The organism is Treponema pedis (assembly GCF_017161325.1).
Taxonomy (GTDB): Bacteria; Spirochaetota; Spirochaetia; order Treponematales; family Treponemataceae; genus Treponema_B; species Treponema_B pedis.
The window spans coordinates 1,441,787-1,499,457 of record NZ_CP045670.1; the positions used below are offsets into that span (position 1 = coordinate 1,441,787).

At 38.2% G+C, this 57,671-nt stretch carries 54 protein-coding genes, 2 tRNA genes and 5 pseudogenes (2 of these 61 running past the window's edge); 31 read left to right on the forward strand and 30 right to left on the reverse strand.

Going from position 1 to position 57,671, the window contains the following annotated elements:
- The 3 genes from DYQ05_RS06450 to DYQ05_RS06460 all read right to left on the reverse strand — a co-directional run.
- On the reverse strand, positions 1 to 492 hold the 5' portion of the coding sequence (locus tag DYQ05_RS06450) for a head GIN domain-containing protein (RefSeq protein ID WP_206184073.1). The gene continues 351 nt to the left of window position 1, outside the view; 492 of the gene's 843 nt are visible here — the first part of the coding sequence; it begins with the start codon at positions 490 to 492; the stop codon falls past the left edge of the window.
- Positions 493 to 1,325: 833 nt separating this feature from the next.
- On the reverse strand, positions 1,326 to 2,921 hold the full coding sequence (locus DYQ05_RS06455; RefSeq protein ID WP_206184074.1) for an ATP-binding protein: 1,596 nt from the start codon (positions 2,919 to 2,921) through the stop codon (positions 1,326 to 1,328).
- 227 nt (positions 2,922 to 3,148) lie between these two features.
- The gene (locus DYQ05_RS06460; RefSeq protein WP_024467676.1) at positions 3,149 to 4,099 is read right to left on the reverse strand and encodes a helix-turn-helix domain-containing protein; all 951 of its coding nucleotides are present in this window, start codon (positions 4,097 to 4,099) and stop codon (positions 3,149 to 3,151) included.
- A gap of 189 nt (positions 4,100 to 4,288) precedes the next feature.
- Here DYQ05_RS06460 and DYQ05_RS06465 point away from each other — a divergent pair, with 189 nt between their 5' ends.
- The 3 genes from DYQ05_RS06465 to DYQ05_RS06475 all read left to right on the forward strand — a co-directional run bounded on the left by DYQ05_RS06465 (position 4,289) and on the right by DYQ05_RS06475 (position 8,861).
- Entirely contained in the window at positions 4,289 to 6,088 is a 1,800-nt protein-coding gene (locus DYQ05_RS06465; protein ID WP_206183113.1) for an ABC transporter ATP-binding protein, read from the forward strand.
- Positions 6,085 to 7,845 carry an ABC transporter ATP-binding protein gene (locus DYQ05_RS06470; RefSeq protein ID WP_206183114.1) on the forward strand — a complete coding sequence of 587 codons (1,761 nt, stop codon included), beginning with the start codon at positions 6,085 to 6,087 and terminating at the stop codon, positions 7,843 to 7,845. The genes DYQ05_RS06465 and DYQ05_RS06470 overlap by 4 nt, the downstream gene beginning before the upstream one ends.
- 383 nt (positions 7,846 to 8,228) lie before the next feature.
- On the forward strand, positions 8,229 to 8,861 hold the full coding sequence (locus DYQ05_RS06475) for an alpha/beta fold hydrolase (protein ID WP_206183115.1): 633 nt from the start codon (positions 8,229 to 8,231) through the stop codon (positions 8,859 to 8,861).
- A gap of 99 nt (positions 8,862 to 8,960) precedes the next feature.
- Here DYQ05_RS06475 and DYQ05_RS06480 read toward each other — a convergent pair whose 3' ends face one another.
- The 4 genes from DYQ05_RS06480 to DYQ05_RS13740 all read right to left on the reverse strand — a co-directional run bounded on the left by DYQ05_RS06480 (position 8,961) and on the right by DYQ05_RS13740 (position 12,013).
- Entirely contained in the window at positions 8,961 to 9,734 is a 774-nt protein-coding gene (locus tag DYQ05_RS06480) for a leucine-rich repeat domain-containing protein (protein WP_206183116.1), read from the reverse strand.
- Positions 9,735 to 9,816: 82 nt separating this feature from the next.
- On the reverse strand, positions 9,817 to 10,443 hold the full coding sequence (locus DYQ05_RS06485; protein WP_206183117.1) for a hypothetical protein: 627 nt from the start codon (positions 10,441 to 10,443) through the stop codon (positions 9,817 to 9,819).
- A gap of 683 nt (positions 10,444 to 11,126) precedes the next feature.
- The gene (locus tag DYQ05_RS06490) at positions 11,127 to 11,903 is read right to left on the reverse strand and encodes an Rpn family recombination-promoting nuclease/putative transposase (RefSeq protein WP_353934593.1); all 777 of its coding nucleotides are present in this window, start codon (positions 11,901 to 11,903) and stop codon (positions 11,127 to 11,129) included.
- A complete protein-coding gene (locus DYQ05_RS13740; protein ID WP_252723259.1) occupies positions 11,882 to 12,013 on the reverse strand; it encodes a PD-(D/E)XK nuclease family transposase in 132 nt (43 codons plus the stop codon). The genes DYQ05_RS06490 and DYQ05_RS13740 overlap by 22 nt, the downstream gene beginning before the upstream one ends.
- 455 nt (positions 12,014 to 12,468) lie before the next feature.
- On the opposite strand from DYQ05_RS13740, the gene DYQ05_RS06495 reads away from it, so the two are divergent.
- The 6 genes from DYQ05_RS06495 (at position 12,469) to DYQ05_RS06520 (ending at position 19,387) form a co-directional block, all read left to right on the forward strand.
- On the forward strand, positions 12,469 to 12,849 hold the full coding sequence (locus DYQ05_RS06495; RefSeq protein WP_024470011.1) for a hypothetical protein: 381 nt from the start codon (positions 12,469 to 12,471) through the stop codon (positions 12,847 to 12,849).
- Positions 12,850 to 12,910: 61 nt separating this feature from the next.
- Positions 12,911 to 13,948: a YeiH family protein gene (locus DYQ05_RS06500; RefSeq protein WP_024468176.1), complete on the forward strand. Its 1,038-nt coding sequence runs from the start codon at positions 12,911 to 12,913 to the stop codon at positions 13,946 to 13,948.
- 293 nt (positions 13,949 to 14,241) lie between these two features.
- Positions 14,242 to 15,003, forward strand: a complete 762-nt coding sequence (locus DYQ05_RS06505) for an energy-coupling factor transporter transmembrane component T (RefSeq protein WP_206183118.1) — start codon at positions 14,242 to 14,244, stop codon at positions 15,001 to 15,003.
- A complete protein-coding gene (locus tag DYQ05_RS06510; protein ID WP_206183119.1) occupies positions 15,000 to 16,508 on the forward strand; it encodes an ABC transporter ATP-binding protein in 1,509 nt (502 codons plus the stop codon). The genes DYQ05_RS06505 and DYQ05_RS06510 overlap by 4 nt, the downstream gene beginning before the upstream one ends.
- A 72-nt stretch (positions 16,509 to 16,580) precedes the next feature.
- Positions 16,581 to 17,174: an MptD family putative ECF transporter S component gene (locus DYQ05_RS06515; RefSeq protein ID WP_020965200.1), complete on the forward strand. Its 594-nt coding sequence runs from the start codon at positions 16,581 to 16,583 to the stop codon at positions 17,172 to 17,174.
- A 356-nt stretch (positions 17,175 to 17,530) separates the two neighbouring features.
- Entirely contained in the window at positions 17,531 to 19,387 is a 1,857-nt protein-coding gene (locus tag DYQ05_RS06520; protein ID WP_206183120.1) for a methyl-accepting chemotaxis protein, read from the forward strand.
- On the opposite strand, the pseudogene DYQ05_RS06525 reads toward DYQ05_RS06520, so the two are convergent.
- From DYQ05_RS06525 to DYQ05_RS06565, 9 genes and pseudogenes are all read right to left on the reverse strand, one after another.
- Positions 19,305 to 20,345: pseudogene (locus tag DYQ05_RS06525) on the reverse strand (phosphoglycerate kinase); the annotation flags it as partial. The gene DYQ05_RS06520 and the pseudogene DYQ05_RS06525 sit on opposite strands and share 83 nt — an antisense overlap.
- A gap of 9 nt (positions 20,346 to 20,354) precedes the next feature.
- A complete protein-coding gene (locus tag DYQ05_RS06530) occupies positions 20,355 to 20,726 on the reverse strand; it encodes a VOC family protein (RefSeq protein WP_024465774.1) in 372 nt (123 codons plus the stop codon).
- Positions 20,727 to 20,782: 56 nt separating this feature from the next.
- Positions 20,783 to 21,805, reverse strand: a complete 1,023-nt coding sequence (locus tag DYQ05_RS06535; RefSeq protein ID WP_206183122.1) for a hypothetical protein — start codon at positions 21,803 to 21,805, stop codon at positions 20,783 to 20,785.
- Between the two features lie 11 nt (positions 21,806 to 21,816).
- Positions 21,817 to 22,749 carry an ABC transporter permease gene (locus tag DYQ05_RS06540; RefSeq protein WP_024469813.1) on the reverse strand — a complete coding sequence of 311 codons (933 nt, stop codon included), beginning with the start codon at positions 22,747 to 22,749 and terminating at the stop codon, positions 21,817 to 21,819.
- A 1-nt stretch (position 22,750) separates the two neighbouring features.
- Complete coding sequence (locus DYQ05_RS06545; protein WP_206183123.1) at positions 22,751 to 23,878, reverse strand: ABC transporter permease; 1,128 nt, start codon at positions 23,876 to 23,878, stop codon at positions 22,751 to 22,753.
- A complete protein-coding gene (locus DYQ05_RS06550) occupies positions 23,871 to 25,355 on the reverse strand; it encodes an ABC transporter ATP-binding protein (RefSeq protein ID WP_206184111.1) in 1,485 nt (494 codons plus the stop codon). The genes DYQ05_RS06545 and DYQ05_RS06550 overlap by 8 nt, the downstream gene beginning before the upstream one ends.
- Before the next feature lie 90 nt (positions 25,356 to 25,445).
- The gene (locus DYQ05_RS06555) at positions 25,446 to 26,519 is read right to left on the reverse strand and encodes a BMP family lipoprotein (RefSeq protein ID WP_020965205.1); all 1,074 of its coding nucleotides are present in this window, start codon (positions 26,517 to 26,519) and stop codon (positions 25,446 to 25,448) included.
- Positions 26,520 to 26,655: 136 nt separating this feature from the next.
- A complete protein-coding gene (locus tag DYQ05_RS06560; protein ID WP_206183124.1) occupies positions 26,656 to 27,648 on the reverse strand; it encodes an endo alpha-1,4 polygalactosaminidase in 993 nt (330 codons plus the stop codon).
- 105 nt (positions 27,649 to 27,753) lie between these two features.
- Positions 27,754 to 28,062: pseudogene (locus DYQ05_RS06565) on the reverse strand (methyl-accepting chemotaxis protein); the annotation flags it as partial.
- A gap of 5 nt (positions 28,063 to 28,067) precedes the next feature.
- Here DYQ05_RS06565 and pgk point away from each other — a divergent pair.
- The 12 genes and pseudogenes from pgk to DYQ05_RS06620 form a co-directional block, all read left to right on the forward strand.
- Positions 28,068 to 28,289: pseudogene (gene pgk / locus DYQ05_RS06570) on the forward strand (phosphoglycerate kinase); the annotation flags it as partial.
- A gap of 599 nt (positions 28,290 to 28,888) precedes the next feature.
- Positions 28,889 to 29,068 carry a hypothetical protein gene (locus tag DYQ05_RS13745; RefSeq protein WP_252723260.1) on the forward strand — a complete coding sequence of 60 codons (180 nt, stop codon included), beginning with the start codon at positions 28,889 to 28,891 and terminating at the stop codon, positions 29,066 to 29,068.
- A 19-nt stretch (positions 29,069 to 29,087) separates the two neighbouring features.
- A complete protein-coding gene (locus tag DYQ05_RS06575) occupies positions 29,088 to 29,939 on the forward strand; it encodes an N-acetylmuramoyl-L-alanine amidase family protein (protein ID WP_252723261.1) in 852 nt (283 codons plus the stop codon).
- A gap of 64 nt (positions 29,940 to 30,003) precedes the next feature.
- Positions 30,004 to 30,471, forward strand: coding sequence for a GerMN domain-containing protein (locus DYQ05_RS06580; protein WP_024467924.1), 468 nt, complete (start codon positions 30,004 to 30,006; stop codon positions 30,469 to 30,471).
- 81 nt (positions 30,472 to 30,552) lie between these two features.
- Positions 30,553 to 31,635 carry a flagellar filament outer layer protein FlaA gene (locus DYQ05_RS06585; RefSeq protein WP_206183125.1) on the forward strand — a complete coding sequence of 361 codons (1,083 nt, stop codon included), beginning with the start codon at positions 30,553 to 30,555 and terminating at the stop codon, positions 31,633 to 31,635.
- 96 nt (positions 31,636 to 31,731) lie between these two features.
- A complete protein-coding gene (locus DYQ05_RS06590) occupies positions 31,732 to 32,979 on the forward strand; it encodes a RelA/SpoT domain-containing protein (RefSeq protein ID WP_206183126.1) in 1,248 nt (415 codons plus the stop codon).
- Between the two features lie 77 nt (positions 32,980 to 33,056).
- Positions 33,057 to 33,326, forward strand: coding sequence for a 30S ribosomal protein S20 (gene rpsT, locus DYQ05_RS06595; protein WP_206183127.1), 270 nt, complete (start codon positions 33,057 to 33,059; stop codon positions 33,324 to 33,326).
- 63 nt (positions 33,327 to 33,389) lie between these two features.
- Entirely contained in the window at positions 33,390 to 33,704 is a 315-nt protein-coding gene (locus DYQ05_RS06600; RefSeq protein WP_024465777.1) for an HU family DNA-binding protein, read from the forward strand.
- 1 nt (position 33,705) lies between these two features.
- Positions 33,706 to 35,313: an apolipoprotein N-acyltransferase gene (lnt, locus tag DYQ05_RS06605; RefSeq protein WP_206183128.1), complete on the forward strand. Its 1,608-nt coding sequence runs from the start codon at positions 33,706 to 33,708 to the stop codon at positions 35,311 to 35,313.
- A gap of 3 nt (positions 35,314 to 35,316) precedes the next feature.
- Positions 35,317 to 35,733: a bactofilin family protein gene (locus DYQ05_RS06610; protein WP_020965220.1), complete on the forward strand. Its 417-nt coding sequence runs from the start codon at positions 35,317 to 35,319 to the stop codon at positions 35,731 to 35,733.
- Positions 35,734 to 35,745: 12 nt separating this feature from the next.
- Positions 35,746 to 36,252, forward strand: coding sequence for a CinA family protein (locus tag DYQ05_RS06615; protein WP_024469193.1), 507 nt, complete (start codon positions 35,746 to 35,748; stop codon positions 36,250 to 36,252).
- An 8-nt stretch (positions 36,253 to 36,260) separates the two neighbouring features.
- On the forward strand, positions 36,261 to 36,674 hold the full coding sequence (locus tag DYQ05_RS06620; RefSeq protein WP_024469194.1) for an EamA family transporter: 414 nt from the start codon (positions 36,261 to 36,263) through the stop codon (positions 36,672 to 36,674).
- An 8-nt stretch (positions 36,675 to 36,682) separates the two neighbouring features.
- On the opposite strand, the gene DYQ05_RS06625 is transcribed toward DYQ05_RS06620, so the two are convergent.
- A complete protein-coding gene (locus tag DYQ05_RS06625) occupies positions 36,683 to 37,978 on the reverse strand; it encodes an L-cysteine desulfidase family protein (RefSeq protein ID WP_206183129.1) in 1,296 nt (431 codons plus the stop codon).
- Between the two features lie 1,332 nt (positions 37,979 to 39,310).
- Between DYQ05_RS06625 and DYQ05_RS06630 the strand changes: the two genes are divergently transcribed.
- Positions 39,311 to 41,500 carry a methyl-accepting chemotaxis protein gene (locus DYQ05_RS06630; protein WP_194077303.1) on the forward strand — a complete coding sequence of 730 codons (2,190 nt, stop codon included), beginning with the start codon at positions 39,311 to 39,313 and terminating at the stop codon, positions 41,498 to 41,500.
- Positions 41,501 to 41,511: 11 nt separating this feature from the next.
- Positions 41,512 to 42,864 carry a CCA tRNA nucleotidyltransferase gene (locus DYQ05_RS06635; protein ID WP_206183130.1) on the forward strand — a complete coding sequence of 451 codons (1,353 nt, stop codon included), beginning with the start codon at positions 41,512 to 41,514 and terminating at the stop codon, positions 42,862 to 42,864.
- 89 nt (positions 42,865 to 42,953) lie between these two features.
- Here DYQ05_RS06635 and DYQ05_RS06640 read toward each other — a convergent pair whose 3' ends face one another.
- From DYQ05_RS06640 to DYQ05_RS06650, 4 genes and pseudogenes are all read right to left on the reverse strand, one after another.
- Positions 42,954 to 43,760, reverse strand: a complete 807-nt coding sequence (locus DYQ05_RS06640; protein ID WP_206183131.1) for a phosphohydrolase — start codon at positions 43,758 to 43,760, stop codon at positions 42,954 to 42,956.
- A gap of 95 nt (positions 43,761 to 43,855) precedes the next feature.
- Positions 43,856 to 44,250, reverse strand: a pseudogene (locus DYQ05_RS13750) (oxidoreductase dimerization domain-containing protein).
- On the reverse strand, positions 44,163 to 45,215 hold the full coding sequence (locus tag DYQ05_RS06645) for a dihydrolipoyl dehydrogenase family protein (protein WP_252723263.1): 1,053 nt from the start codon (positions 45,213 to 45,215) through the stop codon (positions 44,163 to 44,165). The pseudogene DYQ05_RS13750 and the gene DYQ05_RS06645 overlap by 88 nt, the downstream one beginning before the upstream one ends.
- A 136-nt stretch (positions 45,216 to 45,351) precedes the next feature.
- Positions 45,352 to 45,576: a hypothetical protein gene (locus DYQ05_RS06650; RefSeq protein ID WP_024465595.1), complete on the reverse strand. Its 225-nt coding sequence runs from the start codon at positions 45,574 to 45,576 to the stop codon at positions 45,352 to 45,354.
- Positions 45,577 to 45,958: 382 nt separating this feature from the next.
- Here DYQ05_RS06650 and DYQ05_RS06655 point away from each other — a divergent pair, with 382 nt between their 5' ends.
- The 8 genes from DYQ05_RS06655 to tgt all read left to right on the forward strand — a co-directional run bounded on the left by DYQ05_RS06655 (position 45,959) and on the right by tgt (position 53,257).
- Complete coding sequence (locus DYQ05_RS06655) at positions 45,959 to 47,698, forward strand: ABC transporter ATP-binding protein (protein ID WP_206183132.1); 1,740 nt, start codon at positions 45,959 to 45,961, stop codon at positions 47,696 to 47,698.
- A 4-nt stretch (positions 47,699 to 47,702) separates the two neighbouring features.
- On the forward strand, positions 47,703 to 49,583 hold the full coding sequence (locus DYQ05_RS06660) for an ABC transporter ATP-binding protein (protein ID WP_206183133.1): 1,881 nt from the start codon (positions 47,703 to 47,705) through the stop codon (positions 49,581 to 49,583).
- Positions 49,584 to 49,615: 32 nt separating this feature from the next.
- On the forward strand, positions 49,616 to 49,807 hold the full coding sequence (locus tag DYQ05_RS06665; protein ID WP_206183134.1) for a hypothetical protein: 192 nt from the start codon (positions 49,616 to 49,618) through the stop codon (positions 49,805 to 49,807).
- A gap of 136 nt (positions 49,808 to 49,943) precedes the next feature.
- Positions 49,944 to 51,155, forward strand: a complete 1,212-nt coding sequence (locus tag DYQ05_RS06670; protein WP_252722878.1) for a hypothetical protein — start codon at positions 49,944 to 49,946, stop codon at positions 51,153 to 51,155.
- A gap of 120 nt (positions 51,156 to 51,275) precedes the next feature.
- Complete coding sequence (locus DYQ05_RS06675; RefSeq protein WP_024467139.1) at positions 51,276 to 51,878, forward strand: DUF2715 domain-containing protein; 603 nt, start codon at positions 51,276 to 51,278, stop codon at positions 51,876 to 51,878.
- A 60-nt stretch (positions 51,879 to 51,938) separates the two neighbouring features.
- Positions 51,939 to 52,011: transfer RNA gene (locus DYQ05_RS06680), tRNA-Pro, on the forward strand.
- Between the two features lie 12 nt (positions 52,012 to 52,023).
- Positions 52,024 to 52,097, forward strand: a tRNA-Arg gene (locus tag DYQ05_RS06685).
- Positions 52,098 to 52,126: 29 nt separating this feature from the next.
- On the forward strand, positions 52,127 to 53,257 hold the full coding sequence (gene tgt, locus DYQ05_RS06690; RefSeq protein ID WP_024469879.1) for a tRNA guanosine(34) transglycosylase Tgt: 1,131 nt from the start codon (positions 52,127 to 52,129) through the stop codon (positions 53,255 to 53,257).
- Positions 53,258 to 53,261: 4 nt separating this feature from the next.
- On the opposite strand, the gene DYQ05_RS06695 is transcribed toward tgt, so the two are convergent.
- From DYQ05_RS06695 to DYQ05_RS06735, 9 genes and pseudogenes are all read right to left on the reverse strand, one after another.
- Positions 53,262 to 53,927, reverse strand: coding sequence for a metallophosphoesterase (locus DYQ05_RS06695; RefSeq protein WP_194077308.1), 666 nt, complete (start codon positions 53,925 to 53,927; stop codon positions 53,262 to 53,264).
- The gene (locus DYQ05_RS06700) at positions 53,927 to 54,787 is read right to left on the reverse strand and encodes a hypothetical protein (RefSeq protein WP_206183135.1); all 861 of its coding nucleotides are present in this window, start codon (positions 54,785 to 54,787) and stop codon (positions 53,927 to 53,929) included. Before DYQ05_RS06700 ends, DYQ05_RS06695 begins: the two co-directional genes overlap by 1 nt.
- Positions 54,788 to 54,854: 67 nt before the next feature.
- Positions 54,855 to 55,205, reverse strand: a complete 351-nt coding sequence (locus tag DYQ05_RS06705) for a hypothetical protein (protein ID WP_020965237.1) — start codon at positions 55,203 to 55,205, stop codon at positions 54,855 to 54,857.
- A 58-nt stretch (positions 55,206 to 55,263) separates the two neighbouring features.
- The gene (rplI, locus tag DYQ05_RS06710) at positions 55,264 to 55,851 is read right to left on the reverse strand and encodes a 50S ribosomal protein L9 (RefSeq protein ID WP_024466551.1); all 588 of its coding nucleotides are present in this window, start codon (positions 55,849 to 55,851) and stop codon (positions 55,264 to 55,266) included.
- A 60-nt stretch (positions 55,852 to 55,911) separates the two neighbouring features.
- The gene (gene rpsR / locus DYQ05_RS06715; RefSeq protein ID WP_225969004.1) at positions 55,912 to 56,169 is read right to left on the reverse strand and encodes a 30S ribosomal protein S18; all 258 of its coding nucleotides are present in this window, start codon (positions 56,167 to 56,169) and stop codon (positions 55,912 to 55,914) included.
- Between the two features lie 53 nt (positions 56,170 to 56,222).
- Positions 56,223 to 56,747: a single-stranded DNA-binding protein gene (locus tag DYQ05_RS06720; protein WP_206183136.1), complete on the reverse strand. Its 525-nt coding sequence runs from the start codon at positions 56,745 to 56,747 to the stop codon at positions 56,223 to 56,225.
- Positions 56,748 to 56,762: 15 nt separating this feature from the next.
- Positions 56,763 to 57,044: a 30S ribosomal protein S6 gene (rpsF, locus tag DYQ05_RS06725; protein ID WP_024465600.1), complete on the reverse strand. Its 282-nt coding sequence runs from the start codon at positions 57,042 to 57,044 to the stop codon at positions 56,763 to 56,765.
- Between the two features lie 181 nt (positions 57,045 to 57,225).
- Positions 57,226 to 57,546, reverse strand: a complete 321-nt coding sequence (locus DYQ05_RS06730) for a hypothetical protein (RefSeq protein WP_024465599.1) — start codon at positions 57,544 to 57,546, stop codon at positions 57,226 to 57,228.
- Between the two features lie 7 nt (positions 57,547 to 57,553).
- Positions 57,554 to 57,671: pseudogene (locus DYQ05_RS06735) on the reverse strand (RHS repeat-associated core domain-containing protein); its annotated part runs 380 nt beyond the window's last position; the annotation flags it as partial.

A 57,671-nucleotide genomic window follows, 5' to 3' on the forward strand; every position in this document is an offset into this window, starting at 1 on the left:
TAAATCTGTTTTCCCCGCACCTGAAATATCGATACCGATACTGCGTGCAATAATATCGGCTGTTATAGAACCTGCACCTCTGATAGATAATGACACCGACATATCTTTATCATAAAAACCAGAAACTGTACTTTCCGTACGCCCAGCCGCGGATAGGCTTTTTATTTTGGGCATCGTAATGAATATTTCAGCCTTGCCGTCCCGTATATTGATATTACTCTTTGTTTTAATGATGAGTTTTTCATCTGCTTTGTTGACATACACATCAACAAATTCAAATAAATTTGAATTAAGAGCAATTTCAACCTTAAAGGCTTCTCCACGTATTATGTTTGCAGATGAGGAAAATAGACTTATATCTACAGAATCAAAATCTTCAAGATTGAAAGTTTTAGTTTCAATCTTTTTATTTCCGTATATGGTTTTCATTGAAACACAGTTTGCCGATATGAGCACATAAAAAATACAAAGTATACTTATAACTTTTTTCATTTTAAACCTCCATAATTATAATGTAGTTTATCTATATATTAGTATAGTTCCTTTAAGTTTTTCTGTCAATGTTTTATTTGAAGCTGACTATAGGGCAATTTTTCTGAAATTATTTAAGTGCTCTTAATATAATTTACGCTATTATAAATTGCAAGAGGTATTGCCGCTCATTATGCCGCGAATAGCGACATCAGCCTAATATTCTCTTAGCCCGCATTTGCGGTTTATTCGCGATGTCAACTTGAAGCGGGTGTTAGATGATTTTTTACTGTTTAAATCCAATTTCAGAATCAAATACATTGAAAAAATATTTTCCAATGCTTCCGTATACTCTTTCAGCTCTTTTTAATAATTGGAATGAATTCGTATCGGAATATATAAATCGAATGGTTGCATTTTATAATAAATATCGGTTTTTGTATATTCTTCCGATACCGTAAAGCATTATCCGTTTCTTTCCGAGGACGAAGCAGCAATCCTTCCGTTTCAAGTGTTACAGTAATTCCTTACGATTTTTCTTTGCCGCCGGAAGTTTCACATCATTGCCCGATAACTTATATCATGTAATTCGGATAATTGTTCTCATAAAATAAGCAAGCGGAAAAAATATCAATTTTTGAGCATTGCTTGTTTTCCGCACTTTTGTAACGAAGTGAAAAAGTGCATACAATAATGCAAGTTTGCAAAATAGTTTTTCAAGCAAACTCGAGGAGTGTTTTTACTCAATGCTATTTGCATTGAGTAAAGTAAACCTTCTAAAATAAAATTTAAATATTCTTTACTTAGCGTCATACTATGTACCTATTTTTATCTTGCGGATTTATTCCGCCGGTTTACGCTTCTTCAATTATCCACTCACCGACGGTTTTCTCTTCGGCATTAAAACTTACTCCGATTAACACGATTTTTTTGTTTTCCGCCCTGTACCGCTCCGCATAGTTTTTTTTCTTAATTTGCTGCAAGGCGGCAGCTGCGGAATCTTTTAACTTAAATTCAAAAATATACACCGCCGTTTCGGTTTCTACCGTGCAGTCGCTCCTTCCCGTTGATGACGGCGTTTCCGTTTTTACAAACTGCCCCATCAGTGCAAAGACTAAGTATACGCATATTTGAAAGTTGTGTTCCCTTAACGCAATGCTTTCCGTACTTTCTTTTTTTACCGTGTCGTACGGTACGCTCGCCATTATCGATTTTAACCGCTGCATAAATTCGTTTACTCTTCCTGCAATAATATCACGGTAAAATTGCGCTACGGAAAAGGCGGCATCGGAATAAAGCACATTTGAATAGCTCGGTAAAAGGTTATATAAAAAACCGTAGCGCACTTCGTCATTGGGAAAGCCTAATGTATAAAGCCGTACTGTATTGTCATAATCTTTTATCGTCAAATATCCCGCTTGAAACAAAATAGGAATTGCGGAACCGGAGTTCGCCCTGTAATCGGATAAACCGGCGGCATCCATTTCCACATGCCCGTCCAAGTCAGGGATATTATAGGAACAATCTTTTAAAGAGTTTACCAAAAAAGTCGGTGTGCCCGTTTCAAACCAATAATTTCCCAATTCTTTTTTTGCAAATGCATTTATTACACTAAACGGATTATACACATTTTCACCTGCTTGATGAAACCGATAGCCGTCATATTTTTGTTTTAACTGCAACACTATTTCATCATAAGAACAAGCCGCTTTTTCCTGTAATATCTTAATTTCAGGTTCAAATATTTTTTCAAGTTCCGTTTGTGTAAGTCCGCATACGGAGCTGAAATCTTCTTCAAAACTTATATCGCGTAAATTATTTAAATCGCTGAAAATACTTACCTTACTGAATTTTGTAACACCGGTTAAAAAGGCGAACCGTACATATTGGTCTACACTTTTTAACACCGAGTAAAATGCCTTGAGTGTTGCGCGGTATTCTTCATTTAATGTTTCGTTTACATTCATTGTTTGTAAAAGCGGTTTATCGTATTCGTCTACAAGCACAACAACCTGCTTTCCGGTTTTTTCATACGCTCTTTCAAGGAGTTTTTGAAACCGTAAAGCCGGTGTGTCCGATATGCCGCCGTAGATTTCTTCATATCTGCTTAACTCAAAATTAAGCCGCGCTTTTAAATCGTCCTTTGAGTTAAACTCCCCGACATTAAAATCAAAATAAAAAACGGGATATTCCTGCCACGGCTCATCTGTTGCATTTTCATATTGCTCGACTGCAAGCTGTTTGAATAATTCTTTTTGCCCTAAAAAGTATGCTTTTAACGTCGAAAGAAAAAGACTTTTACCGAAGCGGCGCGGGCGGCTTAAAAAATATACCTTGCCTGAATTTGCGAGTTTAGGAATAAATGCGGTTTTATCGACATAAAGAAATTCTTTTTCGCGTAAATCTTTAAAACTTTGTACGCCGATAGGCAGTTTTCGGTTAAAATCCATAAGCGTCCCTCTGCCGTTATTATAGCATATTTTTCAGGATTGTAAAAGTATGGTCTATAGAGTTCTTAAGTGCATAAAGACGCCCCTTGCATCGTTATCCCGTTCGTTCGGGAACATATCGGCGGTTTGTGCCGCTTCGTCAATTCCGGTAATGAGTTTTTATAAGGTTTGCAAACTGTAATCCGGCAACTTTTAATAAATATTTTTTTGTCGTAGGTCTTGACATATCAATTTTTCAGCTCTTTGCGCATTTTGTTAGGCGTAATACCGTAAGTTTCTTTAAATGCTTTTTGAAAAAAACCGTCGCCGTAGTAGCCGACCGCCTGTGCAACGGCTATAATCGAAAGGTCCGTTTTATGCAGCAATTCAAGAGCCTTTGTCATTCTCATTTTTTTTGTGTAGCCGTTTATAGTTGTGTGAAACAGTTCTTTAAACCCCGTTACCGTTTTTTGCTGATTAAGTGCAAACCGTTTTGTTAATTCCGCTATGGTAAAATCCTCTGCAAAGTGAAGCTCGATATATTTTTTTACTTCGTTTAAAACGGATTTATCTTGAGGCGAAAGATAAACGGCACATTTTAAAGGTTTACTATAAATATAATCGTACAAAAGTGCAAATGCTTCATACGCTTTACCGTGAATAAATAACCGTAAAGCCGCTCCTTCCAATGTACATTCTTTAAGTTGATTGCAAATAAGTGAAAGTTGAGGAATTGTTATGGGGGCGGGATTTAAAGCCTCCGCCGCTTTTTCAAAAAAATCTTCATGCAGTTTAATAGGCAGTGTATCAAAAAACTTTTTACGGAAGGCAAAACCTGCATTCACCAGCCGTATATTCGGTTCAATCCTTTTGTATCCGTCAAAAACCGGATAATTTACATAGGCATTTAGTCCGTACTCAAATTCAAAACGGCTCTCTTCTTTTTGATAATACGAAGCGGAACCGGTATAGTAATGACCTGCCTCCAATATAAGCTCATCGACATGTTCTTTTATTATAAAGGGAGTAAAAAGCGTACAGTCGGAAACGACAGCCATAGCCGATTCGGAATCTCCCAAAACGGAAAAACCGCCGCTCCCTTTTTCTTCAGGTAAACGGTAGTCGATTCTGCCGTTTTGTATATGTTTAATAAAGCCGTACCGCTCAAAATCAGCCCAATAATCTTCAAGCGTTCTCATATTTACTCCCGTTCTTTTATGTATATTTCTTTTCTATTTGAAGTTTATTATAGCATAATAATGCGGAAAAAGCAAGAATTTTTACATTTTTCTGCTTAAATTAAAGCCTTATCATCTTGACAACGGTTTTTAAAACGACTAATATTAAGTTAATAACTACTAACAAAATAAAAATATGAGGAGGCTGTTTTGAATAAAAAATCTCAAGGTATATTGGAACATATTTTCTCGGTAACGGAGAAAGGAAGGGGCATTTTAACGGCAGGCATAACCGCTTCGGTTATCGGAATGCTTTGTAATGTCGTACCCTATATTTCGGTGTATTATATCGGAAAGCTTTTTTTGACGGACGGAGTTTCGAACAATAAAGGAGCGATTCTTTTTTGGGTACTCATTGCAGGGGCTGCAATACTTTTAAATTTGGTTTTTTCCTTTTGCGGAAGTCTCGGCTGTCATACTGCGGCATTTAAAATTTTGTACCGATACAGAATAAAAATTATGGAGCATTTGGGGAAATTGCCGATAGGGTTTTTCGCCGAACACACAAGCGGCGGTATTCAAAAAATTATGGACGAGGATATTGGAAAACTTGAGGGAGTCATTGCGCATATAATGCCCGATATGATTGGCTCGACTCTTGTCCTCCTTTTATTATTGGCGGGTATCGGGTATCTTAATATTTTTTTGGCGCTCACGGTAATTCTTTCGATTGCGGCAGGATTCTTTTTTCAATTTTCGATTTTCGGCGGTGAAAAGGCAAAACAAATCTATGCAGATGTTACACAGTCCGCACAGAACATTACCGGAGCATTTTCGGAATATGTCAAGGGAATAGCCGAAGTAAAACTGTTCGGAAAAACGCACGGAATGACAAAGACTTTAGAAAAATATATTGACGATTATGAATTTTGGGAAGTAACAAGTTATAAAAGAGCCGCTTTCAATATGACTATGTATAAAAGCATCGGCTTATCCCTTCTTACCTTTGTTCTTCCGGCAGGGGGATTGTTGATTACTTACAGTCCGACAGGCGATACCGTTTTGTCGGTGCTGATGGCGCTTATCATCACTCCTGCCTTGTGGGAACCCTTATTAACCTGCATTGATTATGCCGCACAGTTGCGTATGACGCAGGCGGGCTTACAGCAAATAGAGCTCATACTGAATAGTCCCGTTTTTGATTTTAAACCGGAGCAAAAGCGGATTGCACACAATAGTGTTGAGTTTGAAAATGTTTCTTTTTCATATCAAAGCGAAACGGATTCCGGTCGGCACAAAGCATTGGATTCGGTTTCTTTTTCATGTAACGAAGGAGAAATGACCGCCTTAGTCGGAGAATCGGGAAGCGGAAAATCAACCGTCGGGCAATTATTGTTACGGTTTTATGATATTCATCAAGGACGCATTACAATCGGCGGTAAGGATATACGGACAATAGAAACAAAAGAATTGATGGATAAAATTGCCTTTGTGTTTCAAGATACCTTTATTTTTTCCGACACGGTAAAAAACAATATTATAATGAATAAAAATATTCCGGAAGAAAAACTGATTGAAGCGGCAAAACAGGCATGCTGTCATGATTTTATTATGAAACTGCCTGAAGGCTACGATACGCTCATCGGTTCGGGCAACATACAATTATCGGGCGGAGAAGCGCAGCGTATTTCCATTGCGCGGGCATTTTTAAAGGAGTCGCCTATTATTATCCTAGATGAAGCCCTCGCCTATACCGATGCGGAAAATGAAAACGTCATACAGGAAGCGATTAAAAATCTGATTAAACATAAAACGGTCATTGTTATTGCACATAGACTGCAAAGTATTATGGAAGCGGATAACATCATCGTATTACAAAACGGAAAAATTATTGAACGGGGTACCCATACGGAGTTGATAAGTAAGAATACGGAATATAAAACGTTATGGAAGCTGCAATATGAAGCGGACGAATGGGAACTTGAACACAGAGGAGAAGCGATACAATGAAAGAAATTATACGTAAATTTACAATGGGGCATCCTTACGAGATGACAGTGCCCGTTGTTTGGTATTTTTTAGAAGGCGTTACTATGAGCTTTCCGGCAATTGCAATATATTTTGCAATAAACGTGTTGATTATCCGTTTTAAAAATCCTACCGCTATTTTTGATGACGGATTTTGGAGCATTGCCCTATGGCTTGCAGGCTTTTTTTTATTGCAATTTATTATAAGTTTTATAACCTTTTTAAAAACCTTCCTTCCCGCTGCAAAAAATTCGGCGGCACATAAAAAAGAATTTATACAAAAGATAAAAACACTGCCGTTGGGGTTTTTCTCAAAAACAAAAACGGGCGAGCTTATCAATACCTTTACCGGAGATTTTTTGGCAATTGAACAAAGTATGGCAGCTTTAGTTACCGCTTTGTTCGGCGTTATATTTTCCTGTCTTGTAACCTCCGTTTTTATGTTTTACTTTAATGCAAAAATGGCGGCGGCTTTTTATATTACCATTCCTGTTGCAGCCTTTATAACCTATACCTCGCTTAAAATACTTGCAAAACTTACGGTGCAAGCAAGAGCGGCAAAAGACGAAGCTGCGGATTCTTTACATGAATATATTTTAGGTATGAAGATACTGCGCTCTTACAATCAAACGGGAAGCGGTTTTAAAAAACTTAAAAATGCATACGCTAATCTTATGAATGTCTGTATAAAAGGCGAAAGTATAGGCGGCGCTCTTTTAGGTTTTTCGTCTACAATGGTGCGGGCCGGGCTTCCCCTTATGTGTTTTACCGGCGCATATCTGGTGCTCGGCGGCACCGTATCGTTAGCGGAATTTTTAAGTATTATCATTATCGGGACAAAGATTATCAGTCCGCTTTTAATGTGGGTACGCTATATAACGATTTTAAGAGTCCATTATGAAAGCGCAACAAGAATCGATACTATCATGCGGGAAAAGCCGCTTACGGGAGAAAAAACGCTTAACCTGACCGACGATATTGTATTTGACAAGGTGAGCTTTTCGTATTCAAAAAGGGAAAAAACACTTGAGAATGTTTCCTGCACATTTAAAAAGAACACACTTACCGCAATTGTCGGGCCGTCAGGCGGCGGTAAATCGACAATGTTACGGCTTATCGCACGATTTTGGGACACGGACGGAGGCGAGATAAAAATCGGAGGTATTACTTTAAAAGATATTCAGGCGGAACAGTGGATAAAACACATTTCGTTTGTACTGCAAGATGTGTATCTTTTTAATGAAACAATACGGGAAAATATTGTGTTCGGTAATGAAAAGGCAACGGAAGAAGATATGATTGAAGCGGCAAAACAGGCATGCTGTCATGATTTTATTATGAAACTGCCTGAAGGCTATGATACGACAGTCGGCGAAGGGGGCTGTACGCTTTCGGGCGGAGAAAAGCAGCGGATTTCCATTGCACGGGCATTGTTAAAAAATGCACCGATACTTTTATTGGACGAGCCGACCGCCAGTTTGGACGCGCGGAATGAGGTTGCACTGCAAAAGGCGTTGTCGAATCTGGTAAAAAACAAAACGGTTATTATGATAGCGCACCGCTTAAAAACGGTTAAAAATGCGGATAACATTATCGTACTGGATAAGGGAAAAATCGCTGAACAGGGTAGGCATTCCGAATTACTTGAGCGGAAGGGGCTGTATGCACGGCTTTGGCATTTACAACATAAAACAAAGGAATTAAAGCTTTCGACCGGGAGGAAAAAGAATACACAGTAAAAGATACGGGCGGGATTGCAGAATAATACACTGTGTCGAAAGAACGTAAAAAAAATTATTTCCCGATATAAAAGCCGCGCTTAGAAGGGGGCTTTCCAAAAACTTCAGTTTTTAGAGGTGAGCTTTGCTCACCGGTTTTCCTTAGATTTAACTTGCGATGTTTAAAATTAAGTCATTATGATACAAAGACTTAATTTTAAACTCGACGGGGATGGCGAAAAAGTAACCGACTTTTGAGACATCCCCTTATTTCCTGCATTTATAAGCGGCAAAGGCGGTATTGTTTTTGCCTGAACCGACATGTGGCAAAAACGGTTTAAATACGGTATAATATCGGCAAAATTAAAAATCGGAAGATGTAAAAAGGAATAAAGATAATTTTTATGAAATGTATTATGCTTCACGGTTTGGGGCAAAGTTCTGCAAGTTGGAAACAAACTATAGATACGATGAATAATGGAGTAATAAATGGCGGAAAGGATATTGATTGCCCCGACTTATTTACATTGGTTAAAGATAAGGAAATAAATTATGCCGATTTGTATTGTGCATTTTCGGAATATTGTAAAAGGTATTCCGAGCCGATACGTATCTGCGGTTTATCTTTGGGCGGTATTCTTGCATTGCACTATACAATTGAAAATAGCGATAAGGTTAATGCTTTGGCGCTTATCGGAGTACAGTATGCTATGCCTAAGATGTTGCTTAAGGCTCAAAATATAATTTTTTCCATGCTGCCTGAAAAAGTTTTTAAAAAAACGGGATTAAAAAAGAAAGAGCTTATACATCTTTCCGATTCGATGATTGATTTGGATTTCAGCAGGGAGTTATGTAAGATAACTTGCCCCGCTCTTATTATTTGCGGAGAAAAGGACAGGGTTAATATGAATGCCGCCTTGCGTTTAAAAACGGTGTTGCCGAATGCGGAATTGAACATTATTAAAAAGGCGGGGCATGAAGTAAATAAGGATAATCCGATAAGATTGGGAGAGGTGTTAAACGGGTTTTTAGGGTAATAAACTTAAAGGTTGCCCTGCCTTTTATACCGCTTAAAAACGCAAGAGAAAAAAGGCAGAGAGCTTTTTAAAAAGGGGTTAAAAAGCGTTTAAAACAGGTTAAAATGAGCCCTTGTAGCCGAGCTCGCGGAGCCTTTTTTGGGTTTTTACCGATAAGGCAAGTTTTTCAAAGGTTGCATGACCGCCTATTTTAACCCCGTCGGGTATTATAATTTCTTTTAAATTGGGGCACTCGGCAAAGCCACCGTTAGACGGCCCTTCCGTACCGATAAATTTAATATGGGAGGGAATTTTTACTTCCGTAAATGTACAAGCTGCATAGGCACCTAAATGTTCCGCCGATTGTGGCGCCGTAAACTCTTCCAAATAAAGGAAGAAATAGGCGTTAAGCCACTCGTCCTCAATATACGTTTTATACTTGGCGTTTTTACCCGGTATTATTTTTTTTGCACAAAGCGAGGAGAAGTTTCCCCCCTGCACCATAGGGCCTTTAATATAAACCGTTTCGACATTGTCGGGAATAATTACCGCATCATAGGGGATAAGCCCGTCTTCCTGACTTTTGGCTTCCGGATTAAATTTTTTAAAAGGCTCGGTTACGGTTATGCTTTTTACGGGTAAGCCTTCAATCTTACCGGGGTAGTGAAGGACGGTAAGATTCCACATTTCCCCTTTTTTATCGTAAAACTCTTCTTTCATTTTGTTTGAAAATCCGGTTATTTCAACAGCCTTACCGTCTTTGCTAAGAGTGTAACTGAAATAATCCGCCGCCATGGGCTTTGAGCCCCCTACACCGCTTCCTTCTTTTTCGCTGCATGAGGCTCCCGCCAGGAAAACCGCAGTTAAAAGAATACTTAAGATAATTTTTTTCATTTTTAATCCTCCTATATAAATCGATTAGTTATGAAAAAATCGTTAAGGCGCTTTTTATGCCCCGCGCCTTGATAGGGCTTTTTTACTTTTTTTCTCCCGGCTTCCAAAAAGCCATATCAAGGATTTTCATGGGCGGGTAGTCTATGCCGTCTTCGGTTTGTATTTTAAGCCTCATTTTTTCAAGTTCGGGGTGTTCTTTGTAAAAGGTACAAAGCTCCAAAATCGACTTTTTGTTAAAGGTTTGACACAGATGTATTGCCTGGAGGGCACTACATACATTGGTGTCGTAGGCTACGGAGCAGGCAAAGGCGCCCGTAATAATTTTGGAAATAAGGGTAACGGTAATGTTTCTGTCGTCCTTATTTTTTAAAGAGTCTAAACACGAGAAAAGCTCATTTTTAAGGGTAATTATAAGGGAAGCATTGGCTTCAACCGTGTCGATACTTGCGTTTTGAAGTATTTTAAAACGCGGGTCTTTAAGAAGGTTTATTACCGGAAGTAAGATGCGCCGGTTATGGTTAAGAAGAAAGGAGTTTCTTAACATACCCCAACTTGCCAAGAACATAAAAAGTTCTTTAGCCAAAACGTCATCAGCGGTCTTTTTTTGTCTGAAGACGAGGTTACAGTCAATCCACGAGTAATACCGCGTATTGTCGGATTTAGAGGTTTCTTCTCTAAAACTTTGCAGGTTTTCCAAAAGTTCGCTCATATATGTTCCTCCTAAAAAAAAACAGCTCCATTATATAAAAAAAAAATGTCAAGTGGGGAAATTTGATGATTTTTGAGGGGGAGAGGACAACTTTTTCGGATAAAAGTTTTCCTCTCCCCCTTATACCCCCTCTCTTTTCAAAAGAACCGCTTAGGGGCTCCGCCCCTAAGAACCCCGCCCAAAAAGGTACGTCCTGTACCTTTTTGGGCTTCGAGTTTTCTTGCAGCAAACTCGCGGGTAGTTTTTTTGGGGCGGGTTGCGGGGGCAAAGGCGCTTACGCGCTTTGCTTGTGTGCGAGGGGGTGGTTTTTTCTTATTTTGTCGATGTCATTTAAGGAGGGGGAGAGGACAGCTTTTTCGGATAAAAGTTTTCCTCTCCCCCCTGTGACCCCCTCTCTTTTCAAAAGAACCGCTTAGGGGCTCTGCCCCTAAGGACCCCGCTTACGGCTGGGGTTTATGGCGGGGTCGGGGCAAAGGGGCTTCGCTGTTTGCGGCTGGCGGCTATGATTTGGGATTGCAATTTAATTAGCGGGTTGCGCTATGGGGGTGTTTTTAACCGCTCGGAGCGCAGAGGGTGCTAGGGGTTCGGGGTGCCGTATTTTACAAGCCCTCTATTGTCTCTTTGCGTGCTCTGCGAGCTTTGCGGTTTTGTTTTAACTGCTAAGAGCGGCTTACTAAAGGGGTTTACAGTTTTTCTATTTCGCTTTTGCTCAAATTTGTTGCCTGCATTATCTGCTCAATGGAAAGCCCCATTGTTTTTAATGCCGCTGCCGTTTCCAGTTTGTTTTGCCTAACGCCGTCGGAAAAGCCTTGTGCTATACCTTCACTTCTGCCCTGAGCAATGCCTTTTCTCATCGATTCATTTATCATAGAAACGCGGTCGCTCTCGTATCGCCATGCAGCTTGGTAAAGGGCTCGTTGTTCCGCAACAGTGTAGAATTCTTCCATCGTGTCTTCGGCTTTTTGCATTAAAGGATTTTCTTTTGCCAACATCTTCCTCACCTCCTTTTCGTCGGTTTGTATAAACAGCAGCCATTTTTCCAGTTCGCTGCGCTGTTCTTTCGCTATTTTCGTTAAATCCAAAAAGTGGATTTCAAGCATTCCGTCCAGCTCGCTGTGTTCTTCCGTTTCCAAAATCTTATAGACGGAGTGGATTTTATTGGCAAGATGAAACGTCTGATTGAGAATGTTTATCGCTATGCATTTTTTGAGTTCGCTGTAATCGGCTCCCTTGCTGAAGTCTTCGAGAAAAAGTTGCGTCCAATAAAAAATGCTGCGTTTGGTAAAGTATTCAAACCAGATATTTTGCATTTCAAGGTTGATTTTTTCGCCTGAGTGCAATTTGATTTTTATGTCGAGCCTGCCTGTTTTTTCATCGTAAAAGCGGGTAGTAAGCTCGCTGTTTTCAAGCCGAAAATAGGCAAAATGATTTCTTGCATTCAGGTTACAAGCGAAAAGAATTTTATGAGAATGTCTTTATTCTTTTCCGTGCAGAAGACTCTTTTAAACGCATAGTCATTGCGGACGGTGAATTTTTCAGGCTGTGCAAGTGTATATAAGGTGCTTGCCATAGCGTCTGCCCTCCTTACGGTTAAGTATAGCATACGTCGGGGGAATTTAATAGGGGGAGAGGAACACTTTTTCGGATAAAAGTTTTCCTCTCCCCCTGTGACCCCCTCTCTTTTCAAAAGAACCGCTTAGGGGCTGATTTTGGGGAGGGAAGGCACCCCGGCAGAACGGGTTTTCTTCCCTCCCCAAACCCCTCCTATCTTTTCCGTCTGCTTAGAGGCTCCGCCCCTAAGAACCCCGCTTACGGCTGGGGTTTATGGCGAGGTCGGGGCAAAGGCACTTCGCTGTTTGCTTGTGTGTGGTATTTAATTACCCGAAAAGCCCCTTTGACGGGGTGTTCAAAGAGGAGCTGTTTGATAAGAGCTTGTGTAACGGTTTCCCCGTTTTTAATAAATTCCTATCCTCTTTTACATATTGTCCGAAAGTGATATGTTTATAAACCAAGCGGGGTAAAAATATGGATATAAATAAATATTGGCATGCGATCGTTAAACAGGATGCCGCTTTGATAAAACCTTTTTTTGTTCCGGCAGCCCGTATCAGGTGGCATAATACGGGAGAGCAATTTACTGTCGATGAATTTATAAAAGTAAATTGCGAGTATCCGGATAAATGGGCAGGCTCAATTGAAAGGATTGAAACGCTCGGAAGTTTAATTATTACTGCCGTACACGTATTTGCAACAAATAAACCGCTTTCATTTCATGTAACTTCATTTATACAATTACAAAACGATAAGATAATTTCCGTAGATGAATATTGGGGCGAAGACGGAGAGATTCCCCAATGGAGGAGAGATAAAAAAATAGGTTCTATGATAAAGCCGAAAATTAAATAGATGAATAAAGTTTAAATATATAAAAAGTAAGGTCTGGATATTTTGTAGGGAGAGAGAAAAAATGAATTTTATTAAAAAAAATCTTTTCGGGATTGCCGTCTGTACAATCCTTGCAATTCCGTCATGGTTTTTAGGAAAATTATTTCCGATTATGGGCGGTGCCGTAATCGCCATTTTGACGGGAATGATAATTTCTATGTTTTGGAAAAATAAGGGTCTTGCAGAAACCGGAATTAAATTCGTTTCAAAAAAAGTATTGCAATGGGCTGTGGTATTGTTAGGTTTCGGTTTAAATTATACCGTTATACTTAAAACGGGAAGTCAATCGCTTCCGATTATCGTATGTACAATTGCCGCATCTTTATTAACCGCATTTATTTTGAAAAAGCTTTTGAATACACAATCAAATATTTCGGTTCTTATAGGTGTAGGCTCCTCCATTTGCGGAGGCTCTGCAGTTGCGGCAACGGCTCCCGTAATAGATGCAAGCGATGAGGAAGTAGCTCAGGCAATTTCCGTCATTTTCTTTTTTAATGTGCTTGCAGCACTTATCTTTCCGGTGCTCGGGAAACTGTTGGGGTTCGATACCTTATCGGGAGACGCTTTCGGTATATTTTCAGGCACCGCTATTAACGACACCTCATCGGTTACCGCCGCAGCTTCTACATGGGATAGCATGTGGAATTTAGGTTCTCAAACCTTGGACAAGGCGGTTACGGTAAAACTGACGCGTACGCTTGCAATTATTCCCATTACCTTTGTTCTTGCACTTATGCGTACGCAGGAAGCAAAGAAAAGCGGCAGTATCGGTAAGTCCGTAAACTTTAAAAAAATATTTCCGTTTTTTATTCTTTACTTTATCGGAGCATCGCTTATTACAACAGTTGCGCTGAAATTAGGCGTAAAGGCTGAAATTTTTACACCTCTTAAAACGATGAGTAAATTTTTAATTGTTGCTGCCATGGCTGCCGTCGGGCTAAACAGCGATATTGTAAAACTGATAAAAACGGGAGGAAAACCTCTTTTTCTCGGTGCTTCCTGTTGGGCGGGTATAACTGCGGTAAGTCTTTTACTTCAGTTCTTTATGGGTCTTTGGTAAATTACTAAAAAAAAGCCGTTTATAAGAATAAACAATCTTCGCTTGCCTATACAAACTGGGATTGTTTATTTTCCCCGTACATTTGTAAGCGAAGTTTAAAAAAAGGTGTTTTATATTTTTTTATGACGGAGCTCCTCTTTTAAATTAAAATTACCCGTTTATTACAAAATCCTATTGACGAAACCGTCGGAAATAATTAGTATGTTACCTGAGGTTAATCAAGTTTGCCTTAGGAGATTCTATAATGCCTTTTAAACCCTTTTGCATTGACGATTATATAAATAAAAAAAAATATGCTTGATGTAAGAACCCTTCTTATTATAAACACTTGCGTATCCGTTATTATGCTGCGTACGGCCTATTTTACAGTTATTGCGGCCGCTTTTATTTTATCGTTTATTATTATGTTAATGTTTAAAATGCGCCGTACCGCTTATAAATATCTGATTGCGTTTTTAATCAGCTTTGCATTAAGCCGTCTTCCGAACATAGACACAAAAAATATTATTTTAAAGGCCGTTATTTCGTTTGCAGGTTTTGCAGGTTTTATGAATATAAAACTTTTTTCGTTTATTATGATTGCACATATAATTATAAAAAAAGTACAATCTACCGAGCTTATTTATGCGTTGCGTAAAATGAAATTGCATAAGGGTTTTATTTTAAGCCTTACGGTCGCTTTCCGGTTTTTACCTACGGCAAAAAAAGAATTTACGATTATAAAAGAATGTATGCAAATGCGCGGGATTGAAAGTTCTTTTAAAACTTTTTTTACAAAACCCTTAACCTTAATCGAATACAGCCTTGTACCTCTCCTTTTTAGAAGTTTAAAAATATCCGAAGAGATGACGGCAGCCGCCTTGGTAAAGGGTGTCGAATATAACGGAACTAAAACAAGCCTTGTAGATGTCAGTTTGGGTAAGATTGATTTTTTTATTCTTGCCGTTGCCGCCGCCTTAATTTCGGTGTCTTATATTTACGCAAACCAAATAACCTTATTCTTTATTGAAAGTAAAAATTTTTTGTATACTTTAATTTTTAAGGCGGCAGTATGATTAGTTTTAAAGACGTTGCTTTTACTTACAAAGGTAAAAAGGATACGCAGCTTAAAGTTCCGTCTTTTTTTGCCGCAGACGGGGAGTGTATTTTGTTAACCGGTATGAGCGGCTCGGGAAAGTCAACTATAACAAAATGTATTAACGGCCTTATCCCGGAATTTTTTGAAGGAGAATTTTCAGGAGATATATTTATAAAAGAATTGAATATAGGCAATTTGCCCGTGTATGAAATTTCACAATATGTAGGCTCGGTTTTTCAAGACCCGGCAAGTCAATTTTTTACGGGCGAAGTGTTGACGGAAATTGCTTTTGCTTGCGAAAACTACGGCGTGGAAAGGGCGGAAATAAAAACGCGTATGGAATATGCCGTACAAATTATCGGCATAGAACGGCTGATTACAAAAAAATTAAAAGATATGTCTAACGGAGAAAAACAAAAAATTGCAGTCGCTTCCGCTTTAACGCTTATGCCTTCCATTATTTTATTTGACGAACCTTCTTCCAATTTAGATTACGCTTCAATAAAAATACTGGGAAATGTTATCCGCTCATTAAAAGAAAAGGGTTTAACGGTTATTATTGCGGAACACCGTATTTATTATCTAAAAGAGCTTTTTGACCGCGTATTGTATATCAACGGAGGAAAAATTGAAAAAGAATACACGGCGGAGCAATTCCGTGCTCTGACTAACGAGGAGCTGCACGGTTTAGGTTTACGCAGCCTTAATATTTTTGAAGATAAACCCGTCCGCCGCTTCCGCAATGCTGAGGAGTTTGCGGAAAAAGGAGAAACATGCGTTATCGCTTTAAAAGATATTTCATTTTCGTATAAGGACAGCGGAAAAAAGATATTAAACAATATCGGGTTTTCCTTATACAAGGGCGATATAACGGCTCTTGTCGGTAAAAACGGAATAGGCAAAACCACTCTTTTGAGGATTATTTCGGGGATTTATAAAGAAGATTCAGGCGGCATAGTAATGGGGAAAAAAGAACTTCCGGCTTTTGCGCGGGTAAAAAACATTAACTTTGTAATGAATGATGTTGATTATCAGCTTTTCGGCGATACCGTATACAATGAGCTTTTAATTGGTGCGGCTGAAAGTCCTTTCTTACATAAAAAGATAGAAGAAGTTTTAAAGTGCCTTAATCTTTACGATTTAAAAGACATGCACCCGATGAGTCTTTCTATGGGACAAAAACAGCGGCTTATAATAGCGGCAAGTTATATCCGCAACAGTGCGGTAACGGTTTTGGACGAGCCGACAAGCGGTTTGGATTACAAAAATATGCTGAATGTTTCTGCCATGCTTTCCGATTTAGCTTCGGAGGATAATACCGTTTTAATCGTTTCGCATGATTATGAATTTATTATGAACACATGCGACAGGCTTCTTTTTTTGGACGAAACCGGAATCGCTTCCGATATACGTACATCGGAAAACGGCGATGCCGTAAAACATATTTTTGAACATTTTATAGGCGGTATAATAAACGGCTGAGGTTAAAATACCGTCTTCCGTTTATTTTTAAATATAATCGGTGTGCTTTTTCACACCTTATGGAGGTATTAAATGAAAGATGCGTCAAAGGGGTACAAAGTAAAAGACTTTGTTTTTTTAGGAATTGTAACGGCAATTTATGTTGTTGCCTATTCGGCTATCGGCGGATTGACCGCTGCATTAAATGCATTGGGTCATGCCTTTTCACCTGCAATTTTCAGTCTTATCGGCGGTACGATTATATTATTTCTTGTATATAAGGTACCTAAGTTGGGTATTTTAACGCTTCAAACACTTTTGGTACACGGTTTAATCGCCGTACTGGGTATGGCATATTTACCGTGGTTTATTACTTCAATTATAGGGGCGCTGATAGCAGACGGCATTGCGGCAACCTCTCAATACAAAAATACAATTAAAAACGGATTGGGTTTTGCTTTTATGCAAGCAGGTTCTAGCGCAGGCGGCATTATTCCCGCCGTTTTTTTTGCCGAAAGTTATAAGCGTACATGGATAGAAAGAGGTATGACTGCCGCACAAATGGACGAAACCATTGCGGTAAGCGTAGGCTGGATAGGAGCTTCGGTTTTAATTGCAAGTTTTGTCTGCGGATTTCTCGGTATTTTAATCGGAAGAAAAATATTGGCAAAACATTTTAAAAACTGAAAACTCTTATATATAAATGCTTTTTTAAGTATCTTTTATTAAAATAAAAATATAAAAGATACTTAAAAATATTTAAAAATTTATATCTCTGTATATTGAAATATTTTATCGATTGGTATATACTGAATATGTGATATCGATACAGGAGTACTTGACATGAATGTAAAAAATCCGTATTACCCTCCCCCCCCCCCCCGAGAAAATTATTTCATAATTAAAAATCGTTTAAATATAAAAGTTCCCATCATAAATCAATTACAGCCTGTAATGTATATTCACATCTATATTTTCCGAATTTTCGGAATAAAAGTATAAAATAATTGCATACTAAAAACCGATTATAAAGGAGTGGAAAAATGAAAAAACGGTTTTCGATACGTCTAAAATTACTTGCAATTTTTGTTCCGCTTGTAATTCTTTCTTTGTTTATGCTTGGAGTTTCAGCTATGTATATTTCAAGAAAAGCTGTAACCGAAAAAGTTGAAGCGCATCTTATTGATAAGGCAAATGATACTGCTACAATAATCGATTCAAGTACGGCTTCAATATTTCAGTTTTTGGAAGGAGTTGCCAGAGCACCTATACTTTACAGCAGCGACAGTTCTTATAAAGAAAAAACCGCTTATTTAAAAAAGGAAGCCGCATTTAACGAGCTTTTTCACAGGCTTGATATTTGCGATATGAACGGTGTGCGTTATACGGATAGCGGCCAAACCGTATTTGTAGGCGACAGAGATTTTTATCTTACGGCTGCTCAAGGGAAAAAGTTTATTTCCGAGCCCATTACTTCGAGATTGGACGGCGCTTTTATTGTCGTATTTTCCTTACCCGTTTATAACGATGCCCGCTCCGTTACGGGTGTTATGCTTGCCACCGTAACGGCCGACAAACTTACACAAATAATTAAAGATATTGTTGTAGGAGAAACGGGCTATTGCGGAATAATAGGTATTACGGGGACTACTGTAGCCCATAAAGATTTTAATCTCGTTTCGCAGCAGCATAATATGATTGAAAATGCTAAAACAAATTCTTCTTTATCTTCTCTCGGAAGGTTTTTACAAACGGCGTTAAACAGCAGCGAAAGCTCCGTAGGCTTTTATGATTATAACGGCGTTTCCAGTATTTCTTCTTTTGCAAAGATGAAAAGTACCGGCTGGACGGTTATAATTTCCGCACCGGTACATGAATTTATGGGAACTATAAATACGCTTACTTTGTCGATGTGGACAATAGGGTTTATAATTTTAGTAATTTCACTTGTTACAATATTCTTTGTCGCAATAGGAATAGTAAAGCCTATCAATATCGCCGTTAATTCTCTTAAGGATATCGCTCAGGGAGAGGGAGATTTAACCGTAAGACTGCCCCTTCAAGGTAACGACGAAATTACCGACCTTGCTTCTTATTTTAATCAAACAATAGAAAAAATCGGCAATTCGATAAAATCCGTGGGCGGCAGTGCCGTAACTATGAAAAATATAGGAAGCGACCTTTCAAGCAATATGACCGAAACTGCCAGCGCCGTTAATCAGATAAGTACGAATATAGACGGAGTTAAGCAGCAAGCTCTTACGCAGGCGGCAAGTGTTACGGAAACCGCCTCTACCGTAGAAGAAATTATCCGAACTATAAAACAGCTTAACGGCAGTATTGAAAATCAGGCCGCTTCGGTAGCGGAATCTTCTTCCGCCATTGAGCAAATGGTTGCAAACATAAGTTCGATTACGCAAACTCTGGATAAGGCCAACGACGCAATTAAAAATCTTGCCTCCGCTACGGAAGACGGAAAAATTTCCATAGCGGCTTCCAATAACGTAACTCAAAAAATAGCCGAAGAATCCGGAGGTTTGCTTGAGGCAAGCTCGGTTATTCAGCATATTGCAAGTCAAACCAATTTACTTGCAATGAATGCCGCCATTGAAGCCGCTCATGCGGGGGACGCCGGTAAAGGCTTTGCGGTTGTTGCGGATGAAATAAGAAAACTTGCCGAAGAATCCTCCGCACAGGGTAAAACCATAACGGCGACATTAAAAAAACTTTCAGGCGAAATAGAAGCCTTATCCGCAGCTTCCAAAACGGCGGAAGAAAAATTTAATGTAATATTTTCTCTTTCCGAGCAAGTTAAAGATATGAGCAAACGCCTACCGGCCCGTTCCAAATTACGGACTTTGAAGAAACTATTGTATCCCTGTAAACGGCAAGCGTCTTAGGCCCTATATCCATTCCCATAAGGTTATCCGGAATATCTTCGCCGTCTACCGCAACGGGCTCTGAATCGGAAGAAAAGGTTTCTGCACAAATATGGTCCAAGGGAAGAATAATTTTTACACCTCTCTTTTCGGCGGTTTCCAAAAGCTGTTTTGCGGTTTCCATATAATCTTCTTCAAAGAGGGATTTCCCTATTTTGTGCCCCTTAACCTTTAAAAAAGTATACGCCATACCGCCCCCTATAATAAGCGAAGAAGCGTTTTTTAATAAACTTTCCAAAACGCTTATTTTTGAAGAAACCTTTGCACCTCCTATTATGGCGGTCATAGGTTTTTCAGGATTTTTAATCATAGGTTCAAGGTATTTAATTTCTTTTTCCATTAAAAATCCCGCGACGCTTGTTTTAACGAATTTTGAGATTTCCGCCGTGGAAGCATGAGCACGGTGAGCGGTACCGAAGGCATCGTTTACAAAAATATCCCCGTAAGAAGCAAGCTCTCTGGCTAAAATTTCCTGCTCGGAAACTTCTTTTGCGGTTTCCTCTTTATGAAAACGGGTATTTTCGAGCATCAAAATTCCTCCTTGCGGAAGAGAATTTACTTTTAAAAGCTGCCCCGTACAGGAATCCGCAAATTCAACAGGTTTATTTAAAAGCTCGGCAAGGTGCTCAGCAACGGGTTTCATTCTATGTTTTCCGTTAAGATAAGATTCCATATCAAACGGCTTTCCTTCTTTTTCGGCCTTTTCTTTAGCTTTTTTGGAATCTTTTAAAGGGTCGCCCAAGTGGCTCATTAATACCAGCGAGCGTACGCCCCGCTCCAAAATATATTTTATTGTCGGCAGGGCTGCGGTTATACGGGTATCGTCCTGAATCTTTCCGTCTTTCATTGGAACATTAAAGTCAACTCGCATTATAATGCGTTTTCCTTTTAATTCCGTGTCTTTTACGGTTTTAAGCATAATTGTCTCCTAATCTTTTTTAAACTCGATAAAATCTATTTCCACTCCGTTCGGGTCAACGGCGGTAAGCATCTTTTTTCCGTCTTTTACCGTACGCGGCGGAACTATTATGCGTACGTTATTGGCTTTTAAAAATTTTTCCGCTTCGCCTATCTGTTCCACTTGAATTGTAAGTGAAATACGGCTTTCAGCGTTTTGTTTCGCTTTTTCGTTACTGATAAGCTCAAGGTTCATTCCGCTTTCCGGCTCGGTTAAAAAGGCTATACGTTTCCACGGGGCTGCGGACATCATATAGTTAAAAGTAAAGCCCAATATTTTTTCGTAAAATTCAATGGACTTTTCCATTTCTTCCGTTCTTACGGCAACGCTGTTTAAAATCATTTTACTGCTCCTTTTAAAAAGTATAACATAATAAACGGCATAAGTCAATTAAAACTCTATTCGGCCAGTTTTCTTCTCTTTGAATTATGTTCTTTTATTTCCTTATCCAAATCGGTAATTGTCGAACGCTTAAGATAAGGCTCACCGAAAGCGAATGCTTCCCCGTTATTTAAAATATACAACGGAATATTTTCCATAACTGGAAATTTTTCATGCGGATATGTATCCGGTACGGAATGAGTTCCTATCCCTGCGCCCTGCTTAATTAAAGTTACGGTAAACCTTCCGGACTCCCGCCCCGTTTCAGCCGGAGACACGGTATATATGCCGGTTTCAAAATTACGGAGTACTCGGCCGTTGCTTGTAACACACGAATAAATAAGCCCGTTTCTGTTTATAAGTTTGGGAAATTCGTACAAAGAGCCGTCCATACCCTTTACATGTACTTTTTTTTCATTATAATCCAAATCATCAAGCCAATATCTGAATCTTATATAATCCTTATCGGTAAAAAAATATGCATCGAAGGATTCCGTTTCCTTATCCGGATAAATAAGAAAACCTCTGCGGCTGCCTTCTTCTATCCAAAAGCCGTTAAGTTTATCGAATTCTTCATTTTCCTCAGAGTCCGATTTTATGCGCCTGTAAAACGAAGTAAAAAAAGAACCGTTTTCCACGCATACGGGAAAAACTTTTAATTTTTTTACAAGCGGGTATTTAATATTTAAAACGAAAATCGAAGAGTTTTCCGTAACAGGTTTTCCCATTGAGCAGGAAAAAGAGGCGGCGTCATCGTAAAAAAATTTATAGTAAGATTTTAAAACGGTTCTTATATCGAATTTAAAAGAAATTTCGTCTTCAGTTAAATTAAAAAATTCCACCAGTCTTTCGCCGTTTTCCCAAATACCTTTAAACCCCGATACAGCCGAACGCTCCGAACCGTTTTTTAAAGTATCTTCATTTTGCGCATAAGGAGGCTGAAGGAAAAATGCAAAAGTAAAAATAAAAACCGCTTTTATAAAAAAAGCTTTACCTGAAACGATTTTTGATAAAACAATCTTAAAAAAAGCGGCTTTCATTTTTTTTATCTTTAATAAGGTTCACCGTCGGCCTTCGGAGCGGCGGAATGTTTGCTGAATACCACGAGAGCGGCAAGCGTTATTATATACGGGAAAATTTTAAGCCAAATCGGAGGAATAACGCTTAAAGCCGGAATAACCTGAGATACGTTTGCAACGGTTCTTGCAAGACCGAAGAAAAAAGTTGCGCCTAAAATACCAAGCGGTTTCCATTGCCCGAAAATAAGGGCGGCAAGGGCTAAAAAGCCCAAACCGTCAACACTTCCGTTAAATTCGCCCGAATAAGTTACCAAAATTACGGACCCGCCCAAACCCGCCAATGCACCGCTTGCACAAACTGCAAAATACCGCATCTTGTGAACATTTACACCTGCACTTGCAACGGCTGAAGGGTGTTCTCCGCAAGCCCTTAATCTTAATCCGAAAGAAGTTTTATACAGCAAAAACCATGAAAATATTAAAATTGCCAAGACCAGCCAAGTGCTCCAATAAGTTTGAGAAAAAAACAATTTTCCCAAAATAGGAATATTTACAAGCCCCGGAATATCCCTTCTTATAATGCCGTCAACCCTGACGTTTCCGGAACCTAAAATTGAGCGGGCTATGTACACGGTTAAGGCTGCGGCAAGCATATTTATTGCAGTCCCGCTTATAATTTGGTCAGCTTTTAAAGTAATTGAAGCGAAGGCATGTAAAAGAGAGCATAAAACACCGAGAGTTGCGGCGGCTAAAAGCCCCGCAGGAATTAAAAGAGGTGCGGGCAAAATATTTTTTAAAAGATTTATCGAAATCGCGGCCGCAAAACTTCCTACAAGCATTAAACCTTCAAGACCCAAGTTTACTACACCGCTTCTTTCGCTGTAAAGCCCCCCCAACGAGGTAATTAAAAGCGGAACCGTGTATGCTATAACATAGGGAAATATCAAAGTTAAAATATACCACATATCAGTTTTTCTCCTTTATAATTGATGCGGAAGGAAGTTTTTTTTCGTACAAACGCTGTTGAATTTTTTTCCAAAACCGTTTTAATAAAAGACTTGTTGCGGTAAAATAAATTATAACCGCAATTATCGTATCGGCAATTTCGGGAGGAACCGATGTGTTTGCACTCATAAAGCCCTTTCCTACATGAAGAATTCCGAAAAAGATTGCGCTTAAGGCAACCCCGATTGAATTTCCCGCACCCAAAAGAGCTACGGCAATTCCGTCAAAACCTTGAGACGGCAAAACTCCTATTTGAATATTTAAAGAATAGCCTACATAATAGGTAAGTCCGGCTAAACCTGCAAAGGCTCCCGCAATCATCATAGAAAAGATTATATTGCGGTTTACCTTAATACCCGCATATTCCGCAGCACTTTTATTATAACCGGCGGCTTTAAGCTCAAAACCCAAAGTCGTTTTATCCAAAATTATTTTTAAAAAAAACATACCGGCAATAGCCAAAAAAATTCCGTAATTTATATACTCGCTTTGAAATAAATTTGAAAGCCACGGAGCGCGCAAAGTATTGGCTTCCGCAATGGAACGGCTTTCGGTTTCTATCATTTCACCCTTTAAATACCATGGAATAACATAGTAAGCCGTCCAATAAGCTATCCAGTTCATCATTATAGTGGAAACAACCTCGTGCACATTAAACAAAGCCTTTAAAAGCCCCGGAAACAGTCCCCACAAGGCGCCGCCAGCAATAGCCGCCAATATAAGTACAATCAGTAAAACCGGACGCGGAAGAGAGCTGTTTAAGGCGATATAAGTTGCACAAAGCCCGCCTATAAGCATTTGCCCCGAAGCTCCGATATTAAAAAGACCCGTTTTAAAAGCAAAACTGACAGACAGTCCTACAAATAAAAGAATCGTAGCCGTTGCAAGCGTGTTTCCTATGCGCTCGATATTCATTAAACCGCCCCGGAACAAATATGAAAAAGCCGTAAGCGGTCTATTTCCCAAAACGGCTATAAATACGGCTCCTGCGGCAAGCCCCAATAAAACCGCTGAAAAACTTATTACAAAATTATTTTCCGATAAATTTATATTTTTTAAGCCGCTTTTTTTTAAATTTAGCTTAGCCATTTTTGCCTCCCATTCCGGCCATCATTAAACCGACTTCTTCGGCGGTGGTTTCTTCCGGTTTTACAATCCCGCTTAAAACTCCTCTGTGCATAACGGCAATCCTATCGGATAAATTAAATATTTCGTCAAGCTCAAAAGAAATTAAAAGAACCGCCCGTCCCGCATCGCGGTGTTTTACTATTTCTTTATGAATGGATTCTATTGCACCTACATCAAGACCCCGTGTAGGATTTACGGCAATTAAAAGTTTAGGGTCAAGCGTAATTTCCCGCCCCAAAATCGCCTTTTGCTGATTCCCTCCGCTTAAATTTCCCGCAGCGGATTCAATACCCTTTCCGGAGCGGACATCAAAGGCGTCGGTTATCTTTTTTGCAAAAGCCTTTATTTTATCTCGTCTTAAAATTCCGTGCCGCTGGAAATTCCTGGTATAATAGGATTTTATAACCATATTTTCCGCAATGGAATATTGAAGTACAAGGCCGTGCTTTTGTCTGTCTTCAGGTACATGCCCCAAACCTGCTTCAGCTCGTTTTCTTATGGAAAATTTGGAAATATCCTTACCGTCCAAAATAACGGCTCCCGATTCAATAGGCATTAACCCTACAAGCTCGCTTTGCCCGTTTCCGTCCACACCTGCAATACCTACAATCTCTCCCGCTTTAACTTCAAGAGAAAAATTATCTACGGCCGTAAGTTTTTTTTCCTTCAGTACGCTTAAATTTCTTATATCCAAAACGGTTGCACCGGGTTTACACGGTTCTTTCGGGACATTAAAATCAACTGGCCTTCCAACCATTTTAGAGGCAAGTTCATTTTTAGTTGTAGAAGCCACATCTACGACATCGATGAATTTACCCTTTCTTATAATAGTACAGCGGTTGGCTGAATCCAATATTTCCTGTAATTTATGAGTTATTAAAATAATAGCCTTGCCTTCGGCGGCAAGATTACGCATAATTTGCATAAGCTCGCTTATTTCCTGAGGCGTTAAAACGGCTGTAGGTTCGTCAAAAATAAGAATGTCGGCATCGCGGTAAAGCATTTTTAAAATTTCTACGCGCTGCTGCATACCTACCGTTATATCGCTTATAACGGCGTCGGGCGAAATAAAAAGCCCGTATTTATCGCTTAAATCCTGTATTCTCTTTTCGGCGGCTTTTTTATTTAAAATAAAACCGCCTTCTTTTCCTAAAATAATATTTTCAGTTACGGTGAAATTGTGAATAAGTTTAAAATGCTGATGAACCATACCTATTCCGAGAGCATTGGCGTCGTTGGGATTGTTTATTTTTACTTTTTCGCCTTTTACAAAGATTTCGCCCTCATCTGCATGGTATAACCCGAAAAGGATACTCATCAAAGTTGATTTTCCCGCTCCGTTTTCACCTAAAATCGCATGAATCTCGCCTCGTTTAACTTGCAACGTTATTCCGTCGTTTGCAATAATGCCGGGAAATTCCTTTCGGATATTTCTCATCTCAATTACGTAATCGGACAATCACATACTCCTTGATAAAAAAAATACACCCGAAACCCAAAGGCAAATTCAGGGTTTCGGGTAAAAAATTTATTTAAATAAATTGCCCTGTTCGCTGCTTACAACGATTTCACCGGCTTTCATTTTTTGGAAAATTTCGTTTACTTTTGCCTGTACCTCATCGGAAAGGTTCGGATTTTTTTCGGGGATTCCTACACCGTCATCTTTAACCGACAGAAGAAGAGAACGTCCGCCTTGAAAGGTTCCTTCAAGTTCCGCTTTAATCATATCATAAGAAGCTCTCTCAAGATATTTTACCGCAGAAGTCAAGATAATTGAAGAACCGCCTGCAATTATTCCTTCGGCATATTGGTCGACGTCGCAGCCTGCAACCCAAACTTGAGAGCCCGCCTGAGTTCTTGTTTTAGCTTCGTTAATAACGCCTACTCCTACTCCGCCCGCAGCGGCATGAATTACCGTTACACCCCTATCATACATAGAAGCCGCAATTTGCTGACCTGCCGCAATATCGGAAAAACCGCCCTGATATACGAAATTCTTTTCATCCATTTCAATTTGAGTTCCGAGATGTTCGTTTGCGTATTTAACACCCTGCTGCCAGCCCCAATTAAATTTTTGAACCGCAGGAATTTCCATACCGCCGATAAATCCGAAATTACCCTTTTGGAACTGCAAGGCAGCCGCAATACCGGCTAAAAATGCCGCTTCATTTTCCAAAAAGCTGATACCGATTGTATTCGGTCCGTTTTGAGGGTCATAAGAATCGGCGGGGTGAGCGTTACCGTCGATAATAACGAATTTGGCATCTTTGTATTTGGATTGTGCTTTAAAAACAGCAGTTTCAAATTTAAATCCGGGACAAATAATGAATTTATAACCCGCATCGTATAAGTTTGAAATTTCTTTGATATAGTCCGCTTCCGTTGTTCCTACGGGTTTTAAGTACTTAATTTCTACACCGAGTTCTTTTTCGGCTCGCTTAATACCTTCCCAAGTCCCCTGATTAAACGATTTGTCGTCAATCGTTCCGGCATCGGTTACCATACCAACCTTTAAAGTCTTTTTTTGTTCTTCTTTTGTACAAGAAGTTAACACCAAACAGGCAAAAAGACATCCGAGCAAAATTTTAACAATTTTTTGCATACACCACTCCTATAGTTTTTTTTATTTACCGTAAAAAATTGTTTGTGCAATATTTATAAATCGGCAAACCTTTTTTATTATATCACTTTTGGGGTGTAATGTCAAACGATTTTTTCACCTTATTTTCAGTTAAAATTCATCGGTTTTCTTCATTATTTTCAAAATATTCAAAGGCATCTATTATGTCCAAATATACTCCGTCAAAATTACTGTCCAAAATTTTATCCAAATACGAACCGGAAGCCCCGTATATTATTTTTTTCCACTCCTTATTCCAATACGCAACCTTATAATTACCTTTCCAATCGGGATTTTCGTTTTTAAGCCATACGGGTTTATTTTTTTTCCATAAAGGATTCCAATAATAGCGGTAATCTTCGGCTTCCCCTATACTCAAATAGCAAAGAACGAGCCTTTTCCCTCCGCTTTTTTTTAATTTTAATTTTTCAATTTCCCGTTTTGTAAATTGTTCCTCATTATGAAACAAATCGATAATCAATAAATCGAAATCGGTTTTTTCTAAAGCGGATATAAATTCTTCTTTGGTTTTATAGTTTTCACCGTTGATTAAATATAAGAAATTTTTAACTTCCTCTATTTTTGTAATATCCGAATTATTTTTATTATACGGAGCATCGGGGTATTCCGGCACCGTGTTTAAGGCTCTGCCGTTTGCGGCAAATGAAATATATCCCATTTTGTTATTTTTTAAATAGGATAAATCGGCGTTTTTATGCGAAAGGCAATAATCGGTAACAAAAACGGGTTTTTTACGGGTTTTAAAAATATTGCAAAGCCTTGTAAGGCTGTCGGTAATAAATGCGGGAGTCTTTTTATTATCTCCCGTATATCCGTAAAACAAATCTTCCCTGCCTACGGCATCTATGCTTTCAATATAATCCGTTTCGGTATAAACATTAGTCTCCGTTACGGTTTCCGCCAATTCCTGTCCGTTTTGAGGGACGATGTAAAACCTGTTTTTTCCGGTTTTTGCATATTGTGAAATTTCTTTAACAAAGAGCCTCATTTCGCTTCGGTAATTTACGGGTTTAAAAAATGCGGCGTTTTCGCATGAAAGACCGCCCGTAAAAATAATGCTTATAAAAATAATTGTTTTTAAATTTTTCATAAAATAAGTATAACACGGGAATATAAAAATATGCAATTATGCGGGCAAAAATACCCTGTTTATAAAAAAGGAGGTTATGCTTAACACAACCTCCTTTTCGTATACTTAAACTTTAAATTTTCCAACTTCGGAAGCAAGATTTTCTATACTCATTTTATTCTTTTGACTTATTTCGTTTACCTCCTGCACGGCATTGCTTATTTGTACCGCTCCGGACGCCATTTCGTTCATACTGTCGGTAATGACACGAGTTAAATCGTCAAGCTTTTGCATTTCCTGCGCAACGTTTTCTCCTCCGCGGAGCATTTCCGAAGAACCGTCCTGAACCTGTGCGGTAATTGAATTGATATCTTTAATGGCGGTTAATACTTCGCGGCTGCCGTGTTCCTGCTCCTGCATAGCTTCCATAAGTTTTCCTTGAGTTTGAGGCTTTTTCGAAGGGAACTTTTGAAACAGCCCGTTATGTTGCGGAAGCAACCGAAAAGGGAGCGATAAGCGTAGTAGGCGGGGGAGATTCCGCAGCGGCGGTAAATAAATTTAACCTTGCCGATAAAATAAGCCACGTTTCTACGGGAGGAGGCGCCTCGCTTGAGTTTATTGAAGGCAAAATCTTACCCGGTATTGCGTGTTTATATCAATAAGGTTACGAAACGAAGGGAGAGATTCGGAGGGGTATTTTTTAGTGGGAGATGCCCGCTTGTTCGGATAAAAGTTTTTCTCTCTCCCCTGTGACTCCCTCTCTTTTAAAAATAGCCGCTTAGTGGATCTGTGCTAAGAATTCGGCCCTAAGCCGGTTTTGGGGCGGGTTGGAGGAGCAAATACGCTTCGCTGTTTGCCTGTGTTCGGGGAGGGGAGAGGGTACGGGAATGCAAACAGTATTTTTCGGTCTGTGCCTGCAAAAACAAAAAAATAAGGTGCTTAAATTGACAGTACGAATATTTATGTTTTTGTCCAAAGGGCGATAAAAAGTAATAAATTAAGAAGATTTTTAACCGTAGCTTTGTAATCTTTTAAGAACCGTTCAAATTGTCCGTTTTGCGTACGTATAAAGCTCGACACAAAAATAATGCAGGTTACAGGTTTGATTAAAAAATAAATGGCAAAGCTTTAAGGCTCCTTCGGGTTAAATTAAACAATATTTTTATCACCTCCATTACTGTAAATATTGTATATTTATACAGGCTACTCTTGACATTATAATATTTTAATGTTACTTTTTAAATCGGCCGGAAACAACAAAATGAAAAATTCAAAACAAATACTTATTGTTAAGCTCATATTTTCTCTTATTTTTTTACTGTTGCCGGTTTATGCTTTTTCGGTTGAAGCCTCCGTTTCGGTAACGGATGCAGCTAAAAAACTTAAACTTGAGCTTTTTTGGGAGCCGGTTTCTCAAGAAATTATCTTTAAAAAAAAATAATGCCGAGGCAAGCTGTAAGGTGGGGCAAAGTCTTGTTGTATTTAACAACCCGGATTCGGGTTATTTTTCGGCGGAGTTTTATACGGCTCCTTATACAAAAGACGGACTTACGTTTGTAACGGAGGGAATGTTTTCCAAATTGCAGACGTTTTTTTCGCTTCCCGAAAAGGAGCGGCTTTACAGTGTCGGGGCAATCCTTATAGACCCCGGTCACGGAGGAAAGGACCCGGGCTGTGTAGGCTCTTATGAAAAAAACGGCAAAAACTTTATTTTGTACGAAAAGGACATAGCTTTAAAGGTAAGCTTGGAGCTTTATTCCATGCTTAAAAAAATATATCCCGATAAACGAATCTTATTGACACGCGACAAAGATTTTTATCCTACGCTTGAAGATAGGGTAAATACGGCAAACAAGGTAAAATTAAATAAAAATGAGAGTATTTTATATGTTTCCGTACACGCAAATGCCGCACCTAATGTAAAAGCCTCCGGTTTTGAAGTATGGTATCTTCCTTCCGATTACAGAAGGGAGGTTCTGGATAAAAATGAGGCACCCAAAGAAATTCATTCTATTTTAAATTCGATGATGGAAGAAGAATTTACAACCGAAAGCGTTCTTCTCGCGCAAAGTATTTTGGACGGATTGGACGGACAAATAGGCAGTCAAAGCAAAAAAAGAGGGATTCGTGCAAATCCTTATTTTGTAATACGCAAAGTAAAAATGCCCAGCGTTTTAGTGGAAATAGGCTTTGTAACCAACAAAGAAGAGGCGAAACTTTTAGCCTCTCCTGCCTACTTGAAAAAATGCAGCATGGGCATATATAATGGGATAACCGCTTTTATAAGCGGGTTTGAAAACGGCATCAATTAAGCGGTTTCAGACTGAAGTCCTGTTGCAAAATCTTAAAAAGAAGCCGTTATTGTAAGAGGTTAAAATGGATTATATCAAAACAAAAATAATTGCAGGCGGTTTACTGTTTGTAATAGTTTTAATTGCCTTATTTTCGGTTTTAAACAATAAGTACGAACGCTATGTTATGTTTTTTAAAAATTCCGTTAATTCAAAAATAGAAACGGAAATACGCTATATTCCTCCGCAGGATATTGAACCTATGGAAGTTTATTTTTTTAAAGAGCTTATGCTTGGGCCTGTAAACCACGACCGATATTCTTTTTTTAATCGGGAAAGCAAGCTTTTATCGTGCTTTGTCCGTAACGGAACTCTGTATGTCGATTTCCCTGCAAGTTTTATGGAAGTTATCTGCGAAGGCTTCGATTCCGAAGAAATTAAGAATTTATTGGCAAAAAATATTTTTTTAAATTGTAAAAATCTGAAATCGGTTTATATAGCCGTAGAAGGGGTGCAGATTTACGATTTATTAAAAAATAATGCCGAAATTTGAAAAAAAGTCTTGACAAAATTGAATTATTACATATACTTATATATAACAGGGCATAATAAGTTCATATAAAGGAGTTTTTGAATGAAAAAAACATTGATACTTGTAGCGATGGCATTTTTATTGATTGGTGCCGTTGCAGTTGCTGAAGAAGCTGTTATTCTTGATTTTCAGCTGTTAAATGCCGACATTATTGCAGATAAGGCCGGTGCGATGACTCAAAACCGACGAACTGTAATGGATTACGGTGCTGTTGCCGGTGCTTCTTACACCGACGAGCAAAAAGCCTTAATGAGATCTTCTCTCGCTATTGCTCAGTGGGAAGTTAAACTTAATTCGTCAGCACAGAATCCTACTTCTGTTGCTTTATCCAAGGTAACGGAAGCTGAAGTAAGCGGTGAAGCAAAGAATTTTGCCGGTCAAAAATTGATGGGTGTACGCATTTTATTCCCGACATGGGCAAATAACGCTAATGCGGAAATTCGACCCGGATTTTTAATTCCTGCTTATGAAAAAATGACGCAGGTTGACGATTCCGGCAATTTACAGGAGCCTACTGAAGAAGATAAGGCTTCCGGTAAGGGCAGATTTGAAGGCGGATACGGAGTTGTACGAAACACCGGTGTTATTAAATCCATTGCCGTAAATACTTACGGAATGAATTTCCCCCACGGCCTTTATGTTCTTCTTCGCGATCAGAATAACAAGGTAACAAGATATTTTATGGGTTACCTCCTGTTTGACGGTTGGAGAGAAATGATTTGGTCAAACCCCGGTTATATTACACAGGTAAAGGCTCGCGAAGTTAGATTATATCCGGTATACCCCACTTCTCTTCCTCACGTTTCATTTGACGGCTTCCTCGTTACGAGGGATGCGGCTCATGACGGCGGCGATTTCGTAGGATATTTTAAAGATGTAAAGATTATCTATGACAAAGCCGTTTTAACAACCGTACGTGATTTTGCAGATGAAGACATCTGGGGAATTCAAACGGAACGGGAAATGAAGCGAAAAAAGATTGAAGTTGAACGCTTCGGACAAACCCAGGTTTTGCGTTTCTTGGAGCAGGAAAAGATGGCTACGGAAGCAGGTTTTACACCTTCCGAAGGCTCTGAAGCTGCAAAAAATAGCGGCGGAAATAATCAAGAAACCAACAACCAATAGTTGGCTCATAGCGGACTGTTCCGCTTATACTTAGCTAATAAAAGCGGCGGATTTTGCTGCCGCTTTTATTTATTTAATTTGTCCTGTTATTATACTATGTCATCTACAGAAGAAACATCATGGCTTCCTAATAAGGATAATCTTAGACGCTTATATGCTTCTCACGTTCCTCATTTTAAAGTGCTTATAATGCGTATTGAGGAATTTTTACGTTCCGTCGTTAAAATAGGGTCTCCTACAACATATAAAACAAGAGTTAAAGGGTTTGAAAGCTATTATGCCAAACTGTTAAAATTTCCGCCGGAAAGTTCCGATTCGGATTTGCAAATTTTGCCGGTTTTAACGGATATTTTGGGAATACGCATAATTTGCACGTTTTTACAGGATTTGAGTGAAGTTGAAACTCTTTTGGAGAAAAATTTTAAAATAATTGAGGTTGAAAGAAAAGGTTCCAATCTTGCTTTTCAGGAATTCGGCTATGAATCGGTGCATTTACTGCTTGAAATCCCCGAAGAATTTAAAGTCGGACTGGTTTTGCCTAAAGACCTCATTTTTGAAATTCAGCTTAGAACGATTTTACAGGATGCCTGGGCGGAAGTTGAACATGAGCTTATTTATAAGGCGGAATTTTCGCCGTTCGATTTGCCTTTGAGAAGAAAATTGGCTTCAATAAATGCGAGTTTAAGTCTTGCAGATGTTATTTTTCAAGAAATACGCGATTATCAAAATAAGCTTAATGCTGAGCTTGATACAAGACGTTTGGGTTTTTATTCTCTTGCAGATGAATATACCGAAAGGCTGTTGCCGGCCTCCAAAAAGGGTTTGGAAAAGGGTAGCGGAACTCAAGAAGAAAAAGTTATAGCCCTTGAATCCATAGACGACTTAATTTTGGCTGCAATAGAAGCTCATAATAAAAATCTTTTTGAAGAGGCGGAAAAAATTTATACTAAAATAATAGACCAAAACCCTAACGATATTGTTTTATCTGTGGTTTTTAAGCATAGGGGAATGGCTTATTTTGCACAGGGTAATTACGAAGCGGCTTGCAGCGACTTTATTGAAAGCTGTAAGCATAATTCCTCTAATTTCAGGTCGTATTATTATGTCGGTATTGCTTTGACAATGCTGAATAAGGATAATGAAGCAATTGAATATTTTTCGGATTCGCTTAAAATAAACAAGTTTCAGGCACATGTTTATTTTAGGCGTGCTTTATCATATTTTAAACTTCAACTTTATACCGAAGCCTTGCAGGACTTGGATACGGCGAAAACTTTGGGTTTAAGTGAAGAAGATGAAAAAAGATTGCGCATAGCTATTGCAAAAAAAATAGATATAGTGTAATCTATGTAAACTATAATAATTTGCGGTTATACAACCGGTTAGATTCGGTTTAAAATAATTCACGGAGGTAGAAACAAGTGAAGAATAAATCTGCGGTTAAAAGACATAAACAAAGCGAAGTTAGAAGAATGCGGAACCGCTCTGTAAAAAGCTCGGTAAGAACTGCTGCAAAGAAATATACCGATGCCGTTCATTCAGGAAGTGCGGAAAGTGCGGGGGCCTTGCTTAAAGAGTTGACAAGTAAGCTTGATACCGCTGCCAGAAAGGGAATTTTAACTAAGAATTCGGCTGCGCGAAAAAAGTCGAGAATGCAATTGTTGTTTAACGCTTCTTTTCCTGCCAAATAAGCATTGGCCTTAAACCGCAATGCCCTTATGGAAATTGCGGTATTTTTTTTATGTGAATTAACTATGAAACAAAAACAATCAAAGAGCAATATAATAGATTCTATTTATAGAAACAATGAAGAGTATAAATTAAAACAAGTAAAAGGCATTGTAGACCTTTTTGTAGAATCGATTTCCGATTTGCTTAAAAGCGGTTCGGGGGTTGAAATAAGAGGATTAGGCACCTTTGAAGTTGTTCCCGTTAAGGCAAGGGCCAATGCGCGCAATCCCAAAACGGGCGAAAAAATGAAGGTAAAAGCTCATTGTAAGGTCCGTTTTAAACCGGCAAAGGATTTAAAAGATTCTCTTAAAGAATTAAGTCCGAAAAAATTGTCCTAAAATGAAAAGCGGAAAACTTTATTCGTTTAAATATAACCTTTTATTATCGCTGTCAGGTGTTATTTTATTTTACTTATCACATCCTAATAAGTTGGTACTTACCGGTATACCGGTGTTCGGATATATAGCGCTGGCACCGTTTTTTCTTTTAATAAAAAGGACAAGTTTAAAGTTTTCCGTTCTTTGGGGAGCGTTTTCAGGTTTTCTTTCATATTTGGCCTTTAATTTTTGGATTCTTTTTTTTCATCAGGCTGCCGTTTATGTAATTACGGGGTATTACCTTATTTTATATGCGTTATTGTTTGCCTTATTAAAAATTGTCGATATTTTTTTTCCGCGTTACGGCTTTATTTTTCAAGCCCTTGTCTGGGTAGGATATGAATACGTAAAAACGCTCGGCTTTATGGGGTATCCTTACGGAATTATAGGTTATACCCAATGGAATTTCCCGACGCTCATACGTTCAAGTGCGGTTTTAGGCGTTTGGGGTATTTCTTTACTGCTTGTTTTTTTTTCGTCGATATCGGCCGTATTTATTTATGAATTTAGTTTGAATAAATCTTTAAAAACAACCGTTAAACTTTACGGTAAATATGCCGCAATTTGGCTCGGCTGTTTTTGCGCTTTTTTTTTATACGGCATTTTCGCAAAAACTGATTATTCTTCATATAAAAAAGCTAAACTTGCCCTTATTCAACCTAATACCGACCCTTGGGTAGGCAATATTGAAGTTTATAAAAACAATTTTTATGATTTAAAAACCTTATCCGAAAGAGCAGTTGCTGAAAATTCCGATATTTCGCTTGTAGTTTGGCCCGAGACGGCATTTATTCCCAGAATAAAATGGCATTATAAATATTCAAGCGATATGCAGTCGGCGGCCCTGGTACGGAATTTATTGGAATTTTTAAATGGACAAACCGTTCCGTATTTAATCGGAAATGACGATGCTGTACCCATAGGGGAAACTGGAGAAGGCAGATTGGATTATAATGCGGCGATGCTTTTCATTCCTTCCAAAAATGTTATTCCGCCTGAACCCGATACTTATCGCAAAATGCACCTTGTTCCGTTTACCGAGCATTTTCCTTATAAGAATATTTTTCCGTTTATTTATAGACTTTTGGAAAAATCGGATACTCATTTTTGGGAGAGGGGGGAGGAGCGCTTTGTTTTTAATATAAACGGTATAAAATTCGGAACTCCCATTTGTTTTGAAGATTGCTTCGGCTATATTTCGGCGGATTTCGTTAAAAAAGGTGCTGATTTGATTGTAAATATGACTAACGATGCATGGGCAAAAAGTGCCGTGCCGCAATACCAGCATTTAAGTATGGCGGTTTTCAGGGCTGCGGAAAATAAGGTTCCCGTTGTCCGTGCCGCAAGTTCGGGACAAACTGCATATATAGACCCTAACGGGGAAATAAAAGCCATGCTGAAGCCGTTTTCAAAAGATGTTTTAACCGTGGAGGTGCCTATATTGACAGAAACCGCTAAAACGGTTTATTCTTTTGCAGGTGATTATTTTGCCGTAATAATATCGGTTGTAACTTTTTCCGCAGTTATAGCCGCCGCTATAAAAAGAATTTATCTTAAATTAAGGAGTTAAAAATTGAAAAAGAGCAATAAAAATAAAGAAAAAAATGTTACGGTTTTAGGTAAAGAAACCGTTTTTGACGGTGTAATGAAATTTTCCGAAACGCTGCAAATTGACGGAAAGTTTAACGGAGCTATAGATTCTCAAGGAGCTTTGATTATTTCAAAAACGGCGGATTGCAGAGTACAATATGTTAAGGCGGCTTCGATAGTGGTGGAAGGAGCGGTTGCGGGCTCTCTTTCCGCCGTCGATAAAGTGGATTTAAAGCCTCAATCCTCTGTGAGGGGTGATATTACTGCCGGAAGGATTAGAATTGCGGATAATGTTTCATTTGAGGGCTCGGTAAAGATGATTAGAAACAGCGGGTTTACCGAAAAAAATCTTTTTTCCATAAGTTCGGGGCAATTAAAAGAGCAATTAACCCGTCAATAGTAACTGTTTAAAGTGATTGATACATGTTTAATAAAGCGGAGTTTTTCGGAGCTTAAAAAACGGGGGATAAAACTTATTACCGCCGAATCCCTTACAGGAGGCTTAATTTCCTCCGAATTTACAAAAATAGCAGGGGCGTCGGAAACGGTTTGGGGCGGGTTTGTTACATACAGTCCCCAAGCAAAAATTTCGCTTTTGGGTGTTGAGCCTGAGATTATAGAAAGATACGGAGTTGTTTCCGCGGAAACGGCGGAGGCTATGGCTTACGGAGCTTTAAATGCGTTTTTAGCAAAAAATACGGGCGGGCTTGAGGCCGTTGCAATTGCAGTTACAGGTGTTGCCGGCCCCGATTCGCTTGAAGGAAAACCTGTAGGAACCGTTTTTACGGGTATTGCTTCTTTTTTAAAAGGGAATATGGAGTGCAAAACCTTTCAATTTTTATTTTCGGGAGATAGAAATCAAGTGCGTGAAAAAACCGTAGAAGCTGTTGCTGACGGAATTTCGGCTCTTTTTAATTAGAATTTTTTATGTGGAAAATACTTGCATTACTTTCGGCCGTGTTTGCGGCTTTAACTTCAATTTTAGCAAAATTCGGAATAAAAAATGTTAATTCTACGCTTGCAACGGCTGTCAGAACCGTTGTAGTGCTTATCCTTGCATGGGGCATAACGGCTGCAAACGGAAATATAAAAGATTTAAAAAGCTTAACAAAAAGTAATTGGATTTTTTTAATTCTTTCGGGAGCGGCGACGGGTTTATCGTGGATTTGCTATTTTAAAGCAATCCAAGCCGGAGAAGTTTCTAAAACCGCTGCAATAGATAAATTCAGTATAGTATTAACGATAATATTTTCGTTTATAATTTTAAAAGAAGCCGTTACGTTTAAAACCGTACTCGGCTGTATACTTATAACCGCAGGCACCCTTGTTATGATTTTGTGAAGCGTTTGCTAATCTTTTAACATAACATTTAATATTACACTGTCCGTTTGGCGCATTCCTTCAGCGGCCATTACTCCGACTCTCGCTATGGTTTTTTCTATATCGTCTTTTATTATACCGTCTCCGCCTGAAAAATATTTTCCGTCCATGGCAAGTTCATGTCCGAATAATGCGGAATCTAAAGATGCCGCTATTTTGGAAGCGCAAGATTGTTTTGCTCCGTCGCAAACTATTCCTGAAACAGTGCCGAGAGCGTTTTTTATTGTGCCGCAAATTTGGTCATAGCTTCCGCCTTTCATATATGTTACCGCTGCGGCACAGGCGGCTCCCGCAGTTACGGCACCGCAATATGCCGACAGGCGACCTATTCCGGTTTTTTGATGAATAGCCAGGAGGTTGCTGATAAGAAGGGAGCGGATAAGTTTTTCTTTGCTTACGCCCATTTCACGTGCGTAAACTATTACGGGAACCGAAACCGCCAAGCCTTGGTTACCGCTTCCCGAATTTGTTATTACGGGATAGGAGCAGCCGCACATTCTAGCATCGGAAGCTGCCGCTACTTCTCCTTCCGCTTGTATTTTAATTGAAAAGGCATCTCCTTTTCTTTGACTGTATTTTAAAATATTTTTTCCGGTTTCTACACCGTAAGAATTGGTTAAGCCGTCCTGCGCTACACGCGTGTTATATTCTATTTGTCTTAATATGGGCTCTTCGATAGAATTGAGATTTACCGTGTTTGCAAATTCTAAAATATCTTTTACATTTAAACAGGAACGGTCGGTTAAATCGCCGCTCGCGGCTTCCGGGCTGTAAGATTTTTTTAAGATAATTTCATCATTTAGTTTTAAAAGAACAAGGTTTGTATGTTGGTGAATCAGTTCGGCAATTCCCGTGTTTCCGTTTAATTTGCCTGTGATTTTTATGTGAAGAGTTGCAGGGGTATCCATAAGCTGAATTTTCGTACATTTTTTTTGAAGATACTTTTCGGCGGTTTTTACGTCATCGCTTGTTACGTCCGCTAAAACTTCAAGCCCCTTATCGGGGTTCCCTCCTATTATTCCTATGAGTGCGGAGGCTTCCATTCCCTTCATTCCTCCGGTGTTCGGAACTATAACCGATTTTGCATTTTTGATAATATTTCCGCTGCTTTCAATAAGAATTTCATCGGGGATTCCGCCCATAATTTTCCGTAAAGACGCTCCGGTATAAGCGATGGCGATAGGTTCCGTACAGCCTAAAGCGGGAACCAATTCTTCTTTTAAAATTTGAATATATTTTTCCGTTGTTTTTTCATCTAACCCCATAAATACCTTCCTATAAAATCATCAAGCGCAGATTTTATCAAAAATCGAGCATTGATGATTTTCAGCCGTTTCGTAATGCAATGAGAAACGGCAATAATAATTAAGTTTTGCTTTTAAGCAAAACTGAAAGTTTATATCAAAGCAATGTAACAACATTGCGCAGATTAAACCTTCCTATAAAATCATCAAGCGCAGATTTTATCAAAAATCGAGCATTGATGATTTTCCGCCGTTTCGCAACGAAGTGAGAAACGGCATATAATATCCGATGTTTGCCGAAAGGCAAACTCGACAGCGTTTTTAGACAATGCTATCTGCATTGCCTAAAATAAGCCTCCAGATAAAATCATCAAGCGCAGATTTTATCAAAAATCGAGCATTGATGATTTTCCGCCGTTTCGTAATGCAATGAGAAACGGCATACAATACACGACGTTTGCCGAAAGGCAAACTCGACAGCGTTTTTAGGCAATGCTATCTGCATTGCCTAAAATAAGCCTCCCTTTAAAATCATCAACCGCAGATTTTATCAAAAATCGAGGATTGATGATTTTCCGCCGTTTCGCAACGAAGTGAGAAACGGCATACAATATCCGATGTTTGCCGAAAGGCAAACTCGACAGCGTTTTTAGACAATGCTATCTGCATTGCCTAAAATAAGCCTCCAGATAAAATCATCAAGCGCAGATTTTATCAAAAATCGAGCATTGATGATTTTCAGCCGTTTCGTAATGTAATGAGAAACGGCATATAATATCCGATGTTTGCCGAAAGGCAAACTCGATACGGGCTTTAAAACGGCTGTCTTTGCCCGCTTAAAATATTTTCTTTATCTTTCGGTATATTACCCATAGATGGGGATTTATGTCAACAGGTTGCCGTTTTTGAGGTAAAGAAAAGGCATAAAGAAGTTTTTTTTATCGATTTATCTTGACTATAAAAATATCTTTGATTAACTTATTTACCTTAAACGGGTATTTTAATTTTTTGTACACGGGATTCCTTTATTTATAGTTTATTTCGCAGTTAAAAAGACTATATTCCGATTTTAGGTCTTATAGACAAACTGGAGAAATTTAAATAAAATTAAAAAACGGCAGGCTTATTTTAAATGATAGAAACGTCGCTTAAAAACACTGTCGCGGGCTTGTAAAACAAACCGGAAACTTTAAATTAAACGGCTTAGCTTAAAAATATTTATTCGGCGGTTGTTTATTGCAAACACGTATTATTGCACTTTTTCAGCTTAGCTTACAAAAGTGCCGGAAATCATAAATTTCAGAAATACGATGATTTCCGTGATTGATGATTTTGTCGGGAGGTATGCACGAAATGAAAAATTCTAATTCAAATATTGTAAACGGTAAGAAAAAGATTCCGTTAAAATTTAAATATGCGATTATTATTATCGTATTGGCTGCGATACCTGCAATAAGTGTAGGAGTAGGAGCTTATCTGTATATTGTTAATCAAAGTTACGAAAAACTGGATAGTGCATTTTATGATGCCGCTTCGGAATTTGATTCCAATTTAGGTATTTTCCTGGATAATTTATCCAAACTTAATTCCTCCATTGTAAAGTCCGATTTAATAAAAAATGCAAACGGAAAAATAACATCTTATATTAACTTAAAAGCCGATGAACCGGACGGAACGGTTAAAATGAATCCCGCAGCTTTCGGTAAAGAAGAAAAAGAAATTTACGATATGATGAAAACTTTTGTGGATTCTTATGATTCCATTCCCTATATGACCGTTGCGACGGAAATAGACGGAGGTATTTTAATATATCCTGCAACAAATAGAAAACCGGGCTATGATGCAAGAACAAGAAGCTGGTATAAAAATTGCGTAGAGAATGAATCCGAACAAATTTTATCAGACCTTTATATTTCATCATCAAACGATATTACGGTTGAGATTACCGATAAAATTTTGTTAAACGGCAAATTACAGGGAGTATTTTCCACTTCTGTTAATCTTTCGTATATAAAGGATATCATTGCACAAAAAGCCATAGGTAAAACCGGGGCCATAATAGCCATCGATAAAACGGGGGCTATCATAGCTCATACAAAATCTCCAGAGTCGGTAGGTAAGGATATCAATTCGCTTGGTTCCGAATATGCCGAAATTGTTCAGGCGGAAGACGGCCAAAATATTTATAAAACGATAGATTCAAAAAAATATATATTTAAATTGATAAGTTCTCAAAATAAAAAATTGGGCTGGAGATATATTTTAATTCTTGAATATGATGAATATACCGAAGTCGGAAGAAAAGTTTTATACAGACTGATTTTTGTAATTGTTCTCATTATAATCTTTTCAATACCGATATCGTATCTTATGTCGCTTAAAATTGTCAAGCTGTTAAAAAAAATAGGAACGGCAATGGCAGGTATAGAAACAGGGGATTTAACTACTTATTTACCGGTTGACGGAAATGATGAAATAGGGCAGATTTCGGAATATTTTAACCGTACTATAGAGAAGATAGGAGATTCCATAAAATCGATAGGAACAAACGCTTCCATAATGAAAAATGTAGGAGAAGAGCTTTCCGCTAATATGATGGAAACGGCGGCAACCGTTAATCAGATGACAACCGATATTGAAGATACGAAAGAACAAATAATGAAGCAATCTTACGGAGTAAAAGATACGGCATCTGCAATACAGGAGATGATTGAAACGATAAAACAGCTTGATTCTCATATCGAAATGCAAACCGCAAGTATAAGCGATTCTTCTTCCGCAGTGGAGCAAATGGTGGCTAATATTCAATCGGTTAATACTATTTTGCAAAAAAATAAAACTTTAATTGAAAAACTTGAAGAAAAATCAAATGATGTAAAAGAATCCGTAACATATACTGCAAGGGTAACTCAGGAAATAAGTGCGGAATCCGACGGCCTTTTGGAGGCCTCAAGCGTAATTCAGCATATTGCAAGTCAGACAAATTTGCTTGCAATGAATGCCGCAATTGAAGCCGCTCATGCGGGAGAAGCCGGAAAGGGTTTTGCCGTAGTTTCGGACGAAATAAGAAAGCTGGCGGAAGAATCAAGTTTACAGGGTAAAAATATAACTTCAGTTTTAAAAGCTCTGAAGGCCAAAATAGATAAAATTGCCGACGATTCTGTAAATGCCGAAAAAATCGTAAATGAAAGTTTTCAACTTACGGAAGCCGTTAAAATGCAGGAAGATACTATTCTTAACGCAATGCTTGAACAAAATGAAGGCAGCGGTCTTTTGTTAAATTCAGTCTCCGATATTTCAGCGGTTACCGATGAAGTAAAAAGCGGTTCAAGCGAAATGCTTGTAAATTCGGACAAGGTTTTATCGGAAATAAACAATCTTACTTCCGTAACCGAAAAAATAATTATAGATATGAATGCAATTGCTTCAGGCGTAGTTCAAATAAATAATGCCGTTAATGAAGTAAACGGTATAGCGCAAAAAAATAAATTAGGCACGGAAAATTTATTTATGGAAGTAAATAAATTTAAATTAAAACGGTAAATGCGGTTTTTATGTTAAAATATAATGTAAATAAAAACTTAAAAGAAGCGGCTTTAATTTTTTTGCAAGCAGGATTTTCGGTTTATCTTGTAGGAGGAGCTGTCAGAGACTGGGTTCTGGGTAAAAAGTGTAAGGATTACGATATAGCAACGGACGCCGCTCCTTATCAAGTGCAAAAACTTTTCCGCAAAACGATTCCGACCGGTATAGAGCACGGAACGGTTACCGTTTTATATAAGGGTGAGCAAATTGAATGTACGACTTTTCGTTGCGAAGCCGATTATTCGGACGGAAGAAGACCTGACACTGTAAATTATGTCCGCACTATACAAGAAGATTTAAGCCGCCGCGATTTTACTATGAATGCAATTGCGGTTAATCTTGCCGACGGTTCTGTAGTAGACCCGTTTAACGGAATAAAGGATATTAAAGCAAAACGGATTAAAACGGTAGGTGAGCCGGTTTTACGTTTCGGCGAAGACGGGCTCCGTCCGATTAGAGCTATACGTTTTGCAGCACAGCTTAATTTTCATATAGAAGAAAAAACTTTAAATGCAATTCCTCTTATGCTTGAAGTGTGTAAAAAAATATCCCCTGAAAGATTTAGAGATGAATTTATTAAAATACTTAAAACCGAAAATCCGATTATTGCATTAAAACTTTTGGAAAGTTCCGGTTTATTGAGAGAGTTTTTACCGGAGCTTTTTTTGTGCAGAGGTGTGGAACAAAGGGGTATGCATAAGTTTGATGTTTTGGACCATAGTTTTTTAGCCTGCAATGCCGCTCCTGCGGAAAATTTAATTGTACGGCTTGCCGCTCTTTTTCATGATATAGGAAAGCCTTCTACTCGTATCTTAAACGAATACGGTGATTATACTTTTTATAAACATGAAGTTGTTTCCGAAAAAATGACAAGAAGGATAATGCAGCGTCTTAAATTTTCAAATAAGGAAACTGATGAGGTTTGTCATTTGATTTTAAATCACATGTTTAACTACACTGATGATTGGAGCGATGCGGCCGTACGCCGCTTTATTGTGCGTGTAGCGCCTGAAAATATTTTAAACCTCTTCGCTTTAAGGCGTGCGGACGGGTTTGCCTTGACGGCTGAAACTATAGATTTACGCTCTTTACTCAATTTTCAAAAAAGAATTGAAAAGATTTTAGAAAGTGAAAATGCATTCAGCATAAAAGATTTAGCTGTAAACGGAAACGATTTAATTGCGGCTGGGATAGCTCCGGGACCCAAACTTGGTATAATTTTAAAAGAATTGTTTTCAACCGTACTCGATGACCCTGAACAAAACACAAAAGATAAACTTTTAAAAATTGCTCTTGCATTAAATGAAAGTATTAAAGAATGATTAATTATTTTTAGCTGTTTTTTATGACAATCCGCTTTTTTGCCCATAGTACAAATCATGGCTTTTATTGCAATTTTTTTCAGCAATATTTATAAATACTGTTTTGCAGTTCCGTCTCCGGATTTTGCAAAAAGAGAAATATATGGTTTAGCAGGACTCATATTTATTTTTCCCATCAATACTTCTTCGATTTGGAAAAAACCTACATCGCTGCTCATTAAAATATCTATTCTAATCGGTTTTTCTTCTCCTGCGGTAATATTTACGGACTCAATTGAGTTTGCGGAGTATTTATGAATATCTCCTATGCGGGCATCGGTATTCAGTTCAAGCGGAATTCTTGCCCTCCCTTTTTTCATATCACAGCCGTCCGCAATTAAAACTATTCCGGCTTCAAGCGAATTTATTTTTCTTGACGCCATATGCCCTATTATACATTCGCAGGTTAAGGCCTTTATTACCGCCCGTCTGGGATATGAAGTTATACCCAGTTTATCAAGAGTTCTTTCAATAATCGGAAGGGCAAGAGTCATAGAGAAAATTTCGTGGTCTTGCCGTGTAAGCGACATTCCTATGTCATGAAGATAGGCACTTAAAATTACGGCGCAATTACTGTCTTCTAAAGAGCCTGTTCCCTCTTTTTGCAAGCTGGTTTGGATATTTGCTTTTTGAAGAAGATTTAAAATTTTAATTGCGTTAGCCGTTACAAGTTTCATATGAACGGGGCCGTGGTCGTTATAGCCCAAGCGGACAATTGAAACGGAATTCGCATATTCCTGCAAGGCTTCAATTTCTTTATCTTCAATTAGAATACGTAAAAGACTTGTAGCAAAAACATCTTCTTTTACCAAATCCAAAAGATGTTTTTCAGTTGAAATTTCTTTTTGTGATTTCATAACCGCCCTCCGGCCGGATTAGGCAACCGCAAGGAAATGACCTTGCGGTTGTTTGTAAGTATATAAAGCAAAATTTAAATTTTACTTTAAACCGTTTACTTTTTATAAATTATATGTGTTGCGGATTTTTCCGCGTCTTCGACGGCTTCATAAAAGGCTTCTACTACAGTAGGATGAGGATACATTGAGTGAAGAATATTTTCACGCTTTGCACGGTTTTTAACAAGGGTTCCTATTGGGCCTATCATATCGGTAGCCGATGCGCACATCATTTGACAGCCTGCAAGACGGTCTTCTTCATCGAAAAGTACCTTTATAAAGCCTACATCGTGTCCCGATAAAACGGATTTTCCGTTTGAGCCCATAGGCACCTTACCGATTTTTACGGTTATGCCTTTCGCTTCAGCTTCTTTTCCGAAAGCCCGACGGCCGCAATTTCCGGAGAGCAATAAACGCAAGACGGAATGATATCGTTTTTTCTTTTTTGCAGTTGCCTGTTAAATTTTCTATAACCAAGCTTCCCTGGTTTTCCGCATTATGTGCAAGCATAACATTTCCCTTTACGGCATCTCCTATTGCAAAAATTCCTTGTATATTCGTCTGCATAAACTTATCCGTAATAATTCCTCTCTTATCGAATTCGATACCGGCATTTTCCAAACCTATATTGTTAATTTCCGCAATACGTCCGATACAAACTATTACCGCATCGGCTGTAATTTTTTCTTCCTTTTCTTTTAGAGTAAAGGTGCAGCCGGTTTTTTCAATCTTTGTAACAGCCGCTCCGTTTATTATTTTTACACCCTGTTTTTTTAAAACAAGAGCTTGCTGCATTGCCAAGTCTCTGTCGAAGGGCGGAAGGATTGTTTTTTCAAGTTCTACAACGGTAACTTCTTTGCCGAGCTTTGCGTACATGGTTGCGAATTCAATGCCGATAACTCCGCCGCCTATGATAATTACGCTTTTAAAATCTACGGGTGAAGAAGCTAAAATATCATCGGAGGTAAGAGCGTTTTCGATTCCGCTTATAGGCGGTGCGAATACGGAAGAACCGGTTGCAATAATCAAATTTTTAAATTGAAGAGTTTGCCCGTTTACTTCCACGGAAGATTTTGAGGTAATTTTTCCTTCTCCGTTAAAAAATTCGACGCCGGCATTTTCTATAAGTTTTTCAATACCGTTTACAAGTTTTTCTACAACGGCATTCTTTTTTTCATAAACGGTATTTATATCGTATTTTAAATTTTCTCCTGAAAGACCCAAATCGTTTTTTGCAAAACTTCCGAATACTTCTGCGGTATGAAGAAGGTATTTTGTAGGAATACAGCCCCTGTTAAGACAGGTTCCTCCAAGTTTATTTTTTTCGATAAGAGCGGTTTTTAAACCGGCTCTTCCCGCTTTTATAGCGGCAACATAACCGCCCGGGCCTCCGCCCAAAACAAGTACATCATACATATAAAACTCCTATGTGTAAGAGTATACATTATAAAGGTAATAATTACAAGAGAAGTCAAAAAGATTTAAGGATAAGAAATTTTAAAAGCCTGAACCTCTCTCGGGATATCGAGAAAAGGGTCAGGCTTAAAATCGGCTAAGCTCTGCCTGCCGAAACTCCTCTTGCAATTGCAGATACGAATTCGTTTTCGTACCATTCCTGCGAGAAGGGGAAGTGGTTTCGCAAAACAGGTCGGAGTTTCATCTCTACCTTTTCTTTGCAATCTTCACACACATCGTATTCACGAATATGCCAGTAGGTTCTTCCCTTAATTGGTTTTACTAATTCTTTACCGCAAATATCACAGCTTAATGTTTTCATCGTTACACTCCTTATGACGATTAATATTCACAATTATACTACATTTTACCTTATTTTTCATACTTTGTCGAGTAAAAAAGGCATTTTTTTACGGGTTTTTATTGAATTTTGATTAAAGTATTATGTAAAAATGCCTTTTTTTATAAAAATAAAAGCTCTTTTTTTTCGATTGTACGTATTTTAATTTTTTTATAAGGAGCTTAGTTTAACCGCTTTAAATTTATAGAGCATTTTATAAAAACGGAAATTTTATATTTTTATTTATATATTTTTTTAATTTAATATAAGATTGATTTTAAAGCCTATTGCTTTGACACACAAAAAAATGTATATTTAAATATTGTAAAACACCAATTCAGGCGTTTTATCTATTGGAGCATAAATGTTTACAGTTTTATCAAAGAGCCTGCGGGAGTATAAAAGTACTTCGATTTTTGCCGTTTTGCTTACGATTACGGAAGTTGTTTTTGAAATAATAATTCCCGTATGTATGTCCCGTTTAATCGATTTCGGTATTGAGCGGGGCAGTATGTATACGGTATTTAAATACGGTGCGGCTCTTTTAGTTTTCGCTCTTATTCAATTAACTACCGGTGTTTTTTCATCGGTTACGGCGGCAAAGGCCGCCTGCGGGTTTGCCGCAAATTTACGGCAGGATATGTACGATAAGGTACAGACCTTTTCTTTTGCAAACATCGATAAATTTTCCACCTCATCTATTATTACAAGGCTTACCACCGATGTGACTAACGTGCTTAACTCTTATCAAATGCTTGTAAAAATTGCAATACGGGCTCCAGGTATAATGGTTTTTGCAATGGTTGCCTCGTTTAAAATAAGTAAAGAAATTTCCATGATTTTTTTGTTTTTAATTCCTCTTTTGGCATTGGGGCTTTATTGCATAATAAAAAAGGTTTACCCGATATTTACGGGAGTTTTTAAAACTTATGATGAATTAAACAATGTTGTTCAGGAAAATATAAAGGGAGTGCGAGCCGTAAAGTCTTTTAACAGACAGGAGTATGAAATAAAAAAGTTCGGTAAAATTTCGGAAGCAATTTACAAAGGTTTTTCAAAGGGAGAGCGGTATGTAACTTTAAATATTCCCCTTATGAGGTTTTGTATTTACCTTTGTATGCTTTTAATTTCATGGCTGGGTGCAAAGGCGATTACGGCAAGCGGCAATAATCCCGATTTAGGTTTGACTACGGGAGCTCTTACGGCTTTGTTCTCTTATGCCGCACAGATTATGATGAGCTTAATGATGCTTGCGATGGTCTTTGTTATGATTACAATTTCGCGCTCTTCGGCAGAGCGTATCGCGGAAATTTTAAAAGAAAGCCCTACAATAAAAAATTCCGAAAATCCGGTTATTGAAGTAAAAGACGGAAGCGTAAGTTTTAAAAATGCCGATTTTTCGTACACGGCCGATACGGATAAAAAAATTATAGATAATGCAAATTTGCATATCCTATCGGGGGAAACCGTAGGTATAATAGGCGGAACCGGTTCTTCCAAAACCTCATTTGTTCAATTGATTCCGCGTTTATACGATGTTACTTCGGGTGAAGTAAATGTAGGCGGTGTAAATGTAAAAGATTATGATTTAGATGCTTTAAGAAATTCGGTTGCCTTTGTTTTGCAAAAAAATGAATTATTTTCGGGAACCGTTAAAGAAAATTTAAAGTGGGGAAATGAAAATGCAAGCGATGAAGAAATTAAAGAGGCTTGCCGATTGGCTTGTGCAACGGAATTTATAGAAACGATGAAGGATAAATACGATTCTAAAATCGAACAAGGCGGAGTAAATATTTCGGGCGGACAAAAGCAGAGACTTTGTATTGCAAGGGCTCTTTTAAAAAAGCCTAAAATTTTAATTTTGGACGATTCTACAAGTGCGGTCGATACTAAAACGGACGCTTTAATTCAAAAATCGTTTAAAGAGTTTATTCCCGAAACAACAAAGATAATTATTGCACAGCGAATTTCTTCGGTTCAAAACGCCGATAAAATTGTTGTCCTTAACGGCGGAAAAATAGAAAACGTAGGAAAACACGAAGAGCTTTTGGAAAAATGCGCAATTTATAAAGAAATTTTTGAAACACAGCAAAAAGGGAATTAAATAAATGGATAAAATTTATATACCTGCCGTTAAGCGGCTTTTATCGTATTTAAAAAAATATAAACTTACTTTAATCGTTGTTACAATATGTATTCTATTAAGTTCGACAGCCTCGGCGGCTTCTTCGATTTTTTTGCAAGTGCTTATAGACGGCTACATTGTTCCGCTGCTTGCGGAACCGAATCCCGTATTTACGGGATTATTAAGGGCTCTTATTTTTATAGGCATAATTTATTTAATCGGAGTCGCTTCTTCGTGGATTTACAGCCGCCTAATGATTAATGCGGCGCAAAAAACTTTAAAAAATATCCGCGATGAAATGTTTGAAAAAATGCAAAAATTTCCCGTAAAATATTTCGATACTCATACTCACGGCGATGTTATGAGCCGTTATACGAACGATACCGATACCTTACGTCAAATGATTACACAGTCTATGCCCGAACTGGTTTCTTCGGTATTTACGATTATTACGGTATTTTTTTCTATGTTGTACCAAAGCGTTTATCTTACACTTATTGTTTTAACCGGCATTTTTTCCATTTCCGCAATAATAAAATTTATTGCTAAAAAAAGCGCTTTTTATTTTATGCGTCAGCAGGAAACCTTAGGCAGTTTAAACGGCTATGTTGAAGAAATGATAAGCGGTCAAAAAGTAATAAAAGTATTTTGCCGCGAAGAAATGACGAAGTCGGATTTTAAAGAAAAGAATAAGGCATGGCAGGAAAGCGCTTCAAAAGCCAATACTTATGCTCATATTCTGGGGCCTTTTATGAATGCTCTAGGCTATGTACAATATTTAATTGTTGCTCTTGCCGGGTCTTGGTTTGCAATTGAGCAAATAAACAACTTAACGCTTACAGGAATTAACACGCTTACACTTGGAGCGATAGCTTCCTTTTTGGCTCTTACCCGTAATTTTATAAATCCCATTTTTCAATTATCGAACCAGTTTAACTCGGTAGTAAATGCGGTTGCGGGAGCTTCACGTATTTTTAATTTAATGGACGAAAAACCTGAATCGGATTCGGGGGAGGTTACCCTTGTTAATGCAAAAGAAGAGAACGGCGGCTTAATTGAAGCGAATGAGCGCACTGATTTATGGGCTTGGAAACTTAAAAAAGAGGACGGCAGCGTCTTACTTACAAAACTTAAAGGCGATGTGGTTTTTGAAAACGTGGATTTCGGTTATACGTCTGAAAAACCCGTTTTAAAAAATATTTCTCTTTATGCGGAACGCGGGCAAAAGGTTGCGTTTGTCGGAGCCACCGGTGCTGGTAAGACTACAATTACTAACTTAATAAACAGGTTTTATGATATAGATAAGGGAAAAATTACTTATGACGGAATTGATATAAATAAGATAAAAAAAGAAGATTTACGCCGCTCTTTGGGAATGGTGCTTCAAGAAGTTAATTTATTTACGGGAACAATTATGGAAAATATCCGTTACGGTAATTTAGAGGCGAGCGATGAAGAATGTATTGAAGCCGCAAAACTTGCAAACGCTCATAACTTTATTATGATGCTCCCGAAAGGATACGATACGGTTATTCAGGGAAATAAAAGCTCATTATCGCAAGGACAAAGACAGCTTCTTTCCATCGCGCGGGCTGCCGTTTCAAATCCGCCCGTAATGATTTTAGATGAAGCAACTTCTTCCGTAGATACGAGAACGGAAGCCTTAATTCAAAAAGGAATGGACAGCTTAATGGAAGGACGCACAGTTTTTGTAATAGCGCACAGGCTTTCTACCGTAACTAATTCTGATGTAATTATGGTTTTAGATAAGGGTGAAATTATAGAAAGGGGAAATCACGAAAGTCTTATTGAAAAAAAAGGAACTTACTATAAGCTTTATACGGGGGCTTTTGAATTGGAGTAAAAATATGTTATACTGTTTAAAGGAGGCTTATTTTGGGCAATGCAGATAGCATTGCCCAAAATAAGCTGCCGAGTTTGCCTTTCGGCAAACGTCGTGTATTGTATGCCGTTTCTCACTTCGTTGCGAAACGGCGGAAAATCATCAATCCTCGATTTTTGATAAAATCTGCGGTTGATGATTTTAAAGGGAGGCTTATTTTAGGCAATGCAGATAGCATTGCCTAAAAACGCTGTCGAGTTTGCCTTTCGGCAAACGTCGTGTATTGTATGCCGTTTCTCATTGCATTACGAAACGGCGGAAAATCATCAATGCTCGATTTTTGATAAAATCTGCGCTTGATGATTTTATCGGGAGGTTTTTATGGGTTTTATAAGAACTGAATTAAAGAAAATTTTCGTTTGTATTTTTACCGTCTTATTTTTTGCTTTAAGCGCCGAACAAATGTATTCTCCTTCTTGGGGATACAGTTTGGATTTACCTGAAGGTTTCGGTTTAACGCAACATGAAGGTTCTTCTCGCTATTTATTTCAACATTCCGTTTTTCCAGTAGACTTACACATTGCTCTTTATAAAAAAGAAAAATTTGAAAACGTGCAAAAAACTTCGGAGCATATTTTTTCCCAATTTTCGGAAATAAAATTAACGCATAAGGATATTCCCTTTTTATGGCGGAATAAGACGGCATTATTGTCCAATGTGGATTTTATGTATTCTCCTTCAAAAGATTATAAACCTAAAGAGCTTTTAGGCTGGCTTTTAATTTTAGAACTTCCGGATAATTCAGGCTGGCTTGTTCTTTTTTCATATTCGGATAAAAAAGATTCCAAAAACTGCGAACCGGTTATTATTTCCGCCCTCGATTCCGTTTTTACCGATATAATGTCGTATCTTGAACCCGGCCCGGTAACTGCCGCCCTGTATCCGAAAACGGGAGAAAAAGAAATAAATTACACTTTTAATAATAAAAAAATCAAATTTACCGTCGATAATTCCGATGCGGAAGCAAACCGGTCGGTTATCGACAGGGAGTTTAAACTTTTAACGTCGTATTTAAATAACCCTAATTTGACCGAAGCTTGGAAAAGATATTACAGAATAATTTTCCGCGATGCGTGGAGCAGAATCTATCCCGCTTCCGCCGCAATTCAATCGGCATTTTCTTTTTACGGAAATGAAGGGGCGGAAAAGGCTTCAAAAGAGCTTTTGCTGTTTGTTCAAGATTTTAAATACGAAAGAAATCATCAGGGAAGCGATTTTCTTAATTTGCCCGAAGCCTTTTTGGAAAAACGCGGCGACTGCGACTCCAGAGCCTTATTGATGGTTTTAATTTTAAAGCAAATGAATATAGATGCCGTTCTTCTTGTTTCCGGTACAAAATCTCATGCGCTTGCGGGAACCGATTGCGGAGGAAGCGGAGCTTGTTTTACACATAACGGTAAAAATTATTTATTGGGTGAAACTACGGCTCATGTTCCGATTGGCGAAATTGCGGAAGAAATGTCCAATCCTGAAGATTGGTTTGCAGTCGATTTTTATATTGATGAAAATTCCGTAAAAAAAGAAGCGGAATAAACCTCCGCTTTTTTTCTTTATATTGACTAATTTTTTAAATTCATTTATAACTTAAAGAAGGTATTAAAAGATTTCTCAATTTTCTTTATAATATCAATAATTAAAACTTGGAGGTTTTTAATGAAAAAGAAGATTATCCTGATAACCGTTTTTTCGGTTCTTTTAGCGGGGGCATTGTCTGCAAAGACTATCGGTCTTAATTTGGAGGTAGGCGCCTTATATACAAATCATCAGCTTCACCATTTTTGGAAGGGAACCGACAGCGACGGTTTCAGACATCATTCAAACCGCTATAAACACATGGGAGGTTTTAATATAGGCTTGTCTTATGACCTTCCGAAAAATTGGGCTATATACGGAACTACCATGTTTGCATTTAATTCGATATTTGTAAACGACACTCAATTCGGAATAGGATATAATTTTAAGCCGGGGAAGGGCTTTAATCTATTTTTAGGAGGAGCCTTTGCAGTAGGCGGCTCCAAATTTACCGTAACTCACAGTGTTACAAAAGAAATATTTAAATCCACAAATATAGGAGGCGGGCTTAAGCTGACGGCTTCTTATATGTTTACCCGTCAATTCGGTATTTATTTCGGTGCCTGTGCCAACTACTATAAACCGGTTTCAGGCTATGTTTTGGGAGTTGAGCAATCGTCGGACCGTCTTCCCGATATGGCGCAATCGCTTAATGCCATGGCGGGTTTAAGAGTTTATTTTTAAAAACGGTTTAATTACCTATTGACATAAACGCATTTTTTGCGTATTATATCGACTCTTAATCGGGATGTAGCCTAGGGGCTAAGGCGTCTGGTTTGGGACCAGAAGATCGGGGGTTCAAATCCCTCCATCCCGATTTGAAAATCTTGGGATCGTAGCTCATCAGGATAGAGCAACTGCCTTCTAAGCAGTAGGTAGGGGGTTCGAGTCCCTCCGGTCCCGTATTTTTATATTTAAACGATTACTGCAAGATGAAAGAAAAAAAAGAAATATTTACAACCCTTCATAAAGATGCCGGTTCGCGTGCCCGTACCGGAATTTTGGAGTTACCGCACGGAAAGGTTTTAACACCCGCATTTATGCCCGTAGGTACGGCCGCAAGTGTAAAAGCTATGACAAAAGACGACCTTAACGAAATAGGTTTTCAAATTATTTTGGCAAATACCTATCATCTTTTTTTACGTCCCGGAATTGAAGTAATTAAGAGTGCGGGCGGTTTACACGGGTTTTCAGGCTGGCAAAAAAATTTTCTTACCGATTCGGGCGGGTTTCAGGTTTTTTCACTTTCCGGTTTGCGTAAAATTACCGAAGAGGGTGTAAAGTTTCAAAGCCATATTGACGGCAGTTCCCGGTTTTTAAGCCCGGAGATTGCAGTGGAACTTCAAACCGGTTTTAACAGCGACATTCAAATGCAGCTTGATATTTGTTCCGCTTACGGTATTACAAAGGCGGAAACTCTTGCGGATTTAAAAATTACAATGAATTGGCTTGACAGAGCCTTTAACGCTTGGAATAATACGAGTGAAACCTATGACGGAGCTCTTTTTCCCATTGTGCAGGGCGGTTTTTTTGAAGATTTGCGTTTACAAAGTCTTGAAGCCGTTTTAAAACATGAACCGCGCGGCATTGCAATAGGAGGACTTTCGATAGGGGAGCCTAAAGAAAAATATCTTGAATTTTTGGAATTTACTGCAAAGCAAATTCCTGAGAAAAAGCCTGTTTATGTTATGGGAATCGGAACTCCAGATTATATTCTTGAAGCGGTAAAAAACGGAGTTGATATTTTCGACTGTGTTTTGCCTTCCAGAAATGCACGTAACGGAAGTTTGTTTACTCATAACGGGGCTATTTCAATTAAGCGCAAAGAATATGAATTTGATTTCGGCCCGATAGATAAAAAATGTAATTGTAAGGTTTGCAGGGAATACAGCCGTTCATATTTACGCCATCTGTTCCGTACAAAAGAAATTTTATATTCTATGCTTGCAACGTATCACAATCTTTTCTTTTTGCATAATATGGTTTGCGATATACGTAAGGCTATAGAAAACGATTCTTTTGACGAATATTATCATAATTTTTTAAAGAATTATAAAATTTAATGTCTTAATAAGTATCTTCGTAATTTATGAATTTTATTTCAGGAGTTTTGTTTTTTTTCAAAGTTAAAAGAGCAAAGCTTCTTTTTGAGCCTCCTCGAGGACGGCTTACGGAACCCGGGTTTATTAAAAAAATACCGTTTATTTTTTCGACAAGAGGAAAATGTGTATGGCCGTAAATTGCAATACTGCAATTATTTTGCTTTGCAAAACTGCCGATTGTATTAAATTCGTAATCTACAAAAAATTCGTGTCCGTGAGTCAGTAAAATTTTTGTTCCGCAAGCCGTTAAAAAAAGTTCTTCTTTAAAAAGTAAAATCTTCTCCGGATTTTTTTGAAAGGAGGATATTTCTCTTGCCGCTTCCAAATTGAGTATTCCGCGTAAAGAATCGGAGTTGCCTGAAACCAAACATATTGCGGAAGGTAAGCATTCTCTTAAAGAGGTATCATATATTGCATTATTTATTATATGCAGGAAGTCCTGTAAACCGTCTCCTGAAAATAAGAGGGCATCGGCTTTTTTTCCGTATGTTTTAAGGATATTTACAACTGAAGAATAATCTCCGTGGGTGTCGGAGAGTAAAAGAAGAACCGCTTTGTCGGAACTATCCAATTTTTTCAAGGCTGCATTATCACCGAAAATTCCGTTATTTAGGAATTCCAAGCTGTTCATTATGCACCCCCTTCAAGTTTATCGGGATTTGTAATATCTCCGTTTTCATCTACCGCATCTTCGGTATCTTTACTATCCGGGGTTTCCAAATCATTTTCCGGATTTTCTCCGTTTTTATAAATAAGTAAATATTTATGCGACGGAATTCCAGTATCTGAATCTATAAAAGGTTTTATCGAGTAATCGTTATTAAAAACAGGTTTTTGCATAACTTTTTGTGCTGTAAAAAGGGCTTCGCGGAATTCTTCTAAAGGGGAATTTTTTAAATTTTTATTTTTTGCATTTATATCTTCCCCTGCAAATACTGAAGCCGTAAGTAAAACGCCTATATCATCATCGCTTACCGTAAATGAGTCTTCTTTATTTAATAAAGAGGCCGGTGCTTTAAAATCTATAACAATATCCGAAGCGGCTTCAAGCGGAAGTATTTCGTCCATAGGTAAAAGGCTTATAATTGTAAGAAGGGGGTTGTTTTCGGCATTTTGAATTAAATATCGTCCTCCGCCTTCCGGTATGCCTATGGAAATTACAATTGTGATTTTATATTCTTCTATTTTTTCGGTTATCATTTTAAGGCGAGGCAGTTTTGTAGTTTCGGTCATATCTTTGTATGTAAGAAGTTTGACGGGAGATTCTTCATTTCCTATTCCGTATTCTTCTTTCAGATAGCCGAGAATTCCGTTTTTTTCATAATAATCTTTTCCCAAAATGAGAAGAATTTTATCGCGGATAATGCGTTTCGGTTTTATTTTTTCGTTTAAAGGGGCGGGCGATTTTTCTTTGCCGGTGCACGAAAAAAACTGCATAAATAAGGCGGAAAAAAATATTAAAAGGATTTTAGAAAAAAGTTTTTTTTTCATAAGAATAAAATTATACTATTTTTTTTGTAAAATTAAAAGCGGTTGCAGTTAAAGGTTTTTCGGAATTTTAGATATTGCCCTTTGCCGTTATCATTAAAAAAGAGAAAAAAACGGCTGCACTTATACTTAGCAAAAATAAAAAAATATCTACGATAAATAGGAAAATATATTTTTTTTCTTTATAAAAAATTATATAAAAGGCTTTGATTAAAACGGCTGAAAGGGAAAACAGCGCAAGCAGGATATAAAAGACCGTTACTATGTTTAAGATTAAAAATAAATTTGAATCTAAAAAGTCCTGTATGCTTCCCGAAAAGTACAGAACGGTAAGTGCGAGAACGGAATATGATAAAAATCTTATGGAGCGGTCTAAAAAACGGATAGTAAACTGCTTGTATTTTTTGTTTGTATTTTCCATAACTTGTAAAGCCGTTTTAAAAAAAACGGGCTTTAAAAGCCCGTTTATAAGATTAAAATCAGTTTGAAGTTTCCGAAGAAGATTCAGGTTCGGCTTGAGCTTCGTCATTTGAAGCTTCAACGTTTTCTTCCGTTGTATCTTCTTTACGCGGTTTTCTCGCTTTTTTTTCGGAAGGTGCAGGTTTGGATTTCTCTTCGATAACCTGTGCTTCAACCGTAAAGGAAATTTCCGCAGTTACGTTTTCATAAAGTTTTATTACCGCTTTATGAGTTCCCGTACTTTTTACCGTTTGACCGGGTATATCGATTCGTTTTCGTTCAATATCGAATTCCAGTTTATGTAATTCATCCGCAATTGTTTGCGTGGTAACGGCTCCGTAAAGTTTTCCGTTGGGTCCTGCAGGCATAGAAATCTTAATTGAGGCGGCTTCAAGTCTTTCTTTAATGCTTGCGGCGTCCTGCCTTTTTGCAGCTTTTTTAGCTTCAATTTCTTCTTTTCTGGATTCAAAGTGTGCAACGGTAATATCATTGCAGGGAACGGCTAAATTTCTCGGGAAAAGATAGTTCCTTGCATAGCCCTTTGCTACGTTTTTAATATCACCTTCTTCTCCGAGGTGTTTTACATCTTCATTTAAAATTACTTTCATGTTCGAGCTCCTTAAAAAATTCCGCCCTTTCCAGGAGTTGGAAAGGGGAGGCTGTGTAAATTATTCGTTGATAACGTAGGGCAATAATGCCAATGCCCTTGCACGTTTGATTTCAAGTGCAAGTTTTCTTTGATGTTTTGCACAGGTTCCGGTAATTCTTCTGGGAAGAATTTTTCCGCGTTCGGTTATAAATCTTCTAAGCGAATCAGGGTCTTTATAATCGATTTTTAATTTTTGTGTGCAAAATCTGCAAATCTTTTTTCTGTAAAAAGTTCTGCTTTTTCTCTTGTCTTCGCCTTCGCGGATATTTTCCTGCATATTGGCTTCTACGTCTACATCATTCATTGTTTCGTCTGACATCATTATTCTCCTTAAAATGGGATATTATCCAAATCCGAATTGCCCGGGTCGGGTATATAGTCGTCGTTATAAGGCGGCGCATCCTGTCTTCTTTGGTATGCGGACGGTGCCTGTCCTCCCGCTCCGGTTTGGTACTGCTGATTGCCGTATCCAGCCTGCTGCGGGGCCGTGCCCTGCCTTATTTGCTGACCTTGAGGGACTTGCCCTCCCTGACCTCCTCCTAAAAGCTGAAGATTGTTGGCAACGATTTCTATACGGCTTCGTGTTTGACCGTCCTGTTCCCAGCGATTTTGTCTAAGTTCGCCGTCGATTGCCACCTGTTTTCCTTTGATGAGATATTGGTTTAGACTTTCTCCCTGTCTTCCCCAAAGTACGACATCAAAAAAACTTGTTTCTTCACTCCACTCATCACCGTTTTTCCTTCGTCTGTTAACGGCTATAGCAAAATTACAAACAGCAATACCGGACGATGTATACCTGAGTTCGGCATCACGTGTTAAACGGCCGACCAATACTACATGATTTATATCTGCCATAGTATCCTCCTCTTGTTATTCCTCTACACGGATAAAAAGGTATGTTAACATTTGAGCTATAAGTTTAAAGCGCTTATCCAATTCAATCATCCGCGCGGGGTCGGCATTAATGTTGAAAAGCGTATAGCGGCCCTTTGTTTTGCGCTTAATTTCGTAAGCAAGGTCGCGGTCGCCGTAAGGCTCTTCGGAGATAATCTCTACACCGAATTCTGTAAGAATATTACGCAGAGAATCCATTCCCGGTTTGTAAAGGTCTTCTTCAACCGGAAAAACCGTCATAAGTTCGTATTTTCGCATGTTCCCTCCTATGGACACATTTCTGGTCCCGTATTTTCTACGGGACGGAGTTTTTTTATATTAGCAAAAAAAATAAGTTTAGTCAAGCTGTTTAAGAAAATAAGACGGGCAGCGGGTAGGGGAAGACTCTTTTTATTCCGCCTGCCGTCCAAAGGTATTGCCGCGTTTTGCCGTTTACTATTTACATATTATCATTCAATTTATTGAAATATTTTTCTAACATTATAATGTTATCATATTTTTGAGTACGGTCTGTATAAGCAAACCATTTATCAGTTAAATCATCAAATAGCCGTTTTCCTAAATCTGTTAAATCGCTTTCTCTGATGACTACTTCAATTTTTAAATTACCTTGTTCATCAAAAGGGTTTTTCTGTAAGAGCCCTTTTTCATAACTAAATCGAAGCAAATTTCTACAACTGATTAGTATATTGTCCTTATCAATTTGCCTTATATATGCTCCCATAAGTGTTTTTACATTCAATAATACTGTATCTTTCATATTTTATTTATTTTATTCTAATAATTTGTGTTGGAACATTTGATACATCAACAAGGTTTCCATTACTGTCTTTTATAAATGTTCCTCCATTTGACCTAATTGCATTTTCTTTTCTAATTTGTCGT

Excerpts from the sequence above, each read along its gene's own strand:
- DYQ05_RS06695 (WP_194077308.1), bottom strand. The coding sequence starts at position 53,927 with ATGAACAGCTTGGAATTCCTAAATAACGGAATTTTCGGTGATAATGCA.
- DYQ05_RS06730 (WP_024465599.1), bottom strand. The coding sequence starts at position 57,546 with ATGAAAGATACAGTATTATTGAATGTAAAAACACTTATGGGAGCATAT.
- DYQ05_RS06520 (WP_206183120.1), top strand. The coding sequence starts at position 17,531 with ATGAAAAAACGGTTTTCGATACGTCTAAAATTACTTGCAATTTTTGTT.
- rpsR (WP_225969004.1), bottom strand. The coding sequence starts at position 56,169 with ATGCAGGAAAATATCCGCGAAGGCGAAGACAAGAGAAAAAGCAGAACT.
- DYQ05_RS06535 (WP_206183122.1), bottom strand. The coding sequence starts at position 21,805 with ATGAAAGCCGCTTTTTTTAAGATTGTTTTATCAAAAATCGTTTCAGGT.
- DYQ05_RS06630 (WP_194077303.1), top strand. The coding sequence starts at position 39,311 with ATGAAAAATTCTAATTCAAATATTGTAAACGGTAAGAAAAAGATTCCG.
- lnt (WP_206183128.1), top strand. The coding sequence starts at position 33,706 with ATGAAAAGCGGAAAACTTTATTCGTTTAAATATAACCTTTTATTATCG.
- DYQ05_RS06485 (WP_206183117.1), bottom strand. The coding sequence starts at position 10,443 with ATGAGCGAACTTTTGGAAAACCTGCAAAGTTTTAGAGAAGAAACCTCT.
- DYQ05_RS06515 (WP_020965200.1), top strand. The coding sequence starts at position 16,581 with ATGAAAGATGCGTCAAAGGGGTACAAAGTAAAAGACTTTGTTTTTTTA.
- DYQ05_RS06585 (WP_206183125.1), top strand. The coding sequence starts at position 30,553 with ATGAAAAAAACATTGATACTTGTAGCGATGGCATTTTTATTGATTGGT.
- DYQ05_RS06700 (WP_206183135.1), bottom strand. The coding sequence starts at position 54,787 with ATGAAAAAAAAACTTTTTTCTAAAATCCTTTTAATATTTTTTTCCGCC.
- DYQ05_RS06660 (WP_206183133.1), top strand. The coding sequence starts at position 47,703 with ATGGATAAAATTTATATACCTGCCGTTAAGCGGCTTTTATCGTATTTA.
- DYQ05_RS06480 (WP_206183116.1), bottom strand. The coding sequence starts at position 9,734 with ATGAAAAAAATTATCTTAAGTATTCTTTTAACTGCGGTTTTCCTGGCG.
- rplI (WP_024466551.1), bottom strand. The coding sequence starts at position 55,851 with ATGAAAGTAATTTTAAATGAAGATGTAAAACACCTCGGAGAAGAAGGT.
- DYQ05_RS06545 (WP_206183123.1), bottom strand. The coding sequence starts at position 23,878 with ATGGCTAAGCTAAATTTAAAAAAAAGCGGCTTAAAAAATATAAATTTA.
- DYQ05_RS13740 (WP_252723259.1), bottom strand. The coding sequence starts at position 12,013 with ATGGCAAGCACCTTATATACACTTGCACAGCCTGAAAAATTCACCGTC.
- DYQ05_RS06530 (WP_024465774.1), bottom strand. The coding sequence starts at position 20,726 with ATGATTTTAAACAGCGTTGCCGTAAGAACGGAAGAAATGGAAAAGTCC.
- DYQ05_RS06720 (WP_206183136.1), bottom strand. The coding sequence starts at position 56,747 with ATGGCAGATATAAATCATGTAGTATTGGTCGGCCGTTTAACACGTGAT.
- DYQ05_RS06580 (WP_024467924.1), top strand. The coding sequence starts at position 30,004 with ATGGATTATATCAAAACAAAAATAATTGCAGGCGGTTTACTGTTTGTA.
- DYQ05_RS06675 (WP_024467139.1), top strand. The coding sequence starts at position 51,276 with ATGAAAAAGAAGATTATCCTGATAACCGTTTTTTCGGTTCTTTTAGCG.
- DYQ05_RS06550 (WP_206184111.1), bottom strand. The coding sequence starts at position 25,355 with ATGAGAAATATCCGAAAGGAATTTCCCGGCATTATTGCAAACGACGGA.
- DYQ05_RS06640 (WP_206183131.1), bottom strand. The coding sequence starts at position 43,760 with ATGAAATCACAAAAAGAAATTTCAACTGAAAAACATCTTTTGGATTTG.
- DYQ05_RS06650 (WP_024465595.1), bottom strand. The coding sequence starts at position 45,576 with ATGAAAACATTAAGCTGTGATATTTGCGGTAAAGAATTAGTAAAACCA.
- DYQ05_RS06500 (WP_024468176.1), top strand. The coding sequence starts at position 12,911 with ATGAATTTTATTAAAAAAAATCTTTTCGGGATTGCCGTCTGTACAATC.
- DYQ05_RS06620 (WP_024469194.1), top strand. The coding sequence starts at position 36,261 with ATGTGGAAAATACTTGCATTACTTTCGGCCGTGTTTGCGGCTTTAACT.
- DYQ05_RS06590 (WP_206183126.1), top strand. The coding sequence starts at position 31,732 with ATGTCATCTACAGAAGAAACATCATGGCTTCCTAATAAGGATAATCTT.
- DYQ05_RS06600 (WP_024465777.1), top strand. The coding sequence starts at position 33,390 with ATGAAACAAAAACAATCAAAGAGCAATATAATAGATTCTATTTATAGA.
- DYQ05_RS06540 (WP_024469813.1), bottom strand. The coding sequence starts at position 22,749 with ATGTGGTATATTTTAACTTTGATATTTCCCTATGTTATAGCATACACG.
- tgt (WP_024469879.1), top strand. The coding sequence starts at position 52,127 with ATGAAAGAAAAAAAAGAAATATTTACAACCCTTCATAAAGATGCCGGT.
- DYQ05_RS06705 (WP_020965237.1), bottom strand. The coding sequence starts at position 55,205 with ATGGAAAATACAAACAAAAAATACAAGCAGTTTACTATCCGTTTTTTA.
- DYQ05_RS06455 (WP_206184074.1), bottom strand. The coding sequence starts at position 2,921 with ATGGATTTTAACCGAAAACTGCCTATCGGCGTACAAAGTTTTAAAGAT.
- DYQ05_RS06655 (WP_206183132.1), top strand. The coding sequence starts at position 45,959 with ATGTTTACAGTTTTATCAAAGAGCCTGCGGGAGTATAAAAGTACTTCG.
- DYQ05_RS06510 (WP_206183119.1), top strand. The coding sequence starts at position 15,000 with ATGATTAGTTTTAAAGACGTTGCTTTTACTTACAAAGGTAAAAAGGAT.
- DYQ05_RS06475 (WP_206183115.1), top strand. The coding sequence starts at position 8,229 with ATGAAATGTATTATGCTTCACGGTTTGGGGCAAAGTTCTGCAAGTTGG.
- DYQ05_RS06670 (WP_252722878.1), top strand. The coding sequence starts at position 49,944 with ATGGGTTTTATAAGAACTGAATTAAAGAAAATTTTCGTTTGTATTTTT.
- DYQ05_RS06555 (WP_020965205.1), bottom strand. The coding sequence starts at position 26,519 with ATGCAAAAAATTGTTAAAATTTTGCTCGGATGTCTTTTTGCCTGTTTG.
- DYQ05_RS06560 (WP_206183124.1), bottom strand. The coding sequence starts at position 27,648 with ATGAAAAATTTAAAAACAATTATTTTTATAAGCATTATTTTTACGGGC.
- DYQ05_RS06505 (WP_206183118.1), top strand. The coding sequence starts at position 14,242 with ATGCTTGATGTAAGAACCCTTCTTATTATAAACACTTGCGTATCCGTT.
- DYQ05_RS06635 (WP_206183130.1), top strand. The coding sequence starts at position 41,512 with ATGTTAAAATATAATGTAAATAAAAACTTAAAAGAAGCGGCTTTAATT.
- DYQ05_RS06460 (WP_024467676.1), bottom strand. The coding sequence starts at position 4,099 with ATGAGAACGCTTGAAGATTATTGGGCTGATTTTGAGCGGTACGGCTTT.
- DYQ05_RS06470 (WP_206183114.1), top strand. The coding sequence starts at position 6,085 with ATGAAAGAAATTATACGTAAATTTACAATGGGGCATCCTTACGAGATG.
- rpsF (WP_024465600.1), bottom strand. The coding sequence starts at position 57,044 with ATGCGAAAATACGAACTTATGACGGTTTTTCCGGTTGAAGAAGACCTT.
- DYQ05_RS06495 (WP_024470011.1), top strand. The coding sequence starts at position 12,469 with ATGGATATAAATAAATATTGGCATGCGATCGTTAAACAGGATGCCGCT.
- DYQ05_RS06625 (WP_206183129.1), bottom strand. The coding sequence starts at position 37,978 with ATGGGGTTAGATGAAAAAACAACGGAAAAATATATTCAAATTTTAAAA.
- DYQ05_RS13745 (WP_252723260.1), top strand. The coding sequence starts at position 28,889 with ATGAAAAATTCAAAACAAATACTTATTGTTAAGCTCATATTTTCTCTT.
- DYQ05_RS06645 (WP_252723263.1), bottom strand. The coding sequence starts at position 45,215 with ATGTATGATGTACTTGTTTTGGGCGGAGGCCCGGGCGGTTATGTTGCC.